This window comes from Jutongia sp. (genome assembly GCF_057878315.1).
In genome coordinates this window covers 1-57,671 of record NZ_DBLXSO010000001.1, presented here as the reverse complement: position 1 = coordinate 57,671, position 57,671 = coordinate 1, and the positions used below count along the sequence as shown (strand labels likewise).

The window sequence follows — 57,671 nt, the reverse complement described above, 5'->3', positions numbered from 1 at the left end:
GCATTAAACCGCGTCGGTCTTACCGATTATAAGGTAAAGATCAATGACCGCCGTATCTTAAGCGATATTTTCGCTTACGCAGGATTTGCAAAGGAAGACAACGAAAAACTCGCCATTATTTTTGATAAGCAGGATAAGATCGGTATTGACGGTGTGAAAGCGGAGTTGGAGGAAAACGGTTTTGACCAGACCGGCATCGATAAATTTATTGCGCTGTTTGCAGACGGATCCCTGACCCTGGAATCTGTTGCAAACGTCTGTGACGCATCTTATGTCACAGAGCTTCAGCGCATTATCGACGCTGTCACAAAGGTATCAAAGGGTGCGATCCCGGTTGAGTTCTGTCCTTCCCTCGTCCGTGGTCAGGGTTACTACACCGGCACGATCTTCGAGGTGGAAGCTGCAGGTTACAGCGGCGCAGTCGCAGGCGGCGGACGTTATGACAACCTGATCGGCAAGTTCTTAAATGAAGATATTCCTGCCGTTGGATTTTCCATTGGTTTTGAGCGTATCTTTGGTATTCTCATGGAGCAGAACTACTCGATTCCAAACCGCAAGAAAAAGATCGCTGTATTCTATGATGCAGATACCTACGCCGAGGCTCTGATCTACGCAGAGGATCTTCGCAATGACTATATCGTATCTGTAATTGCCCGTCCAAAGAAGCTTGGTAAATATCTGAACAAGCTGGAGGCACAGGGTTTTGACGGCTTTGCGGTCTATGGACAGGAGGACGGTGTAAAGCTGTTTGGTGAATAATTCACATTCCGGCCGGAATGCCGCTCCTAAAAACACATTTTAAGAAAAATAAATGCCCGAACCGTTATATGACTTCCATTGTCGGATCTTGAAATCTGAGAATGGAAGATCAATATATTTGCCGGTTCGGGCATTTTTATTGGATTCTGTTTTATGCGGATTCTTTCTGATATCTGCAGATTTCCTCCTGTACATTCCGGTCAATGCTGGTCAGGATCTCCGGATTCGGTTTTGCCGTATAATAGCCCTGGATCAGATCCACACCAAGGCGGATCACCGTCTCAAGCTCCTGCGAGGTCTCAACGCCCTCAGCCAGAACCTGAAAATGGTTCTCATGCGCAAAGATCACGATATCCTTGACAAAATGCTGTTTCTGTGGATTGTCCTGAATACCCGTCAGAAGCATACGGTCGACTTTCACATAATTGGGCATATAGCGCAGTAAATTCACAATATTGGAATATCCTGTACCATAATCATCAACAGCAGTCTCAATGCCAAGCTTCTCATATCCGCTCTTCATATCGGCAAGCGTCTTGTCATCGGCCTCCGTCTGCTCTGTCAGTTCGACAACCACGCGATTGGCATGCTTCGTCAACTTCTTCTCCAGCATCTGTGCCTCTTCCCCGGAAAGCTGGCTTCCCGGAATACTGTTGATAAAGATCTTCCGGTCTGCGAACTCATTCTCATGCTCATCCACAAGCTGAAGGATATTGAAAAAGGTCGCTCTCTCCACATCATAAAGACGTTCCAGATGAGAGGCGTACTTGATGATATTGATCGGTGAGATCCCCGGCTGTACCTGTGCCCGCATCAATGCCTCATAAGCGACAACAGAACCATCCTTCGCACTGACGATCGGCTGAAAATGATAGGTAAAAAGATTCTCGTCAAGAACCTTTTTAACCTGTGCCGCCTGTTCCTGCTCCTGTACAGAAAGCGTCACATCTCCATGCAGCCTCTTCTCACTCGCTTTATGACCGTTCTTGCTGATCACCGCTGCATTGACAAGATCCTCCATCTCCACCAGATCCTTCACACGCTCCGTTCTGCTTCCGCTAAACAGGCGCAGTTCGTACCGGCTCTGCGGACTTTGATTATACTCCTCCAGACTCTGATCAATTCGGCGGCGCACCTCATGGATCTTCTCATGACTTGCCTCATCCACCAGCTCTGCCATGATAAATTCATCATCGCCAAGACGGCAGCACATCGCCCCTTCATCCGCACACTGCTGAATGATCCCGGCAACCTTGCGGATTGCTCTGTCTCCTTCGGTACGTCCATACTTCTCGTTGATCTTATCCAGATTCGCCATATCCATTGCCAGCACACTGACAAACCGGTTCTCTTCGCAGGCGCGTTCCACCATCGGCTTGGAATGCTTCACAAAACCGGTATAATTAAACATTCCTGTCAATTCATCGTGGATCTTCTTCTCCTGTACTCTCTGATTGGTTCTCTGCAGTGCATCCATACGGCGGAAGCACTCCATACCGATCATCAGGTTATGTAACCACATATAATAACGCTCATCATAAGCCTTTGGTTCATTGCCATAGCCAAGCACCGCATAGCCAAAGCACATATCTTCAAAATAAAGCGGACTGAAAATATACGCCTTCGGTGTTGCGCTTTCCTCATATATCTCCGGAAGCATCTGCTCACGCGGAAAACTCTCGGTAAAGTTCAGCCTGTCCTCCCCCTTGCCGGAGGGTCCACAATGTAATACCGGTGCAATCTGATCTGTATAATGTCCCTTGATGATATTTACACTTGCCGGTTTATCCTCCCGGATCCACAGATCATTAACACAGATATGAAAGCTGTCAAACTCGCGGATCTGATAACTGTATGTCTGAACGGCATCCATCAGCTCCGGAAATGAATTCTGCGAGATCCAGTCCTCGGTCAGATGATTAAAGTTGGAATAAAAGCTTTTCCTGGAAACCTCCGTGGACCACTGCTCTCTGACGATCCGCCGGGGGATCACACTCTCACAGTGACAGCCACAGCTTCCACCGATAAACAACGGAGCCTCATATTCAAACTCCGGCATACTTTCCTGCTTCAAAAGACTATCCATGCATGCTGCCGCATATTCTCCGAACTCTCTGGAGGGAATATCCATCGAGGTGATCGGACTTGGACTTTCCTTTCCCTCCGGCACAGAATCATACCCGATCACAGCAATATCCTCCGGTACATGTACACCCCGCTCCGCCAGTGCCTCTGCTACACCGACTGCCATCAGATCATTGGCACAGGCAATCGCCTGCGGCAGTGCCCGTCCATCATCAAACAGCTTCTTCACCATATCCCTGCCGCCGTCATACCAGTAATCCCCATAAAAAATCTGATCCTCCCGGACATCAATGTCTTGCTCCTTCATACAGTCAAGAAACCCCTGCAGTCTCTGCTCGGAATGTGCATTATAACGCGGTCCTGTCAGATACATAATATCCTTGATTCCGTGTTCTTCGATCAGATGCGCGATCATCCGCTTGATCGGATGATAATGATCCAGCATGATATAATTGTACTCGTCGCTCTTTCGGTCAACATACAGAATCTTTCCCTGAAACTTCTCCCGGAAATCCTGCTCCAGAGTAAGCATCAGTCCCGGCGTCTGCAATGTCTCCGGGAGTACCACAACTCCATCGAAGGCATCATAATCAATCAGCGAGAAAATGCTTGTCTCCCCGACTTCACGCTCTGACGTATCCTGATATTTCCGGTATGTGGCAAATGTACAGACATCATAATCAAATGCAAACGCTTTTGCGAGAAATCCCTGCATGAAATTTGCCTGATAATTTTCCTCCAACTGCGAGGATAAAATAGCGATTCTTTTTCTCAACGTTATCGTCTCCCTCATGAAACAATCCTGTCAGACAGCGGCATCAATCTACTGTAATGATTGTTGTCTTCGCAGGATCAATCTCCTTTTCATTCAATATCAATTCTCCTATCTCCCCTGCCCTGATCACGCCTGCGGATGGATTCTTCACGCTTTCAATCCGTCCCACAGTCTCTACGTCTGCCGTAGAATACTCAAATGCGAGTGTTGTATTTAAAAGTCTGCAATTTTTCATGACAACATTGTCCATATAACACATGCCCTGAAGACTCTCGATCACGCAATTTACAAATGTGACATTTCTGGAATTCCATCCCAGATATTCTCCGCAGATATAAGAATCATATACCATAATGTTCTCACAGTTCCAGAATGCATCCTTGGAAAGCATCTTCGCATGATGCACCTCCACATCATGGCATCCGTCAAAGCAGTAATTGCCGACAAGACGGAACTGATCAAGCTTCATATGATCGCAGTTCATAGCAAAGTAATCACCCTTTGCCACTACATTCTCCAGCGTCACATCACTGCAGTGCCACAGTGTTTCCTCCGCATGAGGAAGATCTACATTGCGTAAAGTAAGTCCCTTCACGCGCCGAAAGCCCTTCGGGGCCTCATACAGTGTGTCTGCCACGGTAATATTGTCCGTATACCAGATCCCTGCTCTTGCCATCTCCGCAAAATCACAGTCCTGAACGGCAATATTACGACAGTACCATAATGGATACTTCCACTGAAAGGATGTGTTCTTCAGCGAAATATCTCTGCTCTCCTTTAACGGTGATTCGCCATCTGCAAATATCGAATATTCAATAGAAAGGTCTTTGCTGCGGAATAATGCCCTTTCCCCTGTTAATCTTTGTTCTTTGATCTCCTGCATTGTAATTCTCCTTCATATTAAAAATCCAATGCCTTTCTATTCACACTATTCTCCTTTATCAGGTCAATTATACATCATCCTGCGCCAAAAGAAAAGCACCAAACCTTTTTACCTATTTTATGTCAGCTGCTTTGTTCCGTGCCTTTTGTCCGCCTTGTCCCAGCTCTTGCTGAATGCCAGTCGCATTAGAAAAAGAACGCCACGGATGCACAGCTCAATACACATGGCGATCCATACACCGCGAAGTCCCAGCCGTGGAGCCAGAAAGGCTGCCAGCGGCAAACGCACAAGCCACATGCTGCAAAAATTCAGGCAGCTCGGAATCAACGTATCACCGGCTCCACGAAACACACCCGATGCCACGATTGAAGCCGCATACATCGGCTCCGCAAACGCCTCGATCCGAAGCACCTGCGCACCGAGAGCGCGAATTGCCACATCCGGTGACAGCACCGCGATCATCCATGGTGCGATCAGATACATCACTGCCCCGCTGACTGCCATCACCGCCATACCAAAGCCGGTAGCGATCCATCCCAGTCTCTTGGTCAGATCATGACGTCCCGCACCGACACTCTGACCGATCAATGTCGTTGCCGCTGAACCAATCCCATAGCCCGGCATATAGCACAGGCTCTCCGCAGTAATGGAAAATGAATTGGCTGCGATCGCGATCATGCCAAGCGGCGCAACAATTCTTGTCGACATGATCTGCGCCCCGCTCATGATAAACTGCTCCACTGCCACGGGGACGGAAATACAAACGGCCCTTTTAAGATCCTTCCGGTGAAAGCACAGCTTCTCCCCCTTCCTAAGATGAAGTGCGGGTGATCTGGCAAGCAGAAAATACATCATACAGATCATGATCACAAGCTGCGCCAGTGCTGTTCCAAGTGCTGCTCCAAGCACACCGAGTCCCATCCCAGGTATCAACAGCGTAATTCCCGCCAGACGGATATTGTGTCCCGGAAAGATCAAGAACATATTAAACAACATGTCCAAAAAGCACATCAGCACATGCAGAATACTTGGCAGACGCATATTCCCGCTGCTTTGCAGCATAGCTCCCGCCGCCAGGTTCATCTGCATAACCGGCAGCGCCAGTGAATAAATCAGAAAATAATGAAATGCATCCTGACAGATCCGGCTTTCTCCGCCAAGCCATTCCGGAAGTGTCCGGCTGATGCCGGTGCCGATCGACAGCAGAACCAGACTATATAACAATGCCACTGCAAGTCCCTGCTTCATGATCCGCCTTGCCCCAACGTCATCCCCGGCTCCGATCCGATGTGCGATCTGCACGCTGAAGCCCGTGTTAAATGCAGAGGTAAGACCACCTAAAAGCCATGTGCTGGATGCTACCAGTCCAATGGATGCCGATGCGTCTGCACCGAGCCTTCCCACCATGGATGCATCAATGTATTCCATCACGATCGAGGATATCTGTGCAAAGATCGCCGGAACGCTTAAATGAATGATCAGCAGAAGCTGTTGCTGCAAGGAAAGCTTTCTTCCCGCTCTCAATCCCTCCAGCAGCTCTGCACTTTTGTCGTTTTTCATATTATTTATGATTCCTTTTCATGACACCTGCCCTCGATGCCCTTCTTGAAACGTCTTAACCCTTCCATAAGATTCTTTCGTGTCGTTGCCGTATTCAGTCTTAAAAACTGTGCTCCGTTTCCGCCAAAGATATTGCCCTCTGACAGATAAACACCTGCCTTTTCACGCAGATATACAGACAGCTTTTCACTGTCATCCGTCACCTGACTGCAGTCAAGCCACATAAGATATGTCACATCAAGGGAGCCTGTTGTGATCATCGGCATCTCCGTCTGAATAAATTGTACCGCAGCCTTCTTATTCTCCTGAAGATATTCGCGGAGCGCATCCAGCCACTCGCCGCCTTCCTCGAAGGCTGCCACAGCCACGTCCACGGCAAATGCATTCGGCTCTGCCACTTCGTCTGTGTTCAACGCTCTCCACATTCTGTGGCGCAGGAGCGGATCCGGAACCATAACCGCCGCCGTCTGCAGTCCCGCAATATTAAATGCCTTTGTCGGTGCGATCGCCGTCACACTGATCGCCGCGCACACATCAGATACTGACGCAAACGGAATATATTCCTTCCCCGGTGCCGTCAGATCACAGTGGATCTCATCCGAGAACACAACTACATGATGCTTCCGGCACAGCTCACCGATCCGCGATAAGGTGTCTGCATCCCATATATTTCCTACCGGATTGTGCGGATTACACAGGATCATCATGGACACCTGCGGATCCGATAATTTCGTCTCCAGATCCTCCCAGTTGATCGTATACCTGCCATTCTCATAGGAAAGCGGACTCTCCACCACAAATCTTCCATTGTTGATGATCGAATTAAAGAAAATATTGTATACCGGCGTCTGGATCAGAATCTTCTCCCCCGGCGTTGTCAGCTTGCGTACTGCAGTTGATAAAGCCGGGATCACACCGGTGCAAAAGATCAGCCAGTCCTTTTCAATCTCCAGATGATGGCGTTTCTTCCACCAGTCCTGATAAGCCTGATACCAACAGTCCGGCAGAACGGAATACCCAAACACACCATGCTCTACTCTCTTCTGAAGTGCTTTTCTGACGGCCGGTGCCGTCTCAAAATCCATATCTGCCACCCATAACGGCAGTTCGTTTTCCGGCACATCCCATTTCAGGGAACCTGTATTTCTCCGATTAATCTCCTTGTCAAAATCAAATTTATTGTTCATGAATCTTCCTCCGATCTCTATGCTTCCCTCCACATTGCCTGCATACTCCAGCGTTTCGATCTGTCCGATTTTGCGGACAGATCCTTTCTGACCGTTATATGGAACAGATCTCTTCTCTGACGGAATCTGCCACCGGTCATATATACATCCTGCATGTACAGATCAACATGCAACGTACAGACGGATTCCTCTGAATGATATCCACGAAAGATCATCATTCCTGTATATTCACTGTATATGATATCTCCCAGACAGCCCTCCCGTGCCTCTGGTTCATACTGCGCAATATCTGAAATGTCCTTCTCAAATAATACCCGCTGTAAAAGGTTTACTAATTCTGCCTCAAATTCATGAAACGAAAAATCATGATTTAACAACTGCATTACCGATGTGATCTCCATGCGCGTCTGACCGCTCCTGCGGATCAACGGCATCGTCCGAACACCTTCCACCAATAGCTTTCCCAACTGTCCCACCGCATATACGACATAAAGCAGGAGCGCACCCACCAGCGGATCAATCAGGAGGCTTGCATAGTCCAGACTGTTTAAAGCCAGAATCCGGTATAGTGAAGCCACAAGTCCTGCGCCCGCACCGATGCCGAAGCATTTTAATATGCGCCGGAAGCTTCTCTTCCAGTCACTGCCATGTTCTCTCTGAAAATATAACTGATGAATGAGATAACCGCGTCCCTGATAACGCGCCACCGCCTGAAGCCGCAGTCGTTTCAAAAGCTTATACGGCCGTCTCCGGTCTGACCGGAATATAATATCTCCTTCACACAGCCAATGCAGAAAAAGGGTATGCTGTTTTCCTGCATCCGAAAAAAAGTCCTGAGATGTCATTGCATACTCCATCTCAAGACCTTTTTCACGAAGACGCTGCCTTTGCGCCTGCAGAATGCGTGCTGCATCTGCGCTGACATTTTTCGGAAACGTCTCTTCCTTCGCCCACAGGAAAAGTTCCTCTGCCAGATCTGCAAACGACTCTCCCTGCGGTTTTATTTTATGTATCTGTTTTGTCTCTGTCATTAAACTAAACACAAGCCTTTCTTTGGTGTATTAAACTTATATTAAATCACCATCTGACCCTGTGTCAAGACTATGGTTTCAGACTGCCTCAAGGGCCTGCTTCAGATCTGCGATCAGATCCTTCTTATCCTCCAGACCGCAGGAGATACGGATCAGTCCTGCCGGAATACCTGCTTCCTTTAACTGTTCATCATTCATCTGGCGGTGCGTTGAGGTTGCCGGATTCAGGCAGCAGGTTCTTGCATCTGCCACATGCGTCTCAATGGCAGCAAGCTTCAGGCTCTTCATAAACTTCTCTGCAGCCTCTCTTCCTCCCTTTAATTCAAAGGAAACAACACCGCAGCCGCCGTTTGGCATATACTTCTGTGTTCTCTCATAATAAGGATCTCCTTTAAGACCCGGATAATTAACATGAGCTACCTGTGGCTGCTCCTTAAGAAACTCAGCAACTGCCTGTCCGTTCTCCACATGTCTCGGCATTCTCACATGAAGCGATTCCAGACCAAGATTTAAGATAAATGCATGCTGCGGAGACTGAATACATCCAAAATCACGCATGAGCTGCGCAGTACATTTCGTAATAAAAGCACCCTCTTTGCCAAACTTCTCCGCATAAGTAATTCCATGATAAGATTCATCCGGTTTACAAAGTCCCGGGAACTTATCGGCATACGCCATCCAGTCAAAGCGACCGCTGTCCACGATTGCTCCACCGACTGCTGCACCATGACCATCCATATATTTCGTTGTAGAATGTGTTACAATATCTGCTCCCCACTCGATCGGACGGCAGTTGACCGGCGTTGGAAATGTATTGTCCACGATCAACGGCACTCCATGCTCATGTGCTGCCTTTGCAAACTTCTCAATATCAAGAACCGTCAATGCAGGATTGGCAATCGTCTCACCAAACACCGCCCTTGTATTGTCCTGGAATGCAGCTGCAAGCTCTTCTTTGGTGCAATCCGGCGATACAAAGGTCGCGTCAATTCCCATCTTCTTCATGGTTACGGCGATCAGATTAAAAGTACCTCCGTAGATAGAGGAGGATGCCACAATATGGCTTCCGCATTCGCAGATGTTAAACAGTGCGAAGAAGTTGGCTGCCTGCCCGGAGGAGGTTAACATTCCTGCCGTTCCTCCTTCTAATGCTGCAATCTTTGCTGCCACATGATCGTTCGTCGGATTTTGCAGTCTGGTATAAAAGTAACCGGAATCCTCCAGATCAAACAGGCGTCCCATCGCCTCACTGGTGTCATATTTAAAGGTGGTCGACTGCACAATCGGAATCTGACGCGGTTCTCCATTGCCCGGCGTGTATCCGGCCTGCACACATTTCGTATTGATCGTATATTCGTTCATTTTCATCCTCCATTCCTGATTCCGGGTCTATCGCCCAGTTTATCCCTATGTTTTTTCAGTATATGATATAGCATACCATTTCTATATTCGGTGTGCAACCATGAAGCAGAAATATCCTGCGAATCAGGAGTCCTCCCGCTCGATTTTTCGCTGCTCCATCAGTTCAAAAAAACAATTCCGGACACCGTCATTGTGCGATCCCGGCAATGACATTTTCATGGACTTTTCGGTCAAATCACGATATAATCATAATATAGTAACTTCAAAAACAGCATCGGAAAGGGTATGGTACATTACATGGGATTAATCAAAGCAATCGGCGGAGCGATCCGCGGTACAATGGCAGACCAGTGGAAGGAGTATTTTTACTGTGACTCCATGGACGCTGACGTTCTTGTAACAAAGGGAACCAAACGTGTCAAGGGCATGTTTGGTACGAAAAACAGTGGAAGCGATAACATTATCACCAACGGCTCTGTGATCGCAGTCAACGAGGGACAATGTATGATCATCGTTGATCAGGGCAAGGTCGTTGAGATCTGTGCCGAAGCCGGACAGTTCTTATATGATACATCAACAGAACCAAGTATATTCTGCGGGTCTTTAGGCAAAAGCATTGTTGCAACATTTTCAGAGATTGGCAGCCGTATCACCTTCGGCGGCGATGCCGGAAGAGATCAGCGCATTTACTTTTTCAACACGAAAGAGCTGATGGGAAACCGGTACGGTACACAGAATCCGATCCCATTCCGTGTTGTTGACCAGAACATTGGTCTTGACGTCGATATCACGGTACGATGTAACGGAGAATATTCTTACAAGATCGTGGATCCGATCCTGTTCTATACAAACGTCTGTGGCAATATTGTCGAGGAATACAAGCGTGATCAGATCGATGATCAGTTAAAATCCGAGCTGCTGACTGCGCTGCAGCCGGCATTTGCAAAGATTTCCGCAATGGGCATCCGTTACAGTGCAGTTCCGGCACACACAATGGAGTTAGCGGACGCTCTGAACGAGGTTCTGTCCGAAAAATGGACTAACCTCCGTGGCATTAAGATCATTTCCTTTGGTGTCAACAGCATCACGGCTCCGCCGGAGGACGAGGAGATGATTAAGAACCTGCAGCGTACTGCTGTTATGAGAAATCCGGGTATGGCTGCTGCCACACTGACTGAGGCACAGGCAGAGGCAATGAAATCTGCTGCTGCCAACACCTCTACCGGACCGATGATGGCATTTGCAGGCATGAATATGGCAACGCAGGCTGGCGGAATCAATGCCGGCAACCTGTTCCAGATGCAGGCTGAGCAGGCCGCTACCGCAGCAAGTACAGCTGTTCCTTCCCCGGCAGCACCATCCTCTGATAACTGGACCTGTTCGTGCGGTGCCGTAAACACCGGTAAATTCTGTGCAGAATGCGGTGCTCCAAAGCCAGCCCCTGCCGCCGGATGGACCTGCTCCTGCGGTGCAGTCAATCAGGGCAGATTCTGTTCCGAGTGCGGTGCAAGAAAGCCGGCCGGCGTTCCTTTATACAAATGTGATAAATGCGGATGGCAGCCGGAGGATCCTGCAAATCCACCGAAATTCTGTCCGGAATGCGGTGATCCTTTCGATGATAACGATATTCAGTAGGTATCGGATCACACGCAAAAGCATTTCTTACTTTAAGTGTATGAACGCGACATGCGAAAGTATTTCTTAATTCAAGCATATCGGTTACATGCAAGTAAAGCTGTTTTAAAAGGCGGACTCCATTTGGAATCCGCCTTTACTTATCCTGTCATTCCGGCAAAACCGCAAATCCGCCCTGTCAGAATCAATATCAATTTTAGTGAATAAATACTGCCTCACGATACTGAACCATATCATAAATCTGCTTAGAAACCGATGGCTCCAGATTCAGACAGCCATGAGAACCTCTTACCTTATAATAATTCTTTGTCCATGAAGACCAGCTCTGCCATGGAGCAGAGTGGAAACCTGTACCGGACCAGGTAATACGTACCCAGTTATCAACCGGTGTTGCATAATTCTCACCTTTCAGAACACGGTGTGTGTTATGCTCCTTGATGAAGTATGCACCGGTCGGTGTGCTTCTTCCCTCCACCGGAAGTCCACTGATACACTTGCAGGAATATGCAACCTTACCCTTACGGAACACATAAATCATCTGGTCTGCCAGAGAAATCTCTGTATAGTTCTGCGTATCCCAGTCTACTGCAAAGTTCTGATAATCCTTCCGGAATGCCGTATTCAGATACTCGACCGTATTCTTAATGGTCAGCGCCTTCTTATTATCCAGGTTGTCCGGTTCCTTCAGATACGCCTCGGTTGCTGATGTGTCCAAAGACTTCTTCAAAGCTTTCATCGTCTGACTTAAAGTCTTCTCATAATCCATCTGCCAGCCATAATCGCCGCCGTAAATCTTAACATTCTTGCCATTGTGATCCTTGATGGTTCTGGTCTTTCCTACTGTTTTATACTTGAGGCAGAAGGCTTCCACCCAGTCAGAGATTGCTTCCTTATCATACTTAACCTTACCGTTCTTGTATGTAATCCACTGTGAAATCTCCTCCGGTGTGATCTGCTCGGTCACACCCTCGCCCATATTCCACTTAATGAAACGGATGGCTGCGTTATTACAGGTGCTGAGTGCTGTCTTAAGTTCCTCATCCTCTGATGTGATCTTCGGTGTCTTATATACACCCGGATATGTCTTCTCATCCGTCAGATCCATCTTTGTCTGTGCTCTCTGCAGAGTCTCCTCGATCGCATTGATAAATGCTTTCTTTTTCAGCTTATTACCCGAAACCTCAGCAACACACTCATACTGCTTCTTCTCGGAAGAATACTGCACATGCGCACTGACCGGTTTCTGGATCGGATAGCCGTCTCCTGTCATCAATGCTGACTCGGAAGCAATGCGTGCCACCTTACCGGCATCATATGTCACATCATAATCCATGATATACTCTCTCTTCTTTCCAAAGAAAGACATGGAAGCATGCTGCTTGTCAAACAACTCATCAAACTGTGAACCAATATCAAACTTATAATCAATGTCATCCCCTGAAAGAGTCAGGCTGCCGCCATCTCTCGCCGTGATCGTCAGGGAATAGTCCTTATGCGCATCGATCAGCTTCTGCTTGGACTGTGCCAGCGTCTGCTTCGACACATCCACACCGTTGATCGTCGTTCCGCCATACCAGCGTCCGCCATAATATCCCTTCTGCCAGATTAAAACTGCAACCACTGCCACTACGAGCACGCCTGCAATTCCAAGTATGATCCGAAGTAACCAATTTTTTTTCATGTGTCCCCCTCGTCCTCTTTTCCTATAAATTTATATAATCCTATGTTTTTAAACAAACCATTTTATACTATACAACTTTTAGTATAAAAAGTCAGCCCCTTTTTTCAGCTTATTTTGCACAAGTTTTTCGCTTTTTCCCTTGTATTGCGTGGCAAAACGACAAATGAATGTGGTTGCCGGTAACTTCTTCCTTACTGCCGCACGCAATATTCTACGATTTCCTTCGGATCACTGATCAAAAGCTTTGCACCATGCTCCTTCAGAAAATCAGCCTTGCGGAAGCCCCATTCCACGATCAGGCTGTCCATCTGTGCATTCTGTGCCGTTGCAACATCCACCTCGGAATCACCCACGTAAATTGCCCTGTCTCTCGCAACACCAAGCTGGCACAGAACATCATTCACTCCATCCGGTGCCGGCTTCTTAAGAATGCCCTCACGTTCTCCGACTGCCACATCAAACATTCCCTCAAAATACTGCTCTGCCAGCTCCTTTACCGCACAGTCCGCTTTGTTGGATACGACGGCTGTCTTGATTCCGGCTTCCCGCAGCTTCTGTATCGTCTCATGAATGCCGTCATATGGCTTTGTCTTATCTGCACAATGCTCCTGATAATATGTCATAAAATATGCATGAACCTTGTCAATCTCGGAAACCTCAAGCCCCTTCGGAACACCTCTCTCGATCAACAGACGGATTCCGTTTCCCACAAAGGAGCATACCTCCTCGATCGTATGCTCCGGATAATGGAAATGACGCAGTGTTGCATTCAGGCTGTCCGCCAGATCCTCCAGTGTGTTTAAAATGGTTCCATCCATATCAAAAATAACCAAATCATATTTCATCTCTGTATCACGCCTTTCTATCTCTCATTCTCTTTTAATGATAGTCTACATTAAAAAAAATATCCATAGACAGATACAACAATCCATCCATGAATATTTCACTTCACTTTGTATAATTTTACTTTACCGCATTTTCCGGACGGCTCACCTTGATCTTCCATGAAAATTTGACGTTTCAGAAACTGCTTATGCTACCGGCTGCTGAAGACGTTTATTTCTCATGATCTCAACAATCCCGGTACCTGCCGAAACCATTCCGAGAAGGCTCTCCCTTGCCATCTCAAATTTACTGAACAGCTGAAGCTTCTCTGTCAGGTTGTCATATACCTTCCAGTCTCCCGTGTACAGGCTGTTCTCGCCACCATTACGGATAAAGCCCTCAACATCCTCCACCGGATATCCAAGCAGAAATCCCATCTCATGAGGAAAATCTCCCTCTCCCCGCAGAAATGCCTCATAATGAACACGAAATACATACAAAACCCTGCCCAGGCTCAGATCCTCATAACCCATCCGGCACAGTCCCTCTGCCACACATTCCTGTTCCATGTATTTTTCAAGCTGTTTTTTGTTGTATAATAGAACTGCTGCCTTCTCCTTCTCCTGTGCTACAATGAAATAGGATATCCCCGCCTTTTTCAGCAGATGCTGAACACAAACCAGCTCACGGCTGCGCAGCATCAGAAGATTGGATGGCTTTAAACCCGCTAAAAGCGGAGCACACTGATAGGCAATCCTCATCTCAATATTATTTCCATCTATGCTCTGGAGCATCTTCGATAATCCCTGACTCATTCCTCTCCTCCAATGTTAGTCTCGTCTTTTTCCAGTTAGCTTTAACTAACCATATGGCTAGAATACCCTTTTCATCTCCCTGCGTCAATCACATTATTGATTCTTTTTTTCATTATGTTCATTTCTGCAATTTCTATGTATCCGAATATTATGAACAAAACTTTCCAGATAAAAAGAATAGTCGCGCACAATATGAGCCCTTTAGGATTTATTATATCTATATTCCGTTTTTCGGACAGATATCCTCCAGACAACACCGGTCACAATACGGCTTTGTTCTCGCTGTACAAACTTCCCGTCCATGATTGACCAGACGGTGACAGAAATCGCTGCCCTCTTCCGGAGGGATCAGCTTCCACAATGCCATCTCCACCTTCTTCGGATCTTTTATTCCATCCACAAGCCCCATCCGGTTACTAAGCCGGATGCAGTGAGTATCCGTCACGATCGCCGGCTTGCCAAATACATCTCCCATGATCAGATTGGCACTCTTGCGCCCCACACCCGGCAGCTTCAGAAGGGCATCAAAATCCTCCGGTACCTTTCCACCATATTCGTCCCGCAGCATTTTCATACATGCGCTGATATCTCTCGCCTTACTCCTCCCAAGACCACACGGGCGCACAATCTGTTCAATATCATCCACATCCGCTGCTGCCAGTGCATCCACATCCGGATACTTTGCAAACAGCCCCTGTACAACCACATTTACTCTGGCATCGGTACACTGTGCCGCCAGACGCACACTAACTAAAAGCTTCCATGCCTCCTCGTAGTCAAGGGTACAGTCCGCATCCGGATACTCTCTTTTTAGGCGTTCAATGATCTCTAAGGCTCTCTGCTTCTTTGTCATCTGTTCTCTCCTTTTTCTATTACTTACTCAAACAAAAAAACAACTGCCGGAACATTACCGCATCTCGCTGTAACACTCCGGCAGTTTCGAATTACTGTTCGTCTTCCTGTTCCATTCTGCCGCGGATATAATCCTCCAGAATCTTGACCGTACCATCCAGTCCCAGACGACTGCTGTTAATGCAGACATCATAGCACCTTGAATCTCCCCACTTACCTTCACAGTAGCTGTTGTGATATCTCTCTCTCAGCCGGTTATGACGGGCAAGTGCTGCCTTCGCTTCCTTCTCTGTGAAGTTACGTCTTTCCATGACACGCTTGATCTTCGTGTCCTCATCACCCAGAATAAAGATTGGGATCAATCCATCATACTCACGCAGAATATGTTCAGAACACCTTCCGACAACAACAAAGGAATCTCCCTCGTTTGCTTTCTTTCTCAGATAATTAAACTGCCGCTTCGCCAATGTATACTCTGAAGAATTCTTCGTACCGGAAAACTTCTTGGAGAATGCTAACGGAGCCGGCATCTCGTCACATTCACGCCACTCCTCCACGTTCGCCTCATCTCCGAACACGTTGTCCAGCAGTTCACGATCATACATCGGAAAGTCGAATATCTCGGACAACTTCTCTGCGATCTTATGTCCACCACTTCCGTACTCTCTGCTGATTGAAATAATCCACTGTTTTCCCATATCTTCCGCCTCCCTTCTTTGTATAAATCATACCATTTTTTCGAAAAATCGTCAATTCCCTCCCCGTATGGAAATGTCCACAACATCCGCAATATTCAGACTTTCCCCGCTCTCGAGCTTTATGACTTTCGCATATGCGTCTACGCTCTTTACCACACCGTCTACCGTCACATACACCCCTCCGCTTTTCCTTTCATCCGGGCGAAATACCGTAAACCGGGCTCCATACCCATGCTCCTTCAACAGAACCTGCAGCATCTCATCCAGCCGTACCTTCTGGTCTTCATCCAGCTCCATGCGTTCACTGGTCCGGCGTGCCTTTTCCCGCACCGCCTCCTTGTGACCGGTCAGCGCCGCAAAGGAAGAAAACTGGGCCGCCCTCTCCTCCATCGACATATGCGGATGTGTCTGCGATCTATGATGTGGCAGATTTACAATATCCTCATACGGAAACGGATCTGTTTGCTCTCTCATGCCCGGTGTCCTCCAATCTGTCTGTTCCTGTCTCTGGCAGTTGCGCCCTCCTCCAAATTCATGCCCTTCAAGATTGCATTTTTTCCAAATTTCTTTTTGATATCGATCACGGCATGCTGCATGCGTTTCTCCTTGGCAAGCTCCTTCTCTTCCTCTTCCTTCTTCTGTTCCTCCAGAGCAACATCCTCGAAAAGACTGAGCTGCTCATACTGCACCTCCTGTGCTGCATCTCTCTCATCGATCACATGATTGGCGGTAATATTGATTCGCCGGACAAGCAGATTTTCATTGACAATCCGGTCATACAACGACAAAACCGCCTCCAGGATCTGATGCGTTGACGAAGTTTTCCGATCAAGATTGACCGTTCCGTGCGCATGCTTCGGAATCCTTCTGCCATACCTGTCCGTTGTCACTTCACCCCGGTAACTTTTCTTTCCGGTCCGGTCCAGATTCTCCACATCATATCCGACCGTCAATACCATCTGATCCGTTACAAGTCCTTTATCTACCAGTTCTAATACCAGAAGATCCGTCATTTCCTTGACTACAAGCCTTGCTTTATCATAATCGTACGGACAGGATAACACCTGACCGGAGCCAAGACTGTTCGTTGCCGGACGGTAGCTTTTGATCTGGGCGATCGTGCAGGGTTCCCAGCCCCAGGCGTGGTCGATCAGAAGCTCTGCATTGACACCAAAAAGCCGGTAGAGCAGATCCTCGTTATAATAATCGGTATCCCTGCCGATCGAGCATCTTGCCACATCCCCCATCGTGTACATGCCTGCCTGCGCCAACTTCCTTGCATAGCCCGGTCCGACACGCCAGAAATCTGTGATTGGCTGATGATTCCAGAGATTTCGTCGGTAACTCATCTCATCCAGTCTCGCGATCCGCACACCGTTTTCATCCGGCTCAATATGCTTCGCTTCCACATCCATTGCGATCTTGCACAGATACAGATTACTTCCGATCCCAGCTGTTGCTGTGATCCCTGTGCTGTCAAGCACATCCTGTATGATCGTGGCAGCAAGACGCTCCGGTGTCATCTGATATGTGTCCAGATAATCGGTCACATCCATAAAAACCTCATCGACCGAATACACATGCATATCCTCCGGTGCTACATATTTCAAATAGATATCATAAATCCTTGTACTGTACTCCATGTAATACGCCATCCGCGGCGGTGCTGCAATATACCCCAGCGCCAGCTTTGGATCCGCCGACAGCTCTGCAGCAAGAAACGACTCTCCCTCCAGACGGTGTCCCGGTGCCTTTTCTCTTCTCTGCGCATTGATACGCCGGACTGTTTCAACCACTTCAAAAAGTCTGGCACGTCCCGATATCCCATAGCTTTTCAGGGACGGCGAGACCGCCAGACATATTGTTTTCTCTGTTCGACTGGCATCGGCAACAACAAGGTTCGTGGTGAGAGGATTCAGTCCCCGCTCCACACACTCCACCGATGCATAAAATGATTTCAGGTCAATGGCAATATATATCCGTTCTTTCATACCTCCATTATAGCAAACTTATGTTTCTTTTACAAATGACAATCTCCCCCAATTACTCCCGAATGATCGACTTGCTGCTAAAGTAGGTGATGACCAGATAACCCCCATAGATCACGGCAATGATCGCCACTGCAAGCAGCGTAGACGAAAGCATCTGATCCTTTTGTACCATATAAGACAGGACATCAACGGCAAACCGCATTCCGAAATAAGAATGGGTGATGGCAAGTAAAAGCGGACAGAGAAAGAAGATCACGATCTGCTTAAACAACGCGCCGTTTAACATTTTATTTTCCACGCCAAGCTTTCGAAGCATCCGGTAACGCTCCACATTATCCGCACTCTCTGAAAGCTCCTTTAACGCGAGAATTGCGGCCCCCGCCATCAGAAATACGATACCAAGATACAGACCGATAAAGGTCACCAGCGCACTCAGCCCCAGGCTCGCATCTGCCAGTTCCTGCTTGGATGCATAAATATATTTTCCTTTTAAGGAGCTGCTTCTAATCTCCTTTTCAAGCTTCTGCTTTTCCTGCTTGCTGACTGCCTTATAATTTCCAAACAGGCAGTCCTGTTTGATCCATTTCTCCTGAACGACATCATCCGGCACCAGTATGATTCCCGTATTCAGGCTCTGGGCGGAAATGTCCAAAAAGCCTTCCTGACATTTGCGGTACTTTGGCTTTAACGTGCTTCCAAACACCTCAATCGTCTGCCCGCTTGAAAGCACCTCATCCCGAAGCTGCATCATATTATCGAAATCAGCAATCACCATATATTCATCGGATGCCAGCGTATACTGCTTTCTTCCGTACAGCTTCATCAGACGGTTATAATCGCTTATTTTTATAATATCTTCACCGGTGTCTGTGATCATTTGCGGATACTTCTTTTTCACATCACCGAGCTTATCGCCGCAGAAGTCCTCAAAGGTAAAATCCGGACTTCCGTAGACATACACCTCACAGGAATCCTTCAGATATCCGTCCAGATCAACCTTAATGTCCTTATATCTCTGTTTTACGGTACGATGGGACGAGGCAATCTCCTTCTTGCTGTATTCATCCTGCGTCGATGCATAGCGATCCAGATTCATCAGTGCGCTGAACTCAATATCGACCGGTGCCTTTTTGTTCAGGTTGCTGGTCATTGTATTTTTGATTGCAAATGCAGAGGTAAGAATACAGATCGTGACAAACAGCATCAGGCAGATGATCGTCATGGAAAATACCGTCGTGTTGATCTTACTACTTAACTGCCGCAGCACAAAGCTGTTGAGTCCTTTGTAATATAAGCTTTTCATGGACATCACAACACGAAGCAATAATCCGGAAACGGACCAGAAGATTAAAAATGTGCAGATCATTCCTGCGACGATCACCCAACTCATTCCCTTGAGCGAAATATCTACGGCATGGAATCCGACCCGGTAATAGCAGTTTGCCAGCACGGCTGCGGCAGCCACAAAGACCAGTGTACAAAGCCATGGATTTTTCATGCGAAGCTTCTCTGATTTTCTGCCGGCATAGATCAGATCGATCAGCTTTAAACGGCTGACATTGACGGTATTAAAAATAATCACAACGGCGTAAATGATCACAAAACACAGGATCGTTTTACGACAGGCAGACAACGAGAAAATGAAACGATATTTACTCATATCTGCATCAAACATATTTGCAACAAACGCACTCATAAACTGTGATGCAGCGACACCGATCGCCAGACCTGCTGCCAGAGAGCCGATACCAACCACCAAGGTTTCCAAAACCAGGATTGTAGACACCTTCTGTTTTCCCATTCCTAATGTCAGGTAAATACCAAACTCCCTGTTTCTTCGTTTCATCAGGAACCGGTTGGCATATATGATCAAAAATGCCAGAACAAATGATACAAATACACTTAAACCCGACATGATCGTAATCATCATTTTAATAATCTCTCTGGTATCCTTTGACACATTCATCATCACCGTCTGCGATTCCAGCGAATTAAAGATATAAAAGATTGCTACGCCGATCACGATCGTAAAGAAATAAACCGCATAATCCCGTATGCTTTTCCCCATGTTTTTTAAGGCTATCTTAAAGAGCATCGCTGACGTCACCTCCTAACAGAGTGAGAACATCAATGATCTGTCCGAAAAATTCCTTCTTCGATAAATCACCTCTGTGAAGCTCATGAAACAGCTTTCCATCCTTAATAAAAATCACTCTGGATGCATAGCTTGCCGAAAACGAATCGTGTGTCACCATCAAAATCGTCGCCTGAAGTTCCTGATTCAGGTACGCAAACTTCTCCAGCAAAAGCCGGGATGATTTGGAATCCAGCGCTCCTGTCGGTTCATCCGCCAGCACCAGCTTGGGATTTGTTACAACTGCCCTTGCCGATGCCACTCTCTGCTTCTGTCCGCCGGACATCTCATAAGGATACTTGTTTAAAACATTTGCAATGTCTAACTCCTTCGCCACCTTACGCACCCGCTTGTCAATCTCTGCTGCTTTTACATTCTGAATGGAAAGCGCCAGTGCGATATTTTCATATGCCGTCAATGTATCTAACAGATTGAAATCCTGAAAGATAAATCCAAACCGCTCTCTGCGGAAACGATTTAACGCCTCTCCTCTTAATTTGGTGACGTTCTCTCCGTCCACATAAATACTTCCCGCGGTTGGACGGTCTACTGTGGAAATGCAGTTAAGCAACGTCGTCTTACCGCTGCCGGAAGCACCCATGATCGCCACAAACTCCTGCGGCTGTACATCAAATGAAAGATCATCGATTGCCTTTGTCAGACTCGATCTGCTCCCGTAATATTTTTCCAAATGTTCTACATGTAATGTATTCTGCATGTTGATTCCCCTTTCTTGATCACGTTTTCTACATTGTATCGGGGAATCTCCCATTTGTCGTTCGCCCAATCTGACTGTATATTACAAAAATGTAATGTTGACCTGTGTATACGAACCTTCCTCAGAAATAACATGGATCTCATGCCCCAGCTTGTCGCACATGTTTTTGGCAATATAAAGCCCCATTCCCGTCGACTTTGCTTCCATGCGGTCAAGGAGCCTTCCGTTGCCGCCGGTAAAGGATTTCTCAAACAGTCTCGGCAGATCGCTCTCTGCAATCCCGATCCCGTTGTCCTTAATCGACAGGATTGTTTTCCCATTTTCAGCAGATGCACTGATCTGTATCATGGCATCTGTTTCACGACGGTATTTGATACTGTTATTGATGATCTGATCCAGAATAAACTCCATCCACTTCATATCCGTCACCACGGTATGATCGCAGCCGCTGACCTGAAATTCCACCTTATTCTCCAAAAGATCATCCTTATTCTTCATTGCGGCTTTATGCACGATCTGTGCCAATGAACATCGCTGGAACAGATAATCCTTCTCGGAATGCTCTGCCCTTGTATAATAAAGCACCTGCTCCGTATAACGGTTAATGCGTCGAAGCTGCTCTACAAACTTTTTATCCAGATTTTCCGGGTGATTGTGGCACAAAAGCAAAAGACTTGCCACCGGAAGCTTAACCTGATGAACCCACATTTCAATAAAGTCCTTGAAATCCTTCATCTGTCTGCGGTTTTCGTTGACCTGCTCCGTCATGGATTTATTAGCCTCATATAAAACCTGCGCAAACAGCTCGCCTTCATAAAATTCCGGCTGTTTCATTGTCTCGAGGATCAGGTACTTCTGATCCAGCCGGTCAAGATTCTGAAAAAGACGCTGATAATATGCGTTCTTCCGGCAGTAATCATAGACCAGTCCGAAAAGAGCCGCCACGCTCATCACTACAGAAACTGCGCCGATCAGCTCCTTTCCCACGCCACAGGCTGCCATAAAGACAACACAAATCACCAAAGCTGCCACATACAGAGCGATCATGACACACCTGTCCTGTAAATATCTGCCTATCCTCATATCAGTACATACCCCTGTTTCTTTCTGGTCTCAATTGCATCCGGATATCCCAGCTGTGCAAGCTTTGTCCGCAGTCTGCTGATATTGACCGTCAGCGCATTATCACTGATATATTCACTGTTGTCCCAAAGTCTTGTCATCAGCTCATCTCTGGACACGATCTGCCCCTGATGCTGAAGCAGTGTCATAAAGATCAGCATTTCGTTTTTGGTCAGGATCATCTGGGTCTGTCCCGAATCAAGGACACCTTTCCCCGGATTCACTGCGATATCCCGATAGCTGCAGGAGCCCGTACCGCTTACCTCTGTGCGCTTTAAGATAGCCTGGATCCGAAGCAGCAGAATCGTTGGATTATACGGCTTTGTGATATAATCATCGGCGCCGTAACTCATCGACAAAACCTCATCCAGCTCCTCCGTACGGCTTGTAACCATGATCACCGGCACATCCGACTGCTGTCTGAGCTCCCGAAGCACCTGCTCTCCATTCATCTTCGGAATATTGATATCAAGCAATACCAGATCTGCATTGCTGTCCAAAATAACGGACACGGAATGTGCAAAATCTGTGAGGATCTCCGCCTCATAGCCTGCATTTTTCAACAGGTCACAAAGCTCCTCACAGATTACTTTTTCGTCTTCTACGATCATCACCTTCTTCATACGCAACTCCTTTCAAGCGGCATTTTATCATGCATTCTCCTGTTCCCGGATATATGCCTCCATAATTGCCGCCGCCGTTGCTGCCAGATCCGGGCATGGACGCTTCTTATAATACTCCTGCGTCCGCTTTGACGGAGTCGGGTCATCCTTACCTTTGCCAAGCCCCAGAAGTTCCCGGCACACGATCGAACCGTTCCTCTTCTGATACTCTGCAGCAAGCTGCTGTATTCTGGCATAATGCTCTGATTTGCCCTCAAAATCCTTCGGTTCATCATAGCCGTACAAAATACCGGCTACCATAAACATGCCGGACACAGCACCGCACACCTCCCTGAGTCTTCCCATTCCTCCACCAAAGGATGAGCTTAGCTTCATGGCCGTGCTGTGATCCATGTCATATTTGTCCTCAAACGCCAGAAATACTGACTGGCTGCAGTTATAGCCCTCCAAAAACAACTGTTTCGCCCTCTGTCCATACACGCTGTTTTCCACATCAATCTCCATGTTCTTCCTCCGTTATCTGTATGTTAACTATACGGTAAAGTGACCAATGTTGTCTGCCAGAAGATCTGCCGTCTGACGAAGATTTTCCGTCGACTTTTCGATCTTTCCGAAGCTCTCTGCCATCTCCGACAGTGCATTTGTCGTCTGAGAAGTCCCCGTTACATTGTTCTGTGCAATCTCCGACATGGCATCAATTCTCTGTATGATCTCTGCTCTTGCAGCCTCCAGCGCTTTCATCTGCTGTCCGATATTTCGGATATATCCGATCGAGGTCTCAATCTGCTTCATCACGCTCGCCACACTTTGCTCCGTGTTGGCAATATATTCGTTCTGCCGCTCGATCACCTCCTGGGTCTGTGCCATGGTGCCAACCACTCGCTCGGAATTTTTCAGAAGAGTATTGACCATCTCTTCGATATTGCCGCTGGCCGCATTGGACTGCTCTGCCAGCTTCTGGATCTGTGATGCTACCACCGCAAAGCCTCTTCCCGCTTCACCGGCGCGTGCCGCCTCAATACTCGCATTCAGTGACAACAGATTTGTTTCCTCGGCAATCTGTGAAATAAACAGAGACGCCTCGCGGATGCTCTGTGCTGAACTGTTCGTCTGTGCCGTCTGCTCCACAATCTGTGCGACTGCTTCCTTTACATCGGCACTGATGCCACGCAGACCATTGATCGTGACTGCCGTTTTGTCACTGGCATCCTTCATGCTGTCGGCGCTGCTCTCAAGGCTATCTGCCTCGCGGCCGGTCTTTAAGATAAGATCTCCCATATCACGCACATTCTGGGAAGCACTTCCGACATCTTCTGCCTGTCTGTTTGCTCCGTCCGTGATCGTATCCATCGCATGATTGACTTCACCGATCCCATTGTAGGTATAATGAGAAGTCTCCTCAAGAGTATTGGACGCCTGCAGCAGAGTATCCGTACTTTCTTTGATATCTCCGACGATCTTGCAAAGCTCCTCCTGCAGATTATGGATCGCTCTGGAAAGATTTCCAATCTCATCCTTTCTGCGTAACAGCTTCTGATTCTGCTTTACGTTCAGATTGCCCGATGAAACCTCCATCACCTCGTCAATACTTTTATTCAGTGCTTTCGTAATCGAATTGGCACTGATTCCTACCGCAATACTACACACAACCATAAGGATCAGAACAATCACCACGATCGTATTAATGATCTCCAGCACACTATGGAAAGTTTTCTGCTTCTCCTGTCCGGCAAACACCATGCCGATCGGCTCACTCGTTGTTCCGTCCTGATAAATCGGCACATAATATCCGTAATAGATCGTACCGTCCATCGATACATTATCACTGAAATATTCTTTACCGCCCTTTAAAACCGTTTTGACGATCTTATCTCCTGCCGGACTTCCAAGCAGTCTGTTGCCATCCTTGTCCGTTGCCGACGTCATAATACGGTCGGAGCCATAGAAAAACGTAACCTCCATGCCGGATTCTTTCTTGATCGTATCCACCAGCGTTTCCGACTGGGAAATATTATAGCTTCCCTTCCAGATCGCACCGTTTTCCGCCTTCAGATACGAGCCCGTATTCTGGTCATACGCCGCCTGTGTTGCAACCGCTGTACCCTTCAATGACTCCTCCACCTTACTGATGATCGCGCCCTTTACGATTGTTGCCGCTATAATGATCACACTGATCCCCAGAAGCATCAGGGGCAAAACCGCACTTAATATAATCTTTTTCCGTAACGTGATTTTCATACGCATCTCCTTTACTTTATTACAACAACATTGCGATAATACCAGTTGATCTTTCCCGTGATCGTGGCATCATCCAGTGTTTTTCCCTTCTGACCGATCTTCTTTCCGGTGTTCGTCTCCAGAACGCCATCAAAAACATTGTTCTGTCCGCTCAGGATCTCTGCTGTTGCTTCATCTACCTTCTGCTGTGTTCCATCCGCTGCAAAGGAAGCAAGATCTGTGATCTCTACAAGTCCCTCTGCCATACCACCATAATAGTTACTGCCGTCCCAGGTACCGTCGATCACACTCTTGACCGCTGCCGTATAATAAGCACTCCAGTTCCAGATCACGCTGGTCAGACAGGACTTAGGCGTCTCCTTACTCATATCGGAATTGTATCCGATTCCGTACACTCCTTTTTCCTGTGCCAGCGTCTGCGGATACGATGTATCACAATGCTGTGTCATCACATCACACCCCATGCTTAACAGCCGCTCAGAGGCTTTCTTCTCTTTCTTTTCATCGTACCAGCTGTTCGTGACATCCACATAGATCTTCGCTTTTGGATTAACCGACTCAACACCGATCGCAAACGCATCGATGCCTCCGGTCACCTCTGCATTTGACGAATCCTGCGCTGCCACATAGCCGATTTTGTTGTTTTTCGTATTCATTCCGGCCACAATTCCGCTCAGATACCTTGCCTGATAGATCCTTCCAAAATAGTTGTTGAAGTTCTTTCCATTGGACATATATCCTGTGCCATGAGAGAAATATACATCCGGATATTTCTCCGCCATATCAGCCGTAACCTGCATATAGCCCCAGCTCGTTGTGAAAATAATATTACAGCCGTCCGAAACACACTCCTCAATCGCTTTCTTCGTTCCGTCCTCATCGGTATCATCCACGATCTTACGCTCAATCTGGTCATCCGACAGCAGAAGATTCTCCTGCATTCCCTTTACACCCAGATCATGCGTGTAGGAATAACCACTTCCCTCATCCGGATCGGACAGATAAAGAACGCCGACCTTAATCTGATCCTTGCTGATACCGCCTTCTCCCTTCTGTGCAGTGTCGCCTTCGCTCTGCTCATAGCCCTTATTGGTGGCATAATCATCCGGACTGCCGGTTTTTACAGCATTACAGCCGGTAAGCAGAAACGCCGCCGATAGGGTCAGTGCCAGCTTCTGAAATACTTTTCCTTTGCGTTTTCTCATTTCATCTCCTCCTTTGACGGCAGCGTCCTGCTGCCATGTGCTTCCCTTTATGTCAGATCATTCTGAAAGCGTGACAGATGCTCATACGGCAAGATCAGGCGTCCGCGGTACAGGCCACAGCCATCATTGATCAGACTGTTATTGACAGCGGAAAACATATTGACATCGAGCCTATTTAACGCAAGCTGCTGCAAACGCATTCCTCTCTCGTACGCCTCATCAAAGCAGCTGCACTCTCCCTCCGGGATCACATCCCTTCTGGCCCGCTCATTCTCCTGACGCTTCTCATAACCCAAATGATTGGCAGGACCAATCTCTGCATTATCATCCATCGCTTTTGTTCTTAATTGCACCTCCATAAAGCATTTTGCAGTGTCATCATAAAATGTAATATGTAAAGAGCGGTAACCATATTCTCCTTCATCAGAAATATAATCTCTGTAATATGGACGTACCGCCGCTTCCATTCTGTCCGAAAGGCTCTCCTTTACCCCCTTCGCCGACTCTGCCCGGAATCCCCTCTGTTCCATAAATCCCGGCAGCATATTAGCAATCTCATACAGGTAGCGGATCTCCTCGTCCTCCCTGCTCTGTCCCTCCTGCAAGTGACATTTCGGAATCGAGATCACAATGCGGTATGCGATCAGATCACGAAAACAGTCAAGTCTGCTTTTGATCTCCTCCGTGTCCGGGAAACGATGGTATTTCCCATAGTAATCGTAAATATATTCGACGATATATCCGTTAAATTTCTCCTCGGCACGGATCAGCGATTTGATCCGTCCCTTAAAGGTAAACGCTAAAAACGGATACTCTTTTGCCATGTGCATATAAAACTCACGGATTTTCTGCGACTGTGCCGTCAGGAAATCATTATGCTCCAGCATGTCCTTGATCTGATTCAAAAAGCTGCAATGAACCAGATCGATCTCATTGCCGGCGGCTGCCGCCTCCAATTCCAGATCACTGCTGTATTTCTGTAAGATTCGAAGAACCGTATCCCCCGAATACAAATAATCATTTAATGTAATCATAGCTCCCCTGCCTTAAGCCTCTGTATTGTTACAGTGCCTTCTTATATATCTGATACATATCCTCCTGATCCAGCTTCTTTATGTAGCCAACCGTTCTCTTTCCAAAATGGCTGCACTTTTCTGCCAGTTCACGAAGCTCTTCATCACTCGGATGAATGCCAAGCTCGGCAAGACTCGTTGGCATATTAACACTGCGGTAAAACTCCTCCATGGCACAAATACCGCGAAGTGCTGTCTCTTTCTCATCGTCCCCCTCTGTCTGTCCCATTACACGGACAGCAAACTGCGCAAATCTCGCCGGATTACCATCCAGCACATATCTCGCCCAGCTTCCCCAGACAGCTGCAAGACCTGCTCCGTGCGCCACATCAAACATGCCGCCAAGCTCATGCTCCAGCTGATGGCTCGCCCAGTCACCGCCTGCCGTACCACATCCGGTCAGTCCATTGTGCGACAGACTTCCTGCCCACATCACCTCTGCGCGTGCCTTGTAATTGTCCGGCTCCTTCATCAGGATCTGTGCATTCTCCATGACCGTCCGGATCAGATGCTCACTGAAACCATCCGTCAGATCCAGATTCTCCTCCTGATTAAAATAACGCTCCATCGTATGCATCATGATATCCACACAGCCGCTCGCCGTCTGATACTTCGGCAGAGTCATTGTAAGCTCCGGATCCATCACCGCAAATCTTGCACGACAACAGTCATTTCCATAGCCTCTCTTTAACCAGCCATTCTCATTGGTGATCACAGAGGAATTGCTCATCTCAGAGCCCGCCGCTGCGATCGTAAGAACAACGCCGATCGGCAGGCAGGACGTTGCCTCACGCTTTCTCTCATAGAAATCCCAGACATCACCGCCGTTTTCTACACCATAACCGATCGCCTTTGAGGAATCGATCACGCTGCCGCCGCCCACGGCAAGAATGAAATCAACCTGCTCCTTCTTGCACAGTTCAATACCTTCATAAACAAGGGAAAGTCTTGGGTTTGGCACAACGCCTCCCAGAGAAACATACGAAACACCTGCCTTGTCAAGTGCCTGAAGGATCCGGTCTAACAATCCGCTTTTGATAACACTTCCACTGCCATAATGAACCAGTACCTTGCTGCAGCCCTGCTCCTTCACCAGTTCTCCTACCTGATTTTCTGTTCCTTTTCCAAAAACCACCTTTGTCGGTGCATAATAGTCAAAATTTGTCATATTCATCCTCATTTCCGAAAGCTGATTCAGCCTCTTAATATTCGTATTTTATCATTTATTTTATTCTCAGGCAATATTCCTGCTTATTCCCCCGTTTATTTTCTCATATCTTCTGTCATCAGACAACTACCCTTGTCCATACTCCCGTTTCTTCTGTTCCCGGAATGTGATCATCATCTCTCTTGTCAGACTCAGTCCCTCCGGATCATCCCGGGCACAGAATACCCGGCTGACCACCATCTCTCTCCTCTCCATTTTATAACACTCCAAAGCAAAATACAACTAAAGATATGGTTGATCATTTTCTCGGCTTTCCGTATGTGAAATAAGAATTTCCGGCACTCTTGATTATTATTCGGATTATGATAATATGGGAAAGAACAATTCCAAAGAAAAGAGGACAAATCAATGATCAATCCGGCAATGATTTTTAAGATTAAAAGCTCCTGGGAGCGGTTCACTGTCTCCCACCCGAAGTTTCCAAAATTTCTGCAGGCAGCCGCAGCCAATGATGTCATGAGAGAAGGAACCATCCTTGAGATCAACATTACGACTCCGGAAGGTCGCGAGCTTTCCACCAATCTGAAACTGACAACAGACGATCTGCAGTTGATCGATGACATTAAAAATATGACCAGATAGCCTGTGGCTATCTGGTCATATTTTATGTGTGCGGTTACTCAGTCTTCGCATACCGATTATTTGATTGCGCCCATACCACATTTCTTATGTCCGATTATTTCGAAATCACATTTTGCCTGCCAACACATAAAAAATCCGTGAGCTATGTCTAAAAAATTGTCTTGTCACTAACGGATTTCGAAAAATCTGATTGCTTTGCTGCTTTGATCTTCGATAAACGCATCCTACCGTACTCGCCCCAAGGTGGGAATCAGATGTTTCGAGAGGCACTTGCACCCGCCGGTACTTACGCCCCAAGTAGCACAAATACATATTTATAATTATTTAATACTTGGGGCGTTACGTACCGCTGCGTGGTGCAGTGGTAGCGGGAGCGTGCCGTCCGAAATAGCTGAGCCCACCTATAGGGCTCAGTCATGCGGATGCGTATTTATCAAAGCATTGCAAAGCAAAGATTTTTCAGAAATCCTACTGATCTGCGTCAATTTTTTAGACATAGCTCACGGATCAACTTATTTTCCGAAGCAAAATGGATATTTCATTTTATGGACATAAGAAATAGTATGGGCTCAGGTATCATTCCATGTGCGAAGCTTGAGTCACATTATTTAAAAATCTTGACCGGATCTTCGGATACCATATAATATTTCACATCCAGATCATTATTTTTTACATACATCTGAAGATATCTCAAATGGTTCTTTTTTTTCTTGTTATTATCAAAATGAAAATATTTTTTATAAAGTCCCGGATAATTACGGGTAAACTTGCGGATCCCCTTACCATAAAATGCACCATCCCCGGTATAGTCTACCTTCTGTACCTGATAGCCGTCTGCTGTCTTTTTCAGATGGAAGCATGCCGGATCGTTGCTTCCGTCCACGCACTGCAGGATATTCCCGATCTTCCGGTATCCGATCCCCCCAAAATAACCAAAGACAAGATACTGATCCCCTTCCCAGACCCTTTTGAAAATAATGAAGCCCGGAATCCAGCAGCCCTGTCCTTCCTTTTCCTTATACTGTTCCTGCTGATAGGATATGATCGCCGCAAGTGCCCGGTCATTTCCGGTATAACGAAACTCCGGCAGAGGTCTTCTTTTTCGTTCTTCCACCGTCAGGCACAGCCTGTAAACCGCAAGCTTTTTGTCTTTCCTATTACATTCATACAACCGATAGATTCCATCCTGAATCGTTAGAAAATTTAATGTTTTCTTTCCGTCTGCGCTTTTCCATGGGTATGAATTTCTGCTGTAACGGGCGGGATCGCCACGCCACAGATACCCCATTGTATCCGTATAAGCCTTATCCTCCGCAAAGGTGTCAAACGTATCCCTGGTCTTTTCCTGTTTCTTCCATTGTCGGAACAAATCCGCAGCCTCATTCTTCACTGTCATCGTCCCGATCGTGACAATTTTTTCCTCACTCTGTCCATCCGAAATCTCCTCTTCCCGGATCCGGAACTGATGCAGCTTTCCCTTTAGCGAGCCTTGACTTTCATTAAAAACATAAATATCTTTGTTTTTCAGCAGCAGTCTTGTATGCGTACGGTATGTCCCAAAATAGGCACAGCCGATTTTCTGTGTGTCTATGCTCCCAAGAAGCCGGTCCTTTTGCAGATCATACACCAGAATACCTCGAAGATTGCCAAACACCAGATACCTCTCATTCCTTGCCATAATATCCGGTGCGTAAACTTCTCCCGTTTTACTGCCTATTGTCACCGCCTCTTCCACGATATCCTGTTCGGTCTGTGGATCAGCAGCCTGTCGGAACCACTCCCTGATCTGCTTTGCCAGGTTTCCTCCGGTTGCTGCATTTACTGCTGCGCCGGCCCCCCATAAAAGAAGCACAATCGCTGCCGCTGCTACAGCACGATGCCATCCCCGCAGTCTACGCTGCTTTGACACAATAAGGCTCCCGTCCTCTGCTTCTGTCTGTTCCCCCCTGTTTGATATCTGTGTCCACAGCTCCTCCTTTTTTTCTTCATCAAGCGCAAAAGGTTCAAATAATTTCCGTACATCATTTTCCCGCATAGATAAATCCCTCCTTTTCCAACTCGATTTTTAACTTCTTTCTTGCTGTGGCAAGCTGTGTCTGAATCGTACTCTCTTTTCTATCCAACATTTTGGACATCTCCCCCACAGAGTACCCCTCATAATAATACAGATACAGCACCTCCCGATATTTCACGGGAAGCTTCATCATATGGATAAGTACATCGCTTTCCATCGCATCCTCCGATGCACGCTCCGGTATATCCCCCAGATCGATCCGTTTTCTCCACGATGACCGCAATATATCCCTGCAGTAATTTTTCGTCACCAGAATAAACCACGCCTTTTCGTGCTCTTCATCCTCAAAGCACTGTGGTTTTTCCAACAGCTTCACAAAGACTGCCTGCACTGCATCCTCCGCATCACAGACATTGCGCAGATACACCATGGCAATACGATATATACGGTCGCACTCTCTGTCATATATTATTTTCAGATCCTGCTTTATCTCTGTCGTTGTCATTGCCACCGCTTCCCTCCTTTCACTTTATACACGGATCAGTCTCCGGAAATATCCTCTTCGAATAAAAAAAGTACAATAAAGAAAAAAGTGCATGAAAACGAAACAATCCGTTTCCATACACCTTTCGTTATGTAGAATATCTACACGATCCTGTAAAACAATCAACAATACGTCAGATTATTTTAATGTACCGGAAATTGTAACAGAAATGCTCTTCTTAGGCATTTTCTTGCAGCTTGCTGCCTTGTACTTCTTCTGAGAATACTTGTTCCAGGTATTAACAACCATTACCTGAGTAAAGTCCTGTTTTGCACCCGGATCAGGAGTGAGGGTAGGTTTCTTAACTGTCTTTACAGTCTTACCATCGATCTTTAAGGTTGCAGAAGTAACTTTGAGTTTCTTCTTATCCTTACCTGCAAGGCTTGTATCAACATAGATGCTGTTCCAGCCCTTATCCTTTGCGAAGGATTTCAGCTTAGCACCTGAAGCAGATACAGTAACTGTGAACTTGCCCTTCTTGATGGTTGCATTGGAAAGCTTGATTCCGGAAATAGAAGCCTTCTTGTTTCCATTCATAACACCCTTGCTGCGGTCTGAGACATTATGGTTTGAAAGAACACCATTATAGCCCTTACTTGCGAAGCAAAGATATGCAGTTGCGCTGGATGCAGCGTCAGCCTTCTTGGAAACCTGTGGTACAGCAACGATAGAAGATGCTGCAACAGTTGCTGCTAATGCAACGGAAAATACTCTTTTTGCTACATTTGATAATCTCATAATATTGCCTCCTTAATAAGAATATAAATTTGCAAACTCATATTAGCACACTCATATTTTTATGTCAATGTCACAAGACAAAAAACAGGCGGAAACCACTGGAAAATACGGTATTCATTAGCTTTCCATGGGTTTCGTTTTTACAATTCATTGTAGATTTCTTCTATTTTAAACGCTGTCACATTTATGACTGTTTTCTGCCGTACTTTTGACATATTTTCATCACATTTTAGTCACAATCAGCGTGCCAGAAAATCCGTGATCTCAGCAATATATAAGGTATGATAATCCTTATCCGCATACCATTTTTCATCAATCTCACCATCCAGAAACTCCTCCGGTTTAATCTCTGTCGCAGACATCGCGCGGCAGATCAGCACAAGATTCGCCTGATCCACATACGGAACACCGTTCTGATAATCGATCTCCACACCGGCTTCCTTCAGCTTATCCTCGGTTCTGCCGGAAACAGTTCCGAGATATTTGAGCATATTGCGGTGCTTTTCTCCTAAGAAGGACAGAGAAAATGTTCCCTCACGATCAATGAACTCTTTTGTGTAACGGCTCTGACGGATCACAACAAACGCCGCATTCTTGCCCCACATTACACCCATGCCACCCCAGGAAGCAGTCATTGTATTGACCTTCTCCTCGTTGCCGGCAGTCACTAACATCCATTCCTTACCAATTTTGTCAAACGGACTGCACTCCAGCATATCTGCTGTAAAAGACTGAAAACTATGCATATTTCTTCCTCCATTCTGTTCTCGTTTTCTTCATTATATTATTTCCGCATATTTTTGACAAGCACTCCATAAAATGATAGGATAACGCTAGTGTGGCGGTTTCAAACAGCTGTCCCACAACATTAACTTACGTTTACGAATTATAAAAAGAGGTCTCACCGATGAAAATAGAAATGCATGCTCACACCAGCGAGGCGAGTCCATGTGCAAATGTATCCGCCACAAAAATTCCTGCTCTGTACCAGAAAGCAGGTTATGATGCCATTGTCATTACCGATCATTACTGTAAATGGGCGCAGGACCGCAGCGGTCTTACCGATAATGACGATTATGTGCAATATTTCTTAAATGGATACCGCTCCGCCAGAAAGGCAGCCGGGCAGATCGGCTTTACGGTTCTTCTCGGTGCGGAGGCAAATCTGCCGGGCAGTCCGAACGACTATCTTCTTTATGGAATTACCGAAGAATTTATCCTCACACACCCGGATATTCATGAAATGTCTCTGCCTGAGCTATACAATTTGTGCCACGACAACGACATTCTGCTGCTTCAGGCGCATCCATACAGAACCTACTGCAATCCTGCCGATCCACAGTATCTGGACGGTGCCGAAAGCTACAACGGCAATCCGAGACACGACAACCGGAATGAGCTTGCGCGCGAATGGACCGATGAATTTCATATGATCGAATCCTCCGGAAGCGATTTTCATGAGCTGGAGGATGTTGCCAAGGGAGGCATTAAGACCGATGAAACGATCTTAGATACCAGACAGCTCAGGGATGTCCTTCTTTCGGGACAATACCAGCTTTTAACCCCGTAAACCACACGCCGGTATCCAAGAAGTATGAAGTGAGGAAAAGCAATGAAAAAGAATGAGAATCTGAACAAATTCCAAAAAGCATTTGATCGCCTGAAACAGCAGTGGAACGAAGAGCCCAAAACTGTTCCACAGGTTATTTACCGCAAGGGAAAACTTCTTGGCTTTAATCTTCTTGATACCGCTGTTTCTGCCTATGCCGGACAGGCTGCATTTATGATGATCCTGTCCTTTTTTCCGTTCGTCATGTTTATGCTTGTTCTTCTGCAGCGTCTCCCGTTATCGCCGGAGCTTTTGATCACGGCATTGGAGCATTTTGTGCCGCAATCCTTCCGCACATTCATGACGGATATCATCAATAATATTTATACTGCACAGACAGCGACTCTCCTGCCCGTGACCGTCATCGCCGCATTGTGGCTCGGCTCGAAATCATTTCTTTCGATCATCTATGGATTAAACTCCGTATACAAGATTCCGGAGACACGTGGCTATTTCACACTGCGACTCTGGGCTATGTTCTACACCCTGCTTTTTGCCCTGTTGATCGTAGCGACTCTGATCCTGTTTGTTTTCGGCAACCAGCTTTATCTGCATATCACGAAAATATTTCCGCTTTTGACGCATATCCTGCTGCCGATCATCAGCTTCCGTTCCACCGCAGGATTCTTTGTCATGCTGCTGTTTTTCACCGGCATGTATGTGCTGATCCCAAATCACCGGCTGCATGGTTATGTGCCGGAATTTGTTCCATCCGAAGAGATCACCGGCAATCAGATCCGCCCAAGACGCGTGCCGTTTGCCAGCCAGCTTCCGGGTGCCCTCACCGCAACTATCGGATGGTTGGGATTTTCCTTTCTCTATTCCTTCTATGTAGATCATATCAGCAATTATTCTTCCATCTACGGAACCATGACTACGATCGCGTTGCTGATGGTATGGCTCTACGCCTGTATGTATATTCTGTTCTTTGGCGGATGGTTAAACTATACGATTCAGCGTTTCTTAAATAAATAACTCAAACTGATATGTAATGAGGTTTTCATCCGCTTTCGCCTTATGTATCGGTGTTTATGCTTTCTTATTTTTATCTTTTGCATTGATTTATCATTTGTAAAATACTATATTGATTTTCTACTGTACCTTGCAATGACTGTAGTAATGTTTTAATATCTGCCGGTAGTTTTTGCCCTGCCGTGCCATTTCTCCGGCTCCGTTCTGACTCATTCCCACGCCGTGACCAAGACCGCCGCCAATCAGCGTAAATGTCCTCGTTCCTTTTTCTGAGCCATCTAACACTGTAAACGCCGCACTTGGAAGCATGGATAATACTGCCGTTTCTCCGGATTTCTTCTTCGTAATCTCAGTTTCTGATGGATACAGCTTCTGACGAATCTCCTCCTGCCCCTCCAGCGTGATCCTTCCAAGCGAACCACGGACGCGAAGCTTGCAGATCAGTCCGCTTTTGCCGCGTGATATCACCGTGATCTTTCGAACAGTTCCGATGCCAAGCTTTGCTCCCAGCGTATCTGCCGAAAGCGTCACACTCCATCGGTACCAGTCATACCCGGAATCATAGGTTTCTTTGCTGCCCGTGATAAAGTCATAAAAGCGCATCTCGCTTGACAGTCCCGGTCCCACATCCTCACTGTCCGTCTGAAATCGCACCGGGTAATTACTTCCTTTTGCCGTTCCCCATGCCTCCTGCTCGGAAGCGCTGCAGCCCCAGGACGTGGAATAATAATAGGTTGTAATAACGTGATCCCCGGAATAAACCTTCTTTCCTGCCGTGCGGTCAACTGCCCTTCTGGTTCGCGCATCCTCTCCTGCCATATGATACACTTGAAATGCCGTCGTATCATCCACATCGGCACCATACGCTTTATAACTGTTGGAACGCATCTGTCTCCATGCAAAGGATCTGGCACAGACCGCCTGTGCCTTTAACGCCTCCATCGGATACGAAGACGGCATTTCACTCGGCACAACACCATACAGATATTCCCTCAGCGACAAAGTATTGATCAAGATAAATCCTTGCTTCTTTCGGACAAGCTTCATGGTTCCCCGATACGCCTGCACCTTTCCGGACCGCGTAATCGATTCAACCCGTATCCTCCCCTTCGGACAGGATATCCTGACTGTTTTCGCAGATTTCTTTGTATTATTTGCAGACACTGAAACGGTCTGTCCCTTATCATACACCTTTGTCTGTCCGTTTTGTCGGACAAGTAACTCCGCCGTTCCACTGATCCGAACCTTATCATGGTATATGCTGTTCATGGCATCGTTCGTCAACAGCACACGGATCATCTGCTCATCCCCTGATGTGGTGGAGACAGGTTTTTCGGTACTTCCCGGCTGTGTGATCTTATTCCATTCCTTCTGCAGCAGCCCCTTCCGCTGGCAGTCGTACAGAATGCACCCTAAAAAAAGCACCGACAATGCAAACAAAAGCCATAGCCGACGCTTCGTTTTCTGTTTTTTCTTTTGATTTCCTTTTCTTCCTCGGACATGCCGTTTTCTTCCCGCCATCTGTCTCCTTCTGTGTTCCATTCCGTCTCTGTGATACTCCGTGCTTGTCTTTATCAAATATATTCCGGAAGCTTCTGTTTTATGAAAGCTGCCGCTTCCCCGATAAATTCCACTGCGCGGTCATAGGTGTAATAAACCGGCTTCTGCGGCGCAGGCGCCTGATCAAAAAAGAAATTCCGGACCCACTCACGACTGTCCGCAAGCTCTTCCGAAGTGATCATCTCCACTCTCTCCGCCGGCTTTGCTGCGTCAGGATCTGCTTCCTTCTCCAACTCCTGCTTTGCTGCGTCAGGATCTGCCTTCCTCTCCAGCTCCATCATCTCCAGAATGCTGCACGAATCCTCGCAACGCAGACAATCCTCTGCACGTTTAATCCCCGGATACTCCCTGCCCAGTCTGAAATCAATCTGGTTGACATCATAGGTAAAATGCTCAAAGGTTTCCGCATCCCGGTCCGTCAGTCCGATTGCCGCAATCTTTTCCATGAATTCCTGCCGGATTGTTTTCATAAAGATCTCATCCGTCAGAATATGTGTCACATAACCCAGATACAGATCCTGGTCCAAAGCATGTTCCGACAGCATCTGTACACAAAAGCTGCGAATCCTCTGATGAAAGACTTTCTGATGATCTTCCCTTGTAAATTCCCAGTCCGGAATGCCATCGCGAAAATGCGTATGCATCTTCATGGACCGCACATAGCCTTTCCGGGACATAATGCCGTCCGGCGCAAGATTCCCCAGAACAAAATGTACCGGATCCTTCAGCTTCAGAAAGCTTCCCTGCTGCCTCTGATCCTCCCGCAGCAGTTCCACTGCCACTGCCATATGTTCTACAGATCCTGCCATGCCGCTCCTCCTTTATGACTACATGATCATTTGTCGTTATCTTTGTCCAGATATGCGCATGCCTGCTTGGCAGTCTGCACCAGATATCCCATGGCAATACCCGGATAATTACCGGCTGCCGTCTCTCCTGTCAGCATTAATGCATCTGCGCCATCCAACACCGCATTATAAATATCCGAAACCTCGGCTCTTGTCGGAACCATCGCCTCCTCCATCGAATGAAGAAGCTGTGTCACAACCATAAACGGCTTTCCTGCCTTCTTACAACGCTCACTGATATCCTTCTGGATCGTCGGAAGCTCCCAGAGCGGAACTGCCATTCCCAGATCTCCTCTGGCGATCACGATCATATCACTTTCGGGAATGATCTCGTCAATCGCCTCATAACCGGCAAGATTCTCTATTTTTGCAAAAATACGGATATCTCCTACGCCTTCTGCTTCCAGCGTCTTTCTGAGATTGATAATGTCCTGTGCCCCACGGACAAACGGAAGCATGACTCCTGTCACTCCCGCCTCATGCGCATTGTGGATATTCATAAGATCCGCCTTCGTCAACGTCGGAAGCTCAATCGCCAACCCCGGAATCGTAATACTCTTCTTGGATTTAAGAACGCCACCACGAAGAACCACACACTCCGCATAACGCTCCTTCGCTTTCTTGACCGTCAATAAAATCTTTCCATCGTCGATCAAAATCTCGCTGCCCTTTTCTAACGAGCCAAGAATCTGCTTAGAAAGCTTAACTCCTCCCTTTCCGAGAATGAGTTTCTTGCCCTCCTCAAGGATAAGTGGCTTCTTAAGCTTACCAATACGAAGCTCCGGTCCCTGCAGATCTACGAGAAGCTCCGGCTTGATGTCGCAGCGCTTTGCTGCCTTACGCATACTGGCCAGCCACTCCTGCCTGTCCTCCAGATCCTGATGGGAAAGATTCACCCGAACCCCCGTCATACCGGTACGAAACATTTCCTCCAGCGTCTTTTCGCTCTCGCACGCACTTCCCAATGTTCCATAAAATTCAATATTTTTATTCATACTAATCTAACATTCCTTTCTCAGCCCGCCAACATCGGACTAAAGGCACACGATATCCATGCCGTTCCAAATCACTGCAGGCGTTACGCCGCAGACACCATAATACCATACCTTATTACTATAGACCATTTTATTCTAATAAAAAAGGGGTTGATTTTTTACTATAAATACGTTAGAATAATGTGCAGTGCTGAAATAGCTCAGTTGGTAGAGCACTTCACTCGTAATGAAGGGGTCGTCGGTTCGAGTCCGATTTTCAGCTTTGAGAAAAAGCCTTGGAAACGTAGAGTTTCCGGGGCTTTTGTCGTTTCCGGGCAACTTTCTGATTTGTCGATCGAAGCCCAAAACAACCGAAAAGGCATTCCGTTTTCCATTTTAATTTGGAAAACTTTTTGGAAAATCAAAGATCATTCTCAGTACAGTGATTTACATAGCAATCACATTTTTAATGAGGATGATACCTATGAGTAAAAGAAGACATGGAGAAGGCTGCTGGGATAGCATCTCAGTAAAAGGAATCACCTACAAACGATTTCGTATTGATGGGCAAAGCTTTACCGGCAAGACAGAAAAGGCATGTAAAGCAAAATACCTAAAATGGAAGAATGGTCAAAAAACCAACCTGACAGACACAAAGACAACTGTCAAACAAGTAGCACTAGAATGGCTTGACAGCAAAAAAAAACATATCAAATCATCAACTGAAATACCTGTCACAGCTTTTTTACCGGGAAACCGGCATCCATTTAAAACAATATTTAACGGAATATATTATGGAACGGGGCAGAGAACTTCTGATAAGCACCAATCTTTCTATTGCAGCGATCAGCAGTCAATGTGGTTTTAGCGAACCCCATAACTTTTCCCGTTCAATCCGCCACACTTACGGTATGAGTCCTTCCCAGCTCCGGCAGAATTTTAAACAGCATTAAAAAGAGGAGGACCGGTCTTATATCAAACCTGTCTTCCTCTTTCCACCTGTCTCTCTTAACTCGCTCTCGTTATTTTTAAATGATTCCTGTTACCACCAGCGTGCTGACTCCCGGATTTGCTACCCATGCACCACTGACAGGATCCTGGGTATAAGTGGCTGCCGGTACCGTGATCTCCCCTGCTGCCGTTGCAAATACCCCTGTAGTCTCATCATAGGTGTACTCCGTCGGATCTGTCCATGCCGTACCGTTAAAGGTTACGGTCAGATTTGACAAAACAGGATCAAAGGTATCTGTGATCACTGCCCCGGTTGCTGCATTGGCTGCCACATTGCCAAAATTCTGGATCACGAAAGTATACGTCAGCGTACCGTTTTCCGTCACCGGTACCGGGCTGATCGATTTCGTAATATTCAGATTTGGTGCACTGACAGCACCAATCGTTTCCGTCACCTCGATTGGAGTGATCCCTCCTCCGGTGATCGTCGCCGTATTGGTGATCTCAGATTCCGCTGCCAATGGAGCATTCTGATTGACAGATGCCTCATAAATGATCGTAGCATTTCCCCCTGCAGGTACATTGATCCCTGTGACAGTCATCGGCGGACCTGCGGTAACTGTTGGTGTTGTCTGCAGGGTACCATTGACATAATAATTGATCGTTCCGGCAACATAAGTCAATGGAACCAGTTCTCCTGTCCCAAAGGTATACGCTCCTAAATTATCCGTCAGCGTAAGCCCTGTGACCGGAATCGTCCCGGAATTGACAATGCTCACAATATACGTGACATTATCATTCTGCCCATAAGTCGCTCTGACAGCTGTCTTGGTTGCAGAAAGCACCTCAAGGATCTCCCCCACTGCAATGTTGGAGTTTGTCACAGCATTTCCATACCGCAGCTGCGCCTGATTTGTAAATCGTGCCATATCATTTTCCATCCTTTGCTATGAAAGTATATTACAGTATATGACAACTTTTTCAGATGGTTCTGTTAATTTACCAAATAAACTGCTGTATTTCTGCAATATCCGAAGTACCGTATCTCCCGAATATAAATAATCGTTTAAAGCTATCATTTGTTCTTTACCACCCTCTCCTGTTGGTTTTGTCTGCCTGCCGGATTCATTAAAAAACACCTCTACATCGCCATTTTATAAATTCGGTACATATCCTCCTGATCCTCTGTTCCTTTTCCAAAAACCACCTTTGTCGGTGCATAATAATCAAAATTTGTCATCTCTATCTCTGCGTTTCTAATATTAGTTTTCTTTTTGTTCTGTATTTTTCGCCTCACAGACGCACTATTTATCCTTGTATTTTATCATTGCTCTAATGTCAGGCCAATTATCCTCTCTTTGATCTCCTGTCCTATGATCTCTGACTGTGCTCCCGTTTTTTCTGCTCCCGGAACGTGATCATCATTTCTCTGGTGAGACTTAAGCCTTCCGGGTCATCCGGAACATCCCGGTAATCCACCCATTCTGCCAGGGAAAGCTCTGTTTGATCCAGATGGATTTCTTCTTCCTGTGCCAGATCGCAGAAATATCCCAGCAAAAGATTACTGTCATATCCCCATGGCTGACTTTTGTAATAACGGATATTTTTCACAGAAAGACCAACTTCCTCCATGACCTCCCGCTCCACCGTCTGCTCCGCTGTCTCTCCAATTTCCGTAAAGCCTGCGATCAACGCATATTTCTTATATTCTCTGTCCGCATATTTGGTCATCAGAATCCGGTCTCCATCTATCACCCCCACGATCACTGCCGGTGCAATTTTAGGAAATACCATATTGCCACAATCCGGACACTTCATCATCCGGAGTTTATCATCGTGTACCAGTTTCCGGGCGCATCTTCCACAATACTGATTGTCCCGGTACCATACATACAAGTGCCAGCCCGTTGCTGCCGCCAGAACATTCTCCTTCGGAAACAACCGGCGGGTTTCAAACATTTTATGATATGTATATCTCTCGATTAAAATATCCCCCAGATCCATCAGAAAATAATCCTGTGTATCCACAGAAAATAAAAAAACTGCCTCCGGAAGCTCCTGTCCTTTCTCCTCGTAATATTCATTCACCCGGCGAAAGGAAAGAAACATAATCTCTCCGTCCCGCTCCCGGTAATACGCCTGTCCCCCCCGGAAGCTTAAGATCCTGCTGTCCGGCAAAGGCTCCTTTCTGACAAATGTATTATAAAGCTTTTGAGGTAATATATCCTGTATCATTGTTCCGCCTGCTTTCCTGACATATTCTGTACCATTTCCCATATCTATACTAGTCCTATTTTATAACACCCCTCTCTTCATTACAACCGGAATTGCTCTTCCTATGTGCAGCTGAAATTATGGAATGCCCTGATCATACTGTGTCAAACTATCTTCCAACACATATCAGAATGCTAAGACAAATTGTTTTGTTTTTGACGAACACAGGTGATAGAAAGACGAGGTATACTATCAACATCGCAAGCAAAAAGAATACATTGGCCAATGTAAACATGCAAAAATATCTTCCCTTTTGTGCAGGGTATTCTCTGGCAATATATTTAAAACTGATCAGACTTGCCATTGATGCAATCAATGTTCCCAGTCCTCCGATATTCGTGCCCACGATCAGATTGGAAATTGCGTCCGTAAATCCGGACAGGAGAATTGCTGCAGGCACATTACTCATCACCTGACTGGCAAGCACAGCAGTAACCATTTCTCTTCCGTGGATCATTCTTTCCAAAAACTGTCGAAATACTTCTATCCTCCCCAAATTTCCAATAAAAATAAATAACGCCGCAAAGGTTCCAAGAAGCGAATAATCTACTTTCATTAATGTCTTCCTATCAGCGGCGAATGTAAATACCAAAACAAACACAGTGAAAACAAACCATGGAAGAACCCTTCCCACAACAAGGAGTCCCAAAAGAAATAGCACACAATAACACCATAATTTCCACGAAAAAGATATCGATTTTTCAGAGTGTTTTTCCTCAGATAATTGATGTCTCCCATCCTCTTTACTGAAAGTAATTTTATTATCTTGTATATCCTTTATCGTTGTCTGGTCTTGTTTTTGATCATTCCTTACATATATCCGGCTAATGCCGGATGCCAGTATGATCCATATTATAAGCACCAAAAACGCCATCACAGAATATGGCAGCATAAGCAATATAAATTTTTCAATTCTCATCTGTGCCAATCCAAACAGATACAAATTTTGCGGATTGCCAATGGGGGTCAGCATACTTCCCAAATTTGCCGCAATGGTCTGCATCACCACAATCCGAAGAATCCATTTTTCATCAAATAGTTCTTTTTTTCTTTGAAGAAGTATCAAGGAAAATGGAACAAACGTAATCAATGCCACATCATTTGTGAGCAGCATGGAAGAAAAAAAACAAAGCATCACTAAAACAGAAGTAATCGCCATTCTGCCGGATACTTTCCGCAACAGCATCCCGGCAAGACGATCAAATACCCCCAGCTGCTGTACCCCTGCCACACAGGTCATCAATCCAAAAAGAATACCAAGGGTCCGAAAATCAATATATTCCGGATATTGCTGATCCGGTGGAATAAATATCATAGAAATTACAGCTAATAAAATAGCAACGACTAAAACGGTTTCTTTTTTGATAAAAAATAGGATTCTTTTCATTTTCTTCCTGCTTTCCTGACTATATTCTATACTAATCCGAAATTATCACCTAACACATCCACAAGCTTTGGTTCACAGCCCTAAAGCTACCATATTAGTTCCGATTCTATTTTATAACACACCTGTCTTGATTACAACCGAAACTGCTCTTTCTGTACGGCGCTGAAATCTCGTTCTGCAGATTTTAATTCTACAAATTTTTGATTCCTTGAATTTTTCTTTCAAACCACTTGATTATTTTGCTTACTGTGTTAAACTACTTACCAGCGCATATCAGAATATCCGGAACACAATATTTTATTCCGAACGAATATGTACAATAGAAAGACGAGGAATATACCAATGATCAACCCAGCTATGATATTTCGTTTAAAAAACTCATGGGAGAAATTTACGGCTTCCCATCCGAAGTTTCCTATGTTTCTGCAAGCCGCTGTAAATAATAATGTTTTAAGAGAAGGAACGATTCTTGAGATCAATATTACCACGCCGGAGGGACAGAACATTTCTACCAATCTCAAGGTCAATCCGGAGGATCTGGAATTGATCGAGGACTTAAAAAATATGACCAGATAATTGGTTTCAGGGAGAACAAATCATTTCTCCTGATTCTCTAAAAAACGAAAGAACCATTTCCCAATATAAGTCGAGTAATGACCGGCTTCATGAACAGGAAAGGGATATTCTCTTCGTGTTACAAGCCAAGCCATAAAACAAAAGCTCTCCCGGCTTACTCCCTCCGCTTCATCGCCGTCTCATCAACTTTACTCTGCCCTTTGAAGAAAATGTGCAATATCCTGATACACCTTAAAACGTCCCTTTTCGTTCAGAATCTCATGACGCATGCCCGGGTACAGACGTGAAGAAACATGAGCATATCCCCGTTTCTTCAAATGACCGACCGCCTGTGCCAGCTTTGCGCTGCCGCCCAGACAAGGATCCGATGCCCCGGATACAAACAAGACCGGAAGCTTATGATTTCTCACTCTCCAGCCCATTCTGCTGTAGGTCTGCCTCATCAGCCACAGTAATGACTCATATCCGTTCAGTGTAAATGTAAAATTGCAAAGTGGATCTTTATTGTATGTCTCCACCACTTTCCGGTCAGAACAGATCCACGCATGGATCAGGTTCTCTGCACGGAACGGGCGGTCAAACATATTCGCAAAGATACTGTCTGCCAGACGACTTTTGCTGTGCGGATCCTTTGTTGTCTGCAACATCCGGATCAGCGCTGTCCCCAACGGTGCCATCGTATTCTTGCCCGGGCAGCCACATACGATCAAACCGTCTAACTCCCGATCATACTTCTTCAGATAACAGCGCACCGCCAGTGATCCCATGCTGTGTCCCAGCATAAAATAAGGCAGTCCCGGATAATGCTTTTTGATGATCCTTGTGATCTGATGCAGATCCTCCACCAAAGCTCTGCCTCCATCCTCACCAAAATATCCGAGACCTGCAGGAATCCCTTCTCCGGATACCGGCTCTGTCTGAGCCGCCTCCCGTCTGCTCGCACCATGCCCACGGTGGTCATGAATCACACAGAGATATCCTCTGTCCGCCATATAACGCATAAATGGCAGATACCTTTCCTTATGCTCACACATGCCGTGTGCGATCTGTAAGACCGCCCTCGGATGAGCCGGAATAACCATCATCCCCCTCAACGGCATGCCATCCTGTGCCGATGTCAGAGAAAAATATTTCCGATGAATACTGCCCGGTCGCTCAGTTTTGCCGGCGCGGTAATGACTGTCAACCGCACTACGCTGTCTGCTTTTCCTTACTGCTGTCCATTTTCCGGCACACCGCTTTTTCTTCATAAATACTCCCCCTTTCGTTTTCTATTTCTTTTGAAGTGCTGCTATCTCCTCCGGCGTAAGTCTGCGATACTCTCCCTGCTTCAACGCCTCATCCAGCCGCAGACTTCCCATACTCAGGCGTTTGAGATAAAGAACCGGATGCCCGACTCCTGCTAACATGCGTTTCACCTGATGAAAACGTCCCTCACGGATTGAAAGCTCCAGACAGGACTCAGTATCCCCCGGATATCCCGGATCATCCGCACTTAGCGACAACGACACCGCATCCAGTCTCTTCACCTTCGCCGGAAGTGTCATCCGGTCATCTCCAATATCCATGCCATTCTCCAGGCGTTCTATATCCTTATCCTCTAATATGCCTTGAACCCTGACAAAATATGTCTTCCACACATGCTTTCCGGGTGCCAGAAGATCGTGAGACAATACCCCATCATTAGTGATCAGAAGCAGCCCCTCTGTGTCCTTGTCCAGCCGTCCCACCGGGAACAGATCCTTTTTCGTACCGTCCGTGATCAGGGACAGTACCGTACGGCAGGTGTTATCCTTTGTGGCTGACACCACGCCCTGTGGTTTATTTAACATATAATAAACATATCGCTCATAAGAGACTTTCTCTCCGTCCAATTCCACATCGTCCTCTTCTGTCACCTTCTGCTCCGGTCCCGATGCCGGCGCTCCATTGACAAAAACACGGTCTGATTTGATGAATTTCTTCACCTCAGACCGTGTTCCCATGGACATCTGTGCTAAATACTTGTCTAATCGCACAATGTCAAACCTCCGATTCTATATTGTCGTTATCCGCCCGCCTTTGATGGTGCAGATAAAATATACAGAAGCTTAATCCTATATAATGACCTGACCGTCATAGGATCATACTAACTCGTTGTACATATCCTCGTACTTCTTCGCAGAATGATTCCATGAGAAATCCATCGCCATGCCACGGTCAATGATCTTGTTCCACTCTCTCTTACGATTGTAGTACACATCCTTTGCGTAGCGGATCGTAGCAAGCATCTCATGCGCATTGTAGTTGGCAAAAGAGAAACCGGTTCCCTTTCCCTCATACTCATTGTACGGCTCTACGGTATCCTTCAGACCACCGGTTTCACGTACGATTGGAACAGTACCATAACGAAGACTCATCAACTGGCTCAGACCACACGGCTCGAACAGAGATGGCATCAGGAATGCATCACACGCTGCATAGATCTTATGAGAGCGCTCATTGGAATAGAAGATATTCGCAGAAACTCTTCCGTGATACTTCCACTCGAAGTGACGGAACAGATTCTCATAACGCTCCTCACCGGTTCCGAGAACCACAAGCTGTGTATCCTCTGCACAGATCTCCTCGATCACATAATTAATGAGGTCAAAGCCCTTCTGATCCGTCAGACGTGATACAATACCGATCATAAATGCTTTATCGTTCTGATCAAGACCAAGCTCCTTCTGAAGACCGCGTTTGTTCTTGATCTTCTCCTTACGGAATGTCTTGGCATTGTAGTTGGCGTAGATCAGTGGATCGGTCTCCGGATTGTACTCATCGTAATCCAGACCGTTAACAATACCACGCAGGCAATTGCTGCGCGCACGCATCAGACCATCCAGATGCTCTCCATAGAACGGCATCTTGATCTCCTCCGCATAGGAATCGCTGACTGTCGTTACCATATCTGCATATACGATACCGCCCTTGAGATAGTTGGCATCACCATATGCCTCCAGCTTGTCACTGGTGAAATAATACTCGTTCAAGCCTGTGATGTCAATGACCTTCTGCTTATCCCAGATACCCTGGAACTTCAGGTTATGTATCGTCATGATCGTCTTGATACCATGGTAGAACGGGTTATCATTGAAGCTGTCCTTAATATATACCGGGATCAGTCCTGTCTGCCAGTCATGGCAGTGGATGATATCCGGACGGAAATCCAGAGAAGGCATTGCAGACAATGCTGCTTTACAGAAAAATGCAAACTTCTCAATATCCTCGAAAATATTGCCATATGGATGAAATCCTGCGAAATAGAACTCATTATCGATAAAATAGAAATGAACTCCCTCATACTCCATCTCTAAGATACCAACATACTGGCTTCTCCATGCCAAATCCATATAGAAGTGCGTCTTGTACTGCATCTTGTCCTTCCACTCCTGTGGAATGCATGCGTACTTTGGAATCATAACACGCACATCATACTCTTTCTTGTTGAAATACTTTGGCAAAGACCCCACAACATCTGCCAGACCTCCGGTTTTCACAAATGGTACACACTCGGAAGCCACAAATAATATGTTTTTCATATACACCCTCCATTCAGTTTGTAAACTCCAATGAATGTCACGGATATGGTGTCAGAATTACCCGTGCATTCCATTAAAATAATTATACCTTATTTCAGAGCCTGTGAAAAGTGTTTTTTACGGAAAGTTAAGTGTGCTTTCTCATGCACGAAGCTTGTATTCCAGACGGATTTTATCTGCGATCAGTGCGATAAATTCAGAGTTTGTCGGTTTTCCCTTGCCGGAATTAACAGTGTAACCAAACAATTCTTCGATCGTCTCCATCCGTCCACGACTCCACGCCACCTCAATAGCATGGCGGATTGCCCGCTCTACCCTGCTTGACGTTGTCTTATAATTGCGGGCGATCGTCGGATACAGCACCTTCGTGATCGCGCCGAGCATCTCATTATCATTGACTGACATGATGATCGCATCCCGCAGATACTGGTACCCCTTAATATGTGCCGGAACACCGATCTCATGGATCACATCCGTCACATCCGATTCGAGGGAATCCTCCATTCTCCGGTGCTTGTTTTCAAAAACCGTATTGATAACTCTCTGCTCGTTCCTGTCCCTGCCTTTCTCATTTTGTCCAACCGCCCGCACCCGCGACACAACCACACGGGTGTCAAAGGGTTTGAGAATATAATAAGCAGCCCCGAGACGAAACGCATTCTCGGTCACGCGCTCCTGACTTACCGCCGACACAACGACAAACTCCGGAGCCAGAGTCGGAGCTCCCTTTTTCATGCGCTCCATCACGCCGAGTCCGTCCACCTTCGGCATGATCAGATCCAACAGAACGACATCCGGACGCAGTGCCGATATCTTGTGAAGTGCCTCCTCTCCGTCAGATGCTGTTCCGACCACCTCCATATCCGTTTCACGCTCCAGTGCTTCCTTCAGGATCGTCACGATCCGCTTGTTATCATCCACGACTAACACTTTGATTACTTCCATATCCTATCCCCTTTTCGTTGTGCTGTCCCATATCCGGGACTCCTTTTCATTTATTGTAAGATAGTCAAAGCCCGCTTATCAATATAAAAGCAGCTGCAATTTTCGACGAAAAAACGGCGGAAATGCAATATTCCGCCGTTTTCCTCACCTACAGGATTCCATATTCATATCTGTCTATGACAGGATTCGTCCATCTGTCGAAATGACTCTGACCTGCCACGGGATCATTTTGCCGCTGTTTTGTAATGCGGTCTTAACCGCTTGCTCCAGCCCGCCGCAGCATGGTACCTCCATGCGCACGATCGTCACACTGCGCAGCTCATTCCGGCGCAGGATCTCGGTCAGCTTCTCGCTGTAATCAACATCATCTAACTTCGGGCATCCGATCAGCGTCACTCTTCCGCGGATAAAATCCTGATGGAAGGATGCATACGCATATGCCGTACAATCCGCTGCCACCAGAAGATCTGCCCCATCAAAATACGGTGCATTCACCGGTGCAAGCTTAATCTGGACCGGCCACTGCGAAAGCTCGCTGACTGCTCCCTGCAGCTGCTCCGTGCCGGAAGGCTGTTGCTTCCTTGAGGCTCTGTCAAACTGCATCATCCTGCTGCCCGGACAGCCGCCCGCCATTGCCTTTGCCCGAATCTGTTTCTCCTTTGCCGCCTTCTCCTCCTTCGCCTTCAGCACAGCCGCCTCGTCATAAGCAGCCGCCTCTCTCTGCTCAAATGAGATCGCCCCTGTCGGGCAGGACGGCAGACAGTCTCCAAGACCGTCGCAGTAATCATCCCTCATCAGATGCGCTTTTCCGTGCACCAGAGCGATCGCTCCCTCATGACATGCATTGACACACAGGCCACATCCGTTGCATTTTTCTTCATCAATTTTTATTACCTGACGTACCATAGTCGTTCCCCCTCGTTTCCGCATTGTTAGACTTATTTTCACGAAACCGGTCTGTTTTCCGGTTCTGAAATTATATTACCGAAAACAAAGAAGAATTTCCGTTGTTAAAACCACGAAACCGTTATTTGGTAAAATAAACATATATTGTTGTTCCCTCGCCCAGCTTACTGCGAAGCTCGAGCTTCACATTGTCGTGCAGCGCAATGATATGCTTCACGATCGCCAGTCCAAGACCGGTGCCTCCCGTCGATTTCGAACGGCTCTTGTCCACGCGGTAAAAACGTTCAAAAATGCGTTCCTGATCCTTCTCCGGAATCCCGATCCCGTTATCCTTCACCTCGAGAACAACACGCTCAACCTCCCGGTAAACCGATACATCCACACGTCCGCCCGGATTATTATATCGGATCGCATTGTCACACAGATTGTAGATCAGCTCGTCCATCATCTGCCGGTTCGCCGTCACCATCTGCTGCTCTCCCGAGAAAGAAAGCTGCACCTGATGCTTTTCTGCAGACATTTGAAGCATCTCCACACAATTTGCCGCCATATCGCAGATATCAAGCTCCTCCATAATATCTTCCGTTGTCACATCAAGTTCAGACAAACGAATAATATCATTGATCAGTGTCAAAAGACGGTTCGAACTCTTATGGATCTCTCTGGCAAATCTCTGCACATCGTCCCCTGTCGCAATCCCATTTTCAATCAATTCCGAATAACCGGAAATAGAGGTCAGCGGTGTCTTCAATTCATGGGAAACATTTGCCGTAAATTCCTGCCGCATATTGGCATTGCGGATAATGTCCTCATGCTGCGCACGTATCGTTGTCACATACGGCTCAAGCTCCTCATATACATGATACATGCCCGGTCCCTCCAGATTCTTGGCAAGCTCCTCGATCGGCTTAACGATACTTTTCGTCAATGCGTGGGACAGGATCACACATGCCGCAAACAGAAGAACACTGAGAACAACAAGCCTTGGCACGGTGCTCAGCAAAATTCCCGTCATACTGCTGACCTCCTTGGAGATACGCAGCACATAACCATTATCCAGCCGTACCGCATAATAAAACGCACTTTTGCCGAGTGTCTGTGAATTACGCACCGCCTTGCCCTCTCCCTTTGAAAATGCGGATGCAATCTCCGGACGATTTTTGTGGTTTCCCATGCCCCTCACATCCGCATCGCTGTCACAGACTGCATTACCATCCGGGTTGATCAGCGTGATACGAAGATGCTTCGGTGTATTTTCCATATGGACATTTGCCGGATCTGACACCATCTGCCACGCATCCGACTCGACCATCACATCTGCCGAATTTCTTAGATCCTGAATGACTTCCTTCGTCAATACACCATAAAAGACAGTCGCAGAAAGTGCTACTGTCTCCAATATTGTGATCACCGTCAATATCATACATAAAATGTTAATCCGCCGTTTCATCCATCAATTCCTTTCCTCTGCCGGAACAGTTTTTTTTAATGTTATGTAGACCATTCCGGCAGTTTTACTTTTCTCCTTCCTGCGTTATATGTCAAGTCTTTCCCTTTTCTACACAAGATTCATGCAGTACCCGACATTCCGTACGGTTTTAATATATTTTCCTGCATCTCCAAGCTTATGACGCAGTGTCTTGATATGCACATCGAGCGTGCGCGATTCAATCTCACAGTTTGCATGCCAGATATGCTCCATAATGCTGTCTCTGGGAAGCACGATCTCCTGATTCTGCGCCAGATAATGCAACAACTCATACTCTTTATAAGTAAGCTCTACCGCACTGCCTGACACAAAAACCTTTCGTTTCTCGTCATCGATCACAAGATCCCCGATCTTGATCACCTTCTCCGCATCCTGCTCTCCTGTTCTTCGAAGAAGTGCCTTGACACGGGAAACCAGCTCCATAACTCCAAACGGCTTCGTCATATAATCGTCCGCACCATTATCAAGTCCCTTCACCTTATCAATCTCTGTCGTTTTCGCTGTCACCATGATCACCGGAATCCTCTTCGTCTCTCTTTTCTCGCGGATCTTCCGAAGGATTGACAGACCATCCTCATCCGGCAGCATAATATCAAGCAGGATCAGATCCGGCTTCTTCTCTGCCAGTTCCTTATAGAAGGAACGTCCATCCGGGAATTCCACCGTCTGATGTCCCGCGTTTTTGAGCGAAAAGCTCTCAATCTCGCTGATATTTTTGTCGTCCTCCACAATATAAATTAATGCCATAGCCGTCCCGCCTTTCTATCCTTTTAGGTTGAGTATATCACAAATTCATTGCGTACGCTTAATTAAAATATCCAAAATCAACGGACTCCATGACCGCATCCGCAATATTAACACAACTGTTTCCCATTCGGTCAATGCTGTGAAGGATCTTATTAAAGGAAGAGGTCAGACTCGCTTTACATTTTCCGGTGCTGACACGCTTCATATGATCCTTGCGAAGCTTCAGATCAAGTTCCAGAATCTTATCTCTCTTCTTAATGATCTTAGCGGCATTGTCCTTATCACCGGTTTCCATTACCTTCAGGGAAGCATCATACATATCGCCGATCAGCTTCAGACTCTTCTCCAGATCTCTGGAGGCGTCCTTGGAAAGCACGGATTTCTTGGAGGACTTATTCCCCTCCTCCTCAAATACCGCAAGAATATCGCCACACAACAATGCAAGACGGTTGACATCGCTGAGCACATACATGATACCTGCCGTCTGTGTTGCCTGCTCCTCGGTCAGAACACCTGCCGAAAACAGGTTAGTCAGATATTCCGTGATCCGTTCATCCAGATTCTGTACGACCTGGATCTTACTCTGCAGATCCTCCACATAAGTCCAATCTTTTAAGCCTGCCACATCCGAAATATCGTTAATGATCTCCTTTACCAGTCCGCTCAACCGGATCACCTCCTGAGATACCAGACGAAGTGCCGCTGTCGGCTGATTGACCAGATTATTGTCCAGATACATCGGCTGTGATGCATCCTTCTCATCCTTTTCTCCCGGAATAATAAACATAACGATCTTCACCAGCAGCCAGATCAGTGGGAGCCAGAGAAGTGTCATAATAAAGTTAAAGCCGGTATGCGCATTCGCAATCTGACGTGAGATCACATCAACCTCTGCCCCCTTCGGGGAAATATACTGGATCAGCTTTGCATACGGATGCACAAACCAGATAAAGATCAGACTTCCGCTGACATTAAACATACAATGCGCAAGTGCGGTACGCTTTGCATCTCTTGACTGACCAACACTGGCAAGCAGTGCAGTGATCGTTGTACCAATATTATCACCAAGCAGGATCGGGATCGCACCCGCAAGACCAAGAATACTTGTTGTTCCATCCGGTCCCGCCTGCTCTGCAAAATTCTGCAGCACCGCAATCGTTGCCGAGCTGCTCTGTACAACAAGTGTCATCAATGTTCCCACACAGACACCAAGCACCGGAATATGTGCTACCTTTGCGATCATTGCCGTGAATACCGGGCTTGCCGCCAGCGGCTTCATGACATCTCCCATCGTCTCAATCCCAAGGAAAAGAACACCAAAAGCAAAAATTGTCTGACCGATGTTTTTCACCTTCTCGGATTTGCAGATAAAGGAAATGATAAAGCCTGCAAAAATGATCAGATAAATATAATCGCTGATCTTAAATGCAATGATCTGCGCCGTCATTGTTGTACCAATGTTGGCACCAAGTATAATAGAAATTGCCTGCGGAAGACTCATCAGTCCCGCACTGACAAAACCAATCGTCATAACTGTTGTCGCACTGCTGCTCTGTAAAACAGCCGTCGTCAAAGCACCTGCCAAAACACCAAGTATCGGATTTTTCGTTAAAAGTGCAAGAATTGCCTTCATTTTCTCGCCTGCTGCCTTCTGCAGACACTCACTCATCAAATTCATTCCAAACAGGAATAATGCCAGACCTCCCAGCAATCCAAATGCGATCTGAACCGTACTGTTCATCTTTTTTCCTCCATTTTTCCGGATCTTTACACATACCTCATTGAATGTGTACGTCCTGATTCGTCTCTTCACTTATTCTTCATTCTACTTTTTACATTTTCATCATAACAATGCCATGTAAATGCTATATAGGGGTTATGTAAAAAGTATGTAAAAACTTTTTACATAACCCCTATATCATGTCATTCTGTATTTTTGTCAGTCATACAGCTTCTGCCATTCTTTAATCTTTCCGGTATATATCTTTTCCAGCTGTTCCAGCGAAATATCCTCGAGTGGATTCTCCTTATTCACGATCACCGCGATCTCATCTCTTGCGATCGACTCATAATCCAAGATCTCTTTTTCATTGTCCTTCAGATCTCTGGAGCTCATGCCAAGATCACATTTTCCCTGCATTGTCTGACGGATTCCGTCGCTGGAATCAGTCTGCTTCACGGTAATGACCGCCTTCGGATTTAACTTCATATATTCTTCGGCAAGACATTCCAAAAGTGGTCCAACCGACGTCGAACCGGTCACTGTGATCTTTCCCTTCGGCTTCAGGGACAGGAAGCTGCTCTGCTTTCCTACTGCCGTGTAAGACTGGCTCACAATCTCCTGTCCGGCACCCCGGATATAACGCATAAAGTCATCTTCCACATCATTTAATTTTCCACTCCACACCAGATAAAAGGAACGGCTGAGCGGATATCCTGCATTGTTCTTCCCCGGCTCTACGCCTCCGACAGACAGCACCTTTACCTGCGAATCGCTGACCATAATACCGGCAGATCCATAGCCGATCGCCGATCGATCACTGCCAACCATATTTAAAACAGATGCGGTATCGTCTGCAATCTTTGCATCCTTTACCGTCTGATCCTTATCTGTATTTTCCTGCACAAACCCGGCAAGCTGCGCAAACGTTCCACGCGTTCCGGATCCCTCCTCTCTGGAGATCACCCCGATCTGTCCGAGCTTGTCAAGTCCTTCCACCTTCTGCTTCGTATCCGCTGCCTGCTTACTGCATCCGGTGCTTCCTGTCATCAGAAGTGCCCCTGTGATAAGAAGCAACAGCAGCCCTTTTCCATTTTTCTTTCTGATCATTTATCGTTTCATCCTTTTCATATCCATTTGCGGAGCTCATGCACGTTTTCCTTCGCCGCCCAGAAGAAGTGCCATTCCAAGAACGGCACCCGGCAGCATTGCAAACAGGGCTCCCGCACCGCCTATGGCATTCTGATAATCGCTGCTTCCTGTTCCAAGACAAAATACCAGTCCAAGAACACAGCCGATGAGCATCCAGCGCATCACATGAAGGATCAGCCAGACACCTCCCACCGTTTTCTCCTGCCAGTTCGTGTGTTTCTTCATCCATTCATATGCCTTCATAAGAATGCACCTCCTATTCCGCCTCCCGGATCAGCCTGCCATGGACATGCTCTCCGGTCAGCGAGAAGATCACCCATTCTGATATATTGGTTGCGTGATCTCCAATTCTCTCAAAGTATTTTGCAATCATCAGAAGATCCGTCGCCTGTTCACCGCAATTCGGATCCTCATGGATCAGCTGCACCAACTCCGTCTGTACCTGATGAAACAGTTCATCGACCACATCATCCTTTTCAATGACTGCTGCTGCCTGAAGCTGATTGCGGTTAACAAATGCATCAACACTTCCCACCAGCATCACCGATGTCTCCTTCGCCATGTTCTGGATATAATCCAGATGCTTGATATAAGGCTCATTGCGGCGAAGCAGCGTTACAATGATCTCCGAAATATCAGCGGCGTGATCTCCGATACGCTCCATATCCGTAATCATTTTCAGCGCAGAGGAAATCTGACGCAGATCTCTCGCTACCGGCTGCTGCTGTAACAGAAGCTTCAGACACAATGATTCAATATCTCTCTCCTGACGGTTGACCTGCTCATCGGATTCGATCACATAGTTTGCCAGATCAATATCCTGCGTCACCAGAGCCTTGATGGTATGCTCGATCGCTTTTTCGATCATGCTTCCCATTTCGATCAGCTCATCATTTAATTTATCTAACTGCTTGTCAAAATGCGTTCTCATGCTATCTTCCTCTCTTCTATTTTCATTTCTAATTCATCAGATCCTGCGGCATCATCCAAAACGACCGGTAATGTAATCTTCCGTTCTCTTATCCTCCGGCATAGAAAACAGTTTCTCCGTGTCGTTATATTCCACCATCTCTCCCAGCAGAAAGAATGCCGTCTTGCTGGAAATACGCGTTGCCTGCTGCATATTGTGGGTTACCATAATGATCGTGTAATCCTTCTGCAGCTCCAAAGCAAGTTCCTCGATATGAGCGGTTGAGATCGGGTCTAGTGCCGAAGTCGGCTCATCCATCAGGATAACCTCCGGCTCTACTGCCAATGCCCTCGCAATACAGAGACGCTGCTGCTGTCCACCGGAAAGACCGAGTGCGGACTTTTTCAGACGATCCTTTAACTCATCCCAGATCGCTGCCTGACGCAGGGACTTCTCTACAATCGCATCCAGCTTCTGTCTGGAATGGATTCCGTGGGTTCTTGGTCCGTAAGCAATGTTATCGTAAATGCTCATCGGAAACGGATTCGGATTCTGGAACACCATACCGACCCGCTTGCGCAAATGATTCACATCCATATCACCGTAAATGTCTTCGTTGCCAAGAAGAACCGTTCCCTCAATCTTACAGCCCTCCACCAGATCATTCATCCGGTTCAGGGACTTTAAAAATGTACTCTTACCACAGCCGGAAGGTCCGATAAACGCTGTGATCCGGTTCTGCGGAATATCAATGCTGATATCCTTGAGTGCATGAAAACTGCCATAATGTAAATTTAACTTATCCACATGAAACTTTGTCTGTGCCGCTGCCGGATGCTCCGTTGCCTGTACCACAACACTTGAATATACTGAATCCATTTTTACTCCTCTTTTCTTAATCTGATCAATGTTATGATGCCAGGGTCAAAAATTCTGCCCCCTGCATCTTTTGATATATCTGAACTGCTTGCGCAGATTATTTGCTTTTCATCAAACCTTAGATTTCAACCTTCCTGCTACGAGATTGGACAGACAGTTGATCACAATGACAAATACCAGAAGCACAACCGCCGTTGCAAATGCCTGATCCGTATGCAGTCCCTCCTTGGAAAGGTTATACATATGAACCGAAAGTGTTCTGACCGAAGACCCAAAGAACCCCTTCACTCCGGCATTTACCTTTGGAACCGCAGCTACCGTTCCTGCCGTAAAGATCAGTGCCGCCGTCTCACCAACGATACGACCGATCGAAAGGATCACGCCGGACAAAATTCCCGGTACTGCCGATGGAAGCACTGTCCGAAACACAGTTCGAAGCTTTCCCGCTCCCAGTCCAAAGCTTCCTTCGCGGTAGCTTTTCGGCACCGCCAACAATGCCTCCTCGCTGGTTCTCATGATCGTTGGCAGCACCATGATCGCCACCGTAAGTGCTCCGGAGATCAGCGAATATCCCATGTGCAATGCCCCACAGAAAAACAACATACCAAACAGACCATACACGATTGACGGAATACCGGACAACGTCTCTGCCGTCACACGGACAAGACCAACGATCTTATTGCCCTTCTTCGCATATTCGACCATGTAGATCGCTGCAAAGATTCCGAGCGGTCCTGCAATCAGGATCGCAAGCACCGTCAACAGCAGTGTGTTGATCAACGCCGGCAGCATCGAAACGTTGTCCGAATTATACGTCCACGCAAACAGCTGCGGTGTCAGATGCGGCACTCCCTTTACCAGAATATAAACGATCAGCGAACCTAGCGCCGCCACCGTGATCACCGCGGATAGTATCGTCAGCAGTAAGACGACCAGTGAACCCGGGTGATGCAGATATGTTTTCATTTTCGCCTTCATAATTGATTCATTTCCTTTCTATGTAATTGCAAAACTGCAAAAGAAAAAGCCATCGCTTTATTCACGATGACTTAATCATATATGGGAAAGGTAAAATCTACTATCCTGTTCAGGTCAAATCTGTGTAAAATGTCTGTGAAGAGATTATTGAGTGTTGCCCAATTACTCTTGGAAAATCAGACAACATTCCTCACCTCACATTCCACAATATTAAACCGCATAAACTCCGGTATCGCATTCCGTCTCGCTTCCTCCTTCACTTCATCACTATGCATAACAGCCGCTTGAATCAGCACACTGGAAGGATAATATCGACTATGCCAGTTTATGGCTCCGAATATCATTGTAATTCGTACAGATTGGCAAACTATTCTCTCGCGAAAGATAATCAACCATACCAAGCATATATAACGCTTCCGGATACCATTTCTTTTGAAATAATTCAACAATAATATTACTTTCTAATGTATTGATGATAAAATCGAGATCTCCCATGTCTTTTACTCTATGACAGATATTACTTTTAAATGTCTCAAATGAACTTCGATGCTCTGTCTCTCCGGTCTGTTCATACTCCTGTGGCTCCAGCAGCGATTCGACTGTAACGTTTAAAGCCTTTGCTATCTTATATATTGTTCCTGTCGAACATCTCTCCATAGCAGTCTTTCCTCAGCAGATATCAGATATTGTTGCCTGTGGAACACCACTCAACTTGCTCAGCTTATATCTACTCATTTTCATATCGCCCAAAAGTTCATCAATAATCATACTTCTGACCCCCTTTTTTAAGATATTAAATCGGTTTACCGAAGTATGTCAATTAGAAAACTTCTTTTCTAATTCCCGTTCCATGAAATTTAGGACAAATGCATA

54 protein-coding genes and 1 tRNA gene (1 of these 55 running past the window's edge) are annotated in these 57,671 nt (G+C 46.5%); 8 read left to right on the top strand and 47 right to left on the bottom strand.

From position 1 onward, the window contains the following. Positions 1–759, top strand: partial view of a histidine--tRNA ligase gene (gene hisS / locus ACZLMD_RS00275; RefSeq protein WP_022305815.1) — the 3' portion only. It extends 483 nt beyond the left edge of the window; only the last 759 of its 1,242 coding nucleotides appear in the window; its start codon lies beyond the left edge, outside the window; it ends in the stop codon at positions 757–759. Between the two features lie 151 nt (positions 760–910). Here hisS and ACZLMD_RS00270 read toward each other — a convergent pair whose 3' ends face one another. The 6 genes from ACZLMD_RS00270 to ACZLMD_RS00245 form a co-directional block, all read right to left on the bottom strand. Continuing rightward, the gene (locus ACZLMD_RS00270; protein WP_489494903.1) at positions 911–3,619 is read right to left on the bottom strand and encodes an EAL domain-containing protein; all 2,709 of its coding nucleotides are present in this window, start codon (positions 3,617–3,619) and stop codon (positions 911–913) included. A gap of 43 nt (positions 3,620–3,662) precedes the next feature. Then, on the bottom strand, positions 3,663–4,502 hold the full coding sequence (locus ACZLMD_RS00265) for a DUF3737 family protein (protein WP_489494901.1): 840 nt from the start codon (positions 4,500–4,502) through the stop codon (positions 3,663–3,665). A 117-nt stretch (positions 4,503–4,619) separates the two neighbouring features. Continuing rightward, a complete protein-coding gene (locus ACZLMD_RS00260; RefSeq protein ID WP_118558881.1) occupies positions 4,620–6,062 on the bottom strand; it encodes an MATE family efflux transporter in 1,443 nt (480 codons plus the stop codon). A 5-nt stretch (positions 6,063–6,067) separates the two neighbouring features. Then, complete coding sequence (locus tag ACZLMD_RS00255) at positions 6,068–7,249, bottom strand: MalY/PatB family protein (RefSeq protein ID WP_487601100.1); 1,182 nt, start codon at positions 7,247–7,249, stop codon at positions 6,068–6,070. Between the two features lie 17 nt (positions 7,250–7,266). Further along, positions 7,267–8,292 (bottom strand): hypothetical protein, encoded by a 1,026-nt coding sequence (locus ACZLMD_RS00250; protein ID WP_482522258.1) that lies wholly within the window; start codon positions 8,290–8,292, stop codon positions 7,267–7,269. Between the two features lie 66 nt (positions 8,293–8,358). Further along, positions 8,359–9,642 carry an O-acetylhomoserine aminocarboxypropyltransferase/cysteine synthase family protein gene (locus tag ACZLMD_RS00245; protein ID WP_489494900.1) on the bottom strand — a complete coding sequence of 428 codons (1,284 nt, stop codon included), beginning with the start codon at positions 9,640–9,642 and terminating at the stop codon, positions 8,359–8,361. A 297-nt stretch (positions 9,643–9,939) separates the two neighbouring features. On the opposite strand from ACZLMD_RS00245, the gene ACZLMD_RS00240 reads away from it, so the two are divergent. Beyond that, positions 9,940–11,277 carry an SPFH domain-containing protein gene (locus ACZLMD_RS00240; RefSeq protein ID WP_484108737.1) on the top strand — a complete coding sequence of 446 codons (1,338 nt, stop codon included), beginning with the start codon at positions 9,940–9,942 and terminating at the stop codon, positions 11,275–11,277. Between the two features lie 196 nt (positions 11,278–11,473). Here ACZLMD_RS00240 and ACZLMD_RS00235 read toward each other — a convergent pair whose 3' ends face one another. The 17 genes from ACZLMD_RS00235 to ACZLMD_RS00155 form a co-directional block, all read right to left on the bottom strand. Next, entirely contained in the window at positions 11,474–12,958 is a 1,485-nt protein-coding gene (locus tag ACZLMD_RS00235) for a L,D-transpeptidase family protein (RefSeq protein ID WP_482522044.1), read from the bottom strand. A gap of 191 nt (positions 12,959–13,149) precedes the next feature. Continuing rightward, on the bottom strand, positions 13,150–13,803 hold the full coding sequence (locus ACZLMD_RS00230) for an HAD family hydrolase (RefSeq protein WP_482522043.1): 654 nt from the start codon (positions 13,801–13,803) through the stop codon (positions 13,150–13,152). 186 nt (positions 13,804–13,989) lie between these two features. Then, entirely contained in the window at positions 13,990–14,598 is a 609-nt protein-coding gene (locus tag ACZLMD_RS00225) for a DUF3793 family protein (RefSeq protein WP_482522042.1), read from the bottom strand. 217 nt (positions 14,599–14,815) lie between these two features. Then, positions 14,816–15,451, bottom strand: a complete 636-nt coding sequence (locus ACZLMD_RS00220; protein WP_482522929.1) for an endonuclease III domain-containing protein — start codon at positions 15,449–15,451, stop codon at positions 14,816–14,818. A 91-nt stretch (positions 15,452–15,542) separates the two neighbouring features. Then, on the bottom strand, positions 15,543–16,148 hold the full coding sequence (locus ACZLMD_RS00215) for a cytidylate kinase-like family protein (protein ID WP_482522040.1): 606 nt from the start codon (positions 16,146–16,148) through the stop codon (positions 15,543–15,545). Between the two features lie 51 nt (positions 16,149–16,199). Further along, positions 16,200–16,622 carry a YolD-like family protein gene (locus ACZLMD_RS00210; RefSeq protein WP_482522039.1) on the bottom strand — a complete coding sequence of 141 codons (423 nt, stop codon included), beginning with the start codon at positions 16,620–16,622 and terminating at the stop codon, positions 16,200–16,202. Further along, on the bottom strand, positions 16,619–18,139 hold the full coding sequence (locus tag ACZLMD_RS00205; RefSeq protein WP_022305829.1) for a Y-family DNA polymerase: 1,521 nt from the start codon (positions 18,137–18,139) through the stop codon (positions 16,619–16,621). The genes ACZLMD_RS00210 and ACZLMD_RS00205 overlap by 4 nt, the downstream gene beginning before the upstream one ends. A gap of 52 nt (positions 18,140–18,191) precedes the next feature. Then, on the bottom strand, positions 18,192–20,234 hold the full coding sequence (locus tag ACZLMD_RS00200; protein WP_489494897.1) for an FtsX-like permease family protein: 2,043 nt from the start codon (positions 20,232–20,234) through the stop codon (positions 18,192–18,194). Further along, a complete protein-coding gene (locus ACZLMD_RS00195; protein ID WP_482522037.1) occupies positions 20,224–20,991 on the bottom strand; it encodes an ABC transporter ATP-binding protein in 768 nt (255 codons plus the stop codon). The genes ACZLMD_RS00200 and ACZLMD_RS00195 overlap by 11 nt, the downstream gene beginning before the upstream one ends. A gap of 81 nt (positions 20,992–21,072) precedes the next feature. Further along, positions 21,073–22,074, bottom strand: coding sequence for a sensor histidine kinase (locus tag ACZLMD_RS00190; RefSeq protein WP_482522930.1), 1,002 nt, complete (start codon positions 22,072–22,074; stop codon positions 21,073–21,075). After that, a complete protein-coding gene (locus ACZLMD_RS00185) occupies positions 22,071–22,736 on the bottom strand; it encodes a response regulator transcription factor (RefSeq protein WP_482522035.1) in 666 nt (221 codons plus the stop codon). The genes ACZLMD_RS00190 and ACZLMD_RS00185 overlap by 4 nt, the downstream gene beginning before the upstream one ends. A 27-nt stretch (positions 22,737–22,763) precedes the next feature. Further along, the gene (locus ACZLMD_RS00180) at positions 22,764–23,240 is read right to left on the bottom strand and encodes a C-GCAxxG-C-C family protein (protein ID WP_022305830.1); all 477 of its coding nucleotides are present in this window, start codon (positions 23,238–23,240) and stop codon (positions 22,764–22,766) included. 27 nt (positions 23,241–23,267) lie between these two features. Next, positions 23,268–24,974: a methyl-accepting chemotaxis protein gene (locus ACZLMD_RS00175; protein WP_489494896.1), complete on the bottom strand. Its 1,707-nt coding sequence runs from the start codon at positions 24,972–24,974 to the stop codon at positions 23,268–23,270. 11 nt (positions 24,975–24,985) lie between these two features. Beyond that, positions 24,986–26,179, bottom strand: coding sequence for a BMP family ABC transporter substrate-binding protein (locus tag ACZLMD_RS00170; RefSeq protein ID WP_486818028.1), 1,194 nt, complete (start codon positions 26,177–26,179; stop codon positions 24,986–24,988). Positions 26,180–26,226: 47 nt separating this feature from the next. Then, complete coding sequence (locus ACZLMD_RS00165) at positions 26,227–27,213, bottom strand: nucleotidyltransferase family protein (RefSeq protein ID WP_118558868.1); 987 nt, start codon at positions 27,211–27,213, stop codon at positions 26,227–26,229. Positions 27,214–27,241: 28 nt separating this feature from the next. Then, complete coding sequence (locus ACZLMD_RS00160; protein ID WP_489494895.1) at positions 27,242–28,420, bottom strand: iron-containing alcohol dehydrogenase; 1,179 nt, start codon at positions 28,418–28,420, stop codon at positions 27,242–27,244. 126 nt (positions 28,421–28,546) lie between these two features. Further along, entirely contained in the window at positions 28,547–28,675 is a 129-nt protein-coding gene (locus ACZLMD_RS00155) for a hypothetical protein (RefSeq protein ID WP_482522315.1), read from the bottom strand. A 153-nt stretch (positions 28,676–28,828) separates the two neighbouring features. Here ACZLMD_RS00155 and ACZLMD_RS00150 point away from each other — a divergent pair, with 153 nt between their 5' ends. Then, positions 28,829–29,062: a hypothetical protein gene (locus ACZLMD_RS00150; protein WP_118558867.1), complete on the top strand. Its 234-nt coding sequence runs from the start codon at positions 28,829–28,831 to the stop codon at positions 29,060–29,062. A gap of 604 nt (positions 29,063–29,666) precedes the next feature. Here the strand turns inward: ACZLMD_RS00150 and ACZLMD_RS00145 are convergent. From ACZLMD_RS00145 to ACZLMD_RS00130, 4 genes are all read right to left on the bottom strand, one after another. Beyond that, positions 29,667–31,097, bottom strand: a complete 1,431-nt coding sequence (locus ACZLMD_RS00145) for a hypothetical protein (protein ID WP_489494894.1) — start codon at positions 31,095–31,097, stop codon at positions 29,667–29,669. After that, positions 31,084–31,581 carry an RNA polymerase sigma factor gene (locus tag ACZLMD_RS00140; RefSeq protein ID WP_118558865.1) on the bottom strand — a complete coding sequence of 166 codons (498 nt, stop codon included), beginning with the start codon at positions 31,579–31,581 and terminating at the stop codon, positions 31,084–31,086. Before ACZLMD_RS00140 ends, ACZLMD_RS00145 begins: the two co-directional genes overlap by 14 nt. Before the next feature lie 177 nt (positions 31,582–31,758). Further along, positions 31,759–32,358, bottom strand: a complete 600-nt coding sequence (locus ACZLMD_RS00135; protein WP_118558864.1) for a hypothetical protein — start codon at positions 32,356–32,358, stop codon at positions 31,759–31,761. A gap of 239 nt (positions 32,359–32,597) precedes the next feature. Then, a complete protein-coding gene (locus ACZLMD_RS00130; protein WP_022305019.1) occupies positions 32,598–33,104 on the bottom strand; it encodes a flavin reductase family protein in 507 nt (168 codons plus the stop codon). Between the two features lie 161 nt (positions 33,105–33,265). Between ACZLMD_RS00130 and ACZLMD_RS00125 the strand changes: the two genes are divergently transcribed. Further along, the gene (locus ACZLMD_RS00125; protein ID WP_482522270.1) at positions 33,266–33,928 is read left to right on the top strand and encodes a PHP domain-containing protein; all 663 of its coding nucleotides are present in this window, start codon (positions 33,266–33,268) and stop codon (positions 33,926–33,928) included. Positions 33,929–33,970: 42 nt separating this feature from the next. Further along, a complete protein-coding gene (locus tag ACZLMD_RS00120) occupies positions 33,971–34,942 on the top strand; it encodes a YihY/virulence factor BrkB family protein (RefSeq protein ID WP_118558862.1) in 972 nt (323 codons plus the stop codon). 117 nt (positions 34,943–35,059) lie between these two features. Here the strand turns inward: ACZLMD_RS00120 and ACZLMD_RS00115 are convergent, their stop codons facing one another. The 3 genes from ACZLMD_RS00115 to pyk are packed head-to-tail and all read right to left on the bottom strand — an operon-like array spanning position 35,060 to position 38,342. Next, on the bottom strand, positions 35,060–36,460 hold the full coding sequence (locus tag ACZLMD_RS00115; RefSeq protein ID WP_489494893.1) for a SpoIID/LytB domain-containing protein: 1,401 nt from the start codon (positions 36,458–36,460) through the stop codon (positions 35,060–35,062). Positions 36,461–36,513: 53 nt separating this feature from the next. After that, positions 36,514–37,308 (bottom strand): zinc dependent phospholipase C family protein, encoded by a 795-nt coding sequence (locus ACZLMD_RS00110; RefSeq protein ID WP_489494892.1) that lies wholly within the window; start codon positions 37,306–37,308, stop codon positions 36,514–36,516. Positions 37,309–37,334: 26 nt separating this feature from the next. Beyond that, a complete protein-coding gene (gene pyk / locus ACZLMD_RS00105; protein ID WP_482522269.1) occupies positions 37,335–38,342 on the bottom strand; it encodes a pyruvate kinase in 1,008 nt (335 codons plus the stop codon). A 189-nt stretch (positions 38,343–38,531) separates the two neighbouring features. Between pyk and ACZLMD_RS00100 the strand changes: the two genes are divergently transcribed. Continuing rightward, a tRNA-Thr gene (locus tag ACZLMD_RS00100) sits at positions 38,532–38,604 on the top strand. Positions 38,605–39,010: 406 nt separating this feature from the next. Further along, positions 39,011–39,274, top strand: coding sequence for a helix-turn-helix transcriptional regulator (locus ACZLMD_RS00095; RefSeq protein WP_118561885.1), 264 nt, complete (start codon positions 39,011–39,013; stop codon positions 39,272–39,274). 75 nt (positions 39,275–39,349) lie between these two features. Here the strand turns inward: ACZLMD_RS00095 and ACZLMD_RS00090 are convergent, their stop codons facing one another. The 3 genes from ACZLMD_RS00090 to ACZLMD_RS00080 all read right to left on the bottom strand — a co-directional run bounded on the left by ACZLMD_RS00090 (position 39,350) and on the right by ACZLMD_RS00080 (position 42,933). Continuing rightward, complete coding sequence (locus ACZLMD_RS00090; RefSeq protein WP_482522266.1) at positions 39,350–40,201, bottom strand: hypothetical protein; 852 nt, start codon at positions 40,199–40,201, stop codon at positions 39,350–39,352. A gap of 442 nt (positions 40,202–40,643) precedes the next feature. Further along, positions 40,644–41,507 carry an NAD(+) diphosphatase gene (nudC, locus tag ACZLMD_RS00085; RefSeq protein WP_482521718.1) on the bottom strand — a complete coding sequence of 288 codons (864 nt, stop codon included), beginning with the start codon at positions 41,505–41,507 and terminating at the stop codon, positions 40,644–40,646. Positions 41,508–41,655: 148 nt separating this feature from the next. Next, positions 41,656–42,933, bottom strand: a complete 1,278-nt coding sequence (locus ACZLMD_RS00080; RefSeq protein WP_489494891.1) for an SLC13 family permease — start codon at positions 42,931–42,933, stop codon at positions 41,656–41,658. A 342-nt stretch (positions 42,934–43,275) separates the two neighbouring features. On the opposite strand from ACZLMD_RS00080, the gene ACZLMD_RS00075 reads away from it, so the two are divergent. Continuing rightward, complete coding sequence (locus ACZLMD_RS00075) at positions 43,276–43,509, top strand: hypothetical protein (RefSeq protein WP_022305023.1); 234 nt, start codon at positions 43,276–43,278, stop codon at positions 43,507–43,509. 188 nt (positions 43,510–43,697) lie between these two features. On the opposite strand, the gene ACZLMD_RS00070 is transcribed toward ACZLMD_RS00075, so the two are convergent. The 14 genes from ACZLMD_RS00070 to ACZLMD_RS00005 all read right to left on the bottom strand — a co-directional run bounded on the left by ACZLMD_RS00070 (position 43,698) and on the right by ACZLMD_RS00005 (position 57,455). Further along, positions 43,698–44,759, bottom strand: a complete 1,062-nt coding sequence (locus tag ACZLMD_RS00070; RefSeq protein ID WP_489494889.1) for an alpha/beta fold hydrolase — start codon at positions 44,757–44,759, stop codon at positions 43,698–43,700. A gap of 21 nt (positions 44,760–44,780) precedes the next feature. Next, complete coding sequence (locus ACZLMD_RS00065; protein WP_489494919.1) at positions 44,781–45,530, bottom strand: pseudouridine synthase; 750 nt, start codon at positions 45,528–45,530, stop codon at positions 44,781–44,783. Positions 45,531–45,632: 102 nt separating this feature from the next. Next, on the bottom strand, positions 45,633–47,072 hold the full coding sequence (glgA, locus tag ACZLMD_RS00060) for a glycogen synthase GlgA (RefSeq protein WP_022305099.1): 1,440 nt from the start codon (positions 47,070–47,072) through the stop codon (positions 45,633–45,635). Between the two features lie 141 nt (positions 47,073–47,213). Then, on the bottom strand, positions 47,214–48,017 hold the full coding sequence (gene spo0A, locus ACZLMD_RS00055; protein WP_118561891.1) for a sporulation transcription factor Spo0A: 804 nt from the start codon (positions 48,015–48,017) through the stop codon (positions 47,214–47,216). Positions 48,018–48,191: 174 nt separating this feature from the next. After that, positions 48,192–48,923, bottom strand: coding sequence for an ATP-binding protein (locus ACZLMD_RS00050; protein ID WP_484107311.1), 732 nt, complete (start codon positions 48,921–48,923; stop codon positions 48,192–48,194). Between the two features lie 121 nt (positions 48,924–49,044). Beyond that, a complete protein-coding gene (locus ACZLMD_RS00045; RefSeq protein WP_484107310.1) occupies positions 49,045–50,373 on the bottom strand; it encodes a sensor histidine kinase in 1,329 nt (442 codons plus the stop codon). Between the two features lie 108 nt (positions 50,374–50,481). Then, complete coding sequence (locus tag ACZLMD_RS00040; protein WP_022306694.1) at positions 50,482–51,159, bottom strand: response regulator; 678 nt, start codon at positions 51,157–51,159, stop codon at positions 50,482–50,484. Positions 51,160–51,217: 58 nt separating this feature from the next. Then, positions 51,218–52,900: a Na/Pi cotransporter family protein gene (locus ACZLMD_RS00035; RefSeq protein ID WP_118561903.1), complete on the bottom strand. Its 1,683-nt coding sequence runs from the start codon at positions 52,898–52,900 to the stop codon at positions 51,218–51,220. 198 nt (positions 52,901–53,098) lie between these two features. Continuing rightward, entirely contained in the window at positions 53,099–53,989 is an 891-nt protein-coding gene (locus tag ACZLMD_RS00030; RefSeq protein ID WP_243100579.1) for a substrate-binding domain-containing protein, read from the bottom strand. A 36-nt stretch (positions 53,990–54,025) separates the two neighbouring features. Next, positions 54,026–54,274 (bottom strand): hypothetical protein, encoded by a 249-nt coding sequence (locus ACZLMD_RS00025; protein ID WP_118559963.1) that lies wholly within the window; start codon positions 54,272–54,274, stop codon positions 54,026–54,028. Between the two features lie 13 nt (positions 54,275–54,287). Beyond that, positions 54,288–54,962 carry a phosphate signaling complex protein PhoU gene (gene phoU / locus ACZLMD_RS00020; protein ID WP_178413372.1) on the bottom strand — a complete coding sequence of 225 codons (675 nt, stop codon included), beginning with the start codon at positions 54,960–54,962 and terminating at the stop codon, positions 54,288–54,290. Positions 54,963–55,013: 51 nt separating this feature from the next. Further along, complete coding sequence (pstB, locus tag ACZLMD_RS00015) at positions 55,014–55,820, bottom strand: phosphate ABC transporter ATP-binding protein PstB (RefSeq protein ID WP_178413371.1); 807 nt, start codon at positions 55,818–55,820, stop codon at positions 55,014–55,016. A 111-nt stretch (positions 55,821–55,931) separates the two neighbouring features. Continuing rightward, on the bottom strand, positions 55,932–56,798 hold the full coding sequence (gene pstA / locus ACZLMD_RS00010; RefSeq protein ID WP_489494888.1) for a phosphate ABC transporter permease PstA: 867 nt from the start codon (positions 56,796–56,798) through the stop codon (positions 55,932–55,934). A 315-nt stretch (positions 56,799–57,113) separates the two neighbouring features. Further along, a complete protein-coding gene (locus ACZLMD_RS00005) occupies positions 57,114–57,455 on the bottom strand; it encodes a hypothetical protein (RefSeq protein ID WP_489494887.1) in 342 nt (113 codons plus the stop codon). Between the last annotated feature and the right edge of the window lie 216 nt (positions 57,456–57,671).

Coding starts and splice junctions, on each gene's coding strand:
- ACZLMD_RS00205 (WP_022305829.1), bottom strand. CDS start 18,139: ATGAAAGAACGGATATATATTGCCATTGACCTGAAATCATTTTATGCA.
- ACZLMD_RS00170 (WP_486818028.1), bottom strand. CDS start 26,179: ATGAGAAAACGCAAAGGAAAAGTATTTCAGAAGCTGGCACTGACCCTA.
- ACZLMD_RS00045 (WP_484107310.1), bottom strand. CDS start 50,373: ATGAAACGGCGGATTAACATTTTATGTATGATATTGACGGTGATCACA.
- ACZLMD_RS00165 (WP_118558868.1), bottom strand. CDS start 27,213: ATGATTACATTAAATGATTATTTGTATTCGGGGGATACGGTTCTTCGA.
- ACZLMD_RS00120 (WP_118558862.1), top strand. CDS start 33,971: ATGAAAAAGAATGAGAATCTGAACAAATTCCAAAAAGCATTTGATCGC.
- ACZLMD_RS00160 (WP_489494895.1), bottom strand. CDS start 28,420: ATGACAAATTTTGACTATTATGCACCGACAAAGGTGGTTTTTGGAAAA.
- ACZLMD_RS00220 (WP_482522929.1), bottom strand. CDS start 15,451: ATGACAAAGAAGCAGAGAGCCTTAGAGATCATTGAACGCCTAAAAAGA.
- ACZLMD_RS00210 (WP_482522039.1), bottom strand. CDS start 16,622: ATGAGAGAGCAAACAGATCCGTTTCCGTATGAGGATATTGTAAATCTG.
- pyk (WP_482522269.1), bottom strand. CDS start 38,342: ATGAATAAAAATATTGAATTTTATGGAACATTGGGAAGTGCGTGCGAG.
- nudC (WP_482521718.1), bottom strand. CDS start 41,507: ATGATACAGGATATATTACCTCAAAAGCTTTATAATACATTTGTCAGA.
- ACZLMD_RS00185 (WP_482522035.1), bottom strand. CDS start 22,736: ATGAAGAAGGTGATGATCGTAGAAGACGAAAAAGTAATCTGTGAGGAG.
- pstB (WP_178413371.1), bottom strand. CDS start 55,820: ATGGATTCAGTATATTCAAGTGTTGTGGTACAGGCAACGGAGCATCCG.
- ACZLMD_RS00150 (WP_118558867.1), top strand. CDS start 28,829: ATGATCAATCCGGCAATGATTTTTAAGATTAAAAGCTCCTGGGAGCGG.
- ACZLMD_RS00180 (WP_022305830.1), bottom strand. CDS start 23,240: ATGGAGATTGATGTGGAAAACAGCGTGTATGGACAGAGGGCGAAACAG.
- ACZLMD_RS00240 (WP_484108737.1), top strand. CDS start 9,940: ATGGGATTAATCAAAGCAATCGGCGGAGCGATCCGCGGTACAATGGCA.
- ACZLMD_RS00155 (WP_482522315.1), bottom strand. CDS start 28,675: ATGGAGAGGAGAGAGATGGTGGTCAGCCGGGTATTCTGTGCCCGGGAT.
- ACZLMD_RS00035 (WP_118561903.1), bottom strand. CDS start 52,900: ATGAACAGTACGGTTCAGATCGCATTTGGATTGCTGGGAGGTCTGGCA.
- ACZLMD_RS00235 (WP_482522044.1), bottom strand. CDS start 12,958: ATGAAAAAAAATTGGTTACTTCGGATCATACTTGGAATTGCAGGCGTG.
- glgA (WP_022305099.1), bottom strand. CDS start 47,072: ATGAAAAACATATTATTTGTGGCTTCCGAGTGTGTACCATTTGTGAAA.
- ACZLMD_RS00090 (WP_482522266.1), bottom strand. CDS start 40,201: ATGGCACGATTTACAAATCAGGCGCAGCTGCGGTATGGAAATGCTGTG.
- spo0A (WP_118561891.1), bottom strand. CDS start 48,017: ATGGAAGTAATCAAAGTGTTAGTCGTGGATGATAACAAGCGGATCGTG.
- pstA (WP_489494888.1), bottom strand. CDS start 56,798: ATGAAGGCGAAAATGAAAACATATCTGCATCACCCGGGTTCACTGGTC.
- ACZLMD_RS00195 (WP_482522037.1), bottom strand. CDS start 20,991: ATGCAGAATACATTACATGTAGAACATTTGGAAAAATATTACGGGAGC.
- ACZLMD_RS00080 (WP_489494891.1), bottom strand. CDS start 42,933: ATGAAAAGAATCCTATTTTTTATCAAAAAAGAAACCGTTTTAGTCGTT.
- ACZLMD_RS00245 (WP_489494900.1), bottom strand. CDS start 9,642: ATGAACGAATATACGATCAATACGAAATGTGTGCAGGCCGGATACACG.
- ACZLMD_RS00040 (WP_022306694.1), bottom strand. CDS start 51,159: ATGGCATTAATTTATATTGTGGAGGACGACAAAAATATCAGCGAGATT.
- ACZLMD_RS00125 (WP_482522270.1), top strand. CDS start 33,266: ATGAAAATAGAAATGCATGCTCACACCAGCGAGGCGAGTCCATGTGCA.
- ACZLMD_RS00175 (WP_489494896.1), bottom strand. CDS start 24,974: ATGAAAATCACGTTACGGAAAAAGATTATATTAAGTGCGGTTTTGCCC.
- ACZLMD_RS00135 (WP_118558864.1), bottom strand. CDS start 32,358: ATGAGATTATCAAATGTAGCAAAAAGAGTATTTTCCGTTGCATTAGCA.
- ACZLMD_RS00190 (WP_482522930.1), bottom strand. CDS start 22,074: ATGAGGATAGGCAGATATTTACAGGACAGGTGTGTCATGATCGCTCTG.
- ACZLMD_RS00110 (WP_489494892.1), bottom strand. CDS start 37,308: ATGGCAGGATCTGTAGAACATATGGCAGTGGCAGTGGAACTGCTGCGG.
- ACZLMD_RS00115 (WP_489494893.1), bottom strand. CDS start 36,460: ATGGCGGGAAGAAAACGGCATGTCCGAGGAAGAAAAGGAAATCAAAAG.
- ACZLMD_RS00260 (WP_118558881.1), bottom strand. CDS start 6,062: ATGAAAAACGACAAAAGTGCAGAGCTGCTGGAGGGATTGAGAGCGGGA.
- ACZLMD_RS00140 (WP_118558865.1), bottom strand. CDS start 31,581: ATGACAACGACAGAGATAAAGCAGGATCTGAAAATAATATATGACAGA.
- ACZLMD_RS00215 (WP_482522040.1), bottom strand. CDS start 16,148: ATGGGAAAACAGTGGATTATTTCAATCAGCAGAGAGTACGGAAGTGGT.
- ACZLMD_RS00075 (WP_022305023.1), top strand. CDS start 43,276: ATGATCAACCCAGCTATGATATTTCGTTTAAAAAACTCATGGGAGAAA.
- ACZLMD_RS00200 (WP_489494897.1), bottom strand. CDS start 20,234: ATGCTCTTTAAGATAGCCTTAAAAAACATGGGGAAAAGCATACGGGAT.
- ACZLMD_RS00050 (WP_484107311.1), bottom strand. CDS start 48,923: ATGGTACGTCAGGTAATAAAAATTGATGAAGAAAAATGCAACGGATGT.
- ACZLMD_RS00225 (WP_482522042.1), bottom strand. CDS start 14,598: ATGAGTCAGGGATTATCGAAGATGCTCCAGAGCATAGATGGAAATAAT.
- ACZLMD_RS00145 (WP_489494894.1), bottom strand. CDS start 31,097: ATGCGGGAAAATGATGTACGGAAATTATTTGAACCTTTTGCGCTTGAT.
- ACZLMD_RS00255 (WP_487601100.1), bottom strand. CDS start 7,249: ATGAACAATAAATTTGATTTTGACAAGGAGATTAATCGGAGAAATACA.
- ACZLMD_RS00070 (WP_489494889.1), bottom strand. CDS start 44,759: ATGAAGAAAAAGCGGTGTGCCGGAAAATGGACAGCAGTAAGGAAAAGC.
- ACZLMD_RS00265 (WP_489494901.1), bottom strand. CDS start 4,502: ATGCAGGAGATCAAAGAACAAAGATTAACAGGGGAAAGGGCATTATTC.
- ACZLMD_RS00005 (WP_489494887.1), bottom strand. CDS start 57,455: ATGGAGAGATGTTCGACAGGAACAATATATAAGATAGCAAAGGCTTTA.
- ACZLMD_RS00230 (WP_482522043.1), bottom strand. CDS start 13,803: ATGAAATATGATTTGGTTATTTTTGATATGGATGGAACCATTTTAAAC.
- phoU (WP_178413372.1), bottom strand. CDS start 54,962: ATGAGAACGCATTTTGACAAGCAGTTAGATAAATTAAATGATGAGCTG.
- ACZLMD_RS00130 (WP_022305019.1), bottom strand. CDS start 33,104: ATGCATAGTTTTCAGTCTTTTACAGCAGATATGCTGGAGTGCAGTCCG.
- ACZLMD_RS00030 (WP_243100579.1), bottom strand. CDS start 53,989: ATGATCAGAAAGAAAAATGGAAAAGGGCTGCTGTTGCTTCTTATCACA.
- ACZLMD_RS00025 (WP_118559963.1), bottom strand. CDS start 54,274: ATGAAGGCATATGAATGGATGAAGAAACACACGAACTGGCAGGAGAAA.